Raw genomic sequence first — 57,671 nt, forward strand, 5'->3', positions numbered from 1 at the left:
AACAACAAATCAAAATTTTTTTCTAATGCTTGAATTTGGTCAAAATAGTGCTTGAATTTTTTGTTTTTTACTTGTCCTTTGTTCATACTATCTTCTATTAATTTTGAATCTGTATAGACAAGCGCTGTAGTAATATAATGTGCTTTTGCACATTTTAATGCATATACGAAAGATGCCCATTCCGCACTATGGTTATCTGTTATACCTAAATCAAAATCAAAATGAATTCTTTCGTGTTCAGTAACCAATACTACTGCGCATGCACTTTGTCCAGGATTTCCTGCAGTAGCTGCGTCAAAATATATTTTTGCCATAAATTCACCTTCAAATATAAAAGTTAATTTTATATTAACAAACGAATACGATTTAGACTAATAAAGGGCGGGTATTTTTCTTGAAAAAATAGATTAAAATAACGTAAGCTATGAGAGTTAACAAATATATACATAGCTAAATAACTTAAAAAGGTGATTAAAGTGAAAAATATGTTTATTGTACATGGTTATCAAGCTAATACAGAAAGCCATTGGTTTCAATGGTTAGCGGATCAAATGAAGCCCTATGGTTACAATGTGGAAATCGTATATCTTCCAGATTCAGATTGTCCTTCTTTTGAGGCGTGGTACCAGGCTATTCAAAACAGTATGCAAAATAATTTAAATTCAGAAACGATTATAGTGGCTCATAGTTTAGGTGTTATTTCAACGTTAAATTATTTAACTTCTATGCATAACGTCCCAACAATCAAAGGGCTTTTTCTCGTTTCTGGTTTTAATGAAAAATTATCGAATTTAATAGAATTAAATCAATATATAGATTGCATCAATATTAATTTAAATAACTTGCATGCACAACATATTGTTACTATCGGCGCAATAAATGACCCTGTGGTTAATATCGATGCAACAGATAGATTATCTGAACAATTAAATGTCAAAACGACTTATGTCAATCATAATGGCCATTTTTTAGCTACAGAAGGTTATAACTCTTTTAATTTCTTAAAAGATAAAATTATCGAAATTTTATAACTCTATTAAATATGAAAACTGAGCCGTCAAACCATAAGTCTTTGTTTCAAGATCTGAAGATGGCAAATGTGTATCTACGTATAAATTTTTTAATATCCTTTTTATCCATCAGGCACCTAGTTATTCAATTTATTTGATTGTGATTTTATTACAAGGAAGTGTCTTATTTTTTATCTATATTTATATAATCATACTGCTTCCGTAATAAACTTATACCCAATGAAAAGTATGAATGAGAAATTTTCGCTCGAATGGTAACCATAAACAAGCATATAAATACAAAATCTGAAGATTTTAAGTATAAAACGCATTTCCATTAAAATGGAAATGCGTTTTATACTGCATATTGACGTATGAATATTTGTGGCTGTGGTTTGTTTTATTGATTATCTTTAAGAAATGATATTGAGTGATTAATAACCCTCATCTAATTTTTGTATTTTTCCTTTTCTATACATAGATTTTGCCCAGTAGCCAAAAGGAACGTTGAATACGGTAGAAATGATTTTTAGTAAGTAAGTTGTTATAAAGATTTCAAATACTGCTTCATTTGGCATTGCGCCAAAAAAGGCTATAATAACAAATAATGCTGTATCTACAATATTACTTAAAATCGTACTACCATAGGCTCTTATAATAAACGTTTTGTCAGAACTAAAAACCTTTTTAATTAGTGAAAATAGTAAAACATCCAAATGCTGACCAATAATATACGCAATAACAGAGCCTAAAGCAATTCTTGGAACAATATTAAAAATGGATTCTAATGCATTTTGTGTATTATCTACTGGGGAAGGTACAAAATGAAGTGAAAATTGCATTACTATAATCATTACTAAGGTTGAACTAAAACCTAACCAAACTGCACGTTTAGCAATTTTACGACCATATATATCATTTAAAATATCAGTTGCTAAATAAATTGAAGCAAACATCACATTTCCTAGTGTGGCCGAAATAGTAAAAATATCGATTGTTTTAATAACTTGAATATTGGCAATAATTGTTCCAATTGCAATCCATGCAATTAAGCCATGTTTACCAAATAATCGATACATAGCCACCAATAACAAAAAAGTTACTAAAAAGGTAATAACTCCAAATATTTCATTAAACAATTTTATTCCTCCTAAATTTTGATGATGCGGGTGTTTAGAAACCGCAAAATAAGCAACTACATTATTTTACTAGAAAAAACAAAAAAATCAAGTTCTATTTATAATTGAATATTTAACGTTTTATTAATAGTTAGAATTACAAATTAATGATTAAACAATCGTTGTTACAAATGATATAATGTCAGTAAGTCTCAAATCTTAATTTTATGATTTATTTGGTACTTATATTTCATTTTTAGCAATACAGGAGAGTGAAGCGTATTCTAACCTATTCTGAAAAAGAGGCGATTGATGCAATTGATCAATTGATGAACACATATTGTAAAACGTGCTTGTTAAAACGTCATATCAAAAATACAAAAGGGAAGACACAAGCACATCATTTCTGTATAAATGAATGTTCTGTTGGAAAACAAATAAAACAAATTGGTAATGAATTACAATAAGGAGGAGAATCTATAATGGAAATTTTAAATGTAGCAACTACACCAAATCCAAACACAATGAAAATCGATTTAAAGTTAGAAAGCGGGGACAATAAACCAAATACGTATACTAAGGTGAAAGAAGATCAACCTGATTTTATCAATGCAGTACTAGAAGTAGAAGGTGTTAAGTCGATATTTCAAGCGATGAATTTTATTTCTGTAGATAAACAATCAGATGCTGAGTGGGATCAAATCCTACCTAATATCACAACAGCACTGGAAGAAATATAAGATAGGGAGGCTGCCTTAATGGAAATTGTACGTGTGGAACCTACGCCAAGCCCCAATACGATGAAAATTGTATTGACTAAAAAAAGGGAAGACAACCAATCTAATACTTATACATCAATTAATGAAGGGCAACCTGATTTTATCAATGATGTTTTAGCGATTGATGGTGTTAAATCTATATTTCATGTAATGGATTTTTTAGCAGTCGATAAAAAACCAAAATTCGATTGGGAAGAAGTATTACCTAAAGTAACAGCAACTTTAAATGACGAAGAAACCACCTCTGCTGAGCAGCTTCCAGATGAACATTTTGGTGAGATAAAGGCAGAAGTATTAAAATTCAAAGGTATTCCATATCAGATTAAACTAACAACAAGTTCAGAAGAAAAACGCAAACAATTGCCTGAAATTTATGTTGATAGCATGTTAGCTGCCCAAAAAGATAATGACAACGTGGTATTTCAACGTAAATGGGAAGATTTAGGCATACGGTACGGCGAAATGGATGAAGTTTTAGAAGATGTGTTAGAGGAAGTTACTGCTATGTATCCTAAAGAGCAATTAAAGCAACGTGTGGATGAAGCTTTAGCAACTGATATAATTATTCCAGAAACAAAATATAAACATGTCTCATTAGAAGACTATCAAGCAACTGAAAATTGGAAAGAACGCTTAAGAATGTTAAAATCATTCCCAACGCCCACTATCGAAGACTTACCATTGTTAGGCGACGTTGTCAGTGAAGCGCAGAAAACACCTTTAAGACGGGAAGCTGTCATATTGCTTGGAATGATTGAAGATGAAGTTGTGTTGCCTTACTTATATAAAGGGTTACACGATAAAAGCCCTGGCGTAAGAAGAACAGCTGGAGACTGCTTAAGTGATTTAGGTTTTAAACAAGCCTTACCTGAAATGGAAAAAGCGTTAAGCGATCCACATAAAATTGTCAGATGGAGAGCTGCCATGTTTATGTTCGATGAAGCTGGACCTGAACAGTTACCAGCTTTACGTGAACATGCAGATGATTCAGCTTATGAAGTCAAATTACAAATAGAAATGGCAATCACTAGAATTGAAAATGGGGATGAAGCATTAGGCTCTGTTTGGAAACAAATTGCCAATAGAAATAAAGCATAAATTAAAATGTACCCAAAGTATAGGAGTGTTATATATGAATGCATATGAAGCTTATATGAACGAACTTGCTACTCAAATGCGTAGCGAATTAACAGAGCATGATTTTAATAGTTTAGAATCTGCAGATGAAGTAAATGATTTTATGAAAAACGTACCTGAAGATGAAACTACTTTTGTTGTAATTAATTCGACTTGTGGATGTGCTGCTGGTTTAGCGAGGCCTGCAGCAGTAACAGTTGCAGAGCAAAACGATAAAAAGCCTACACATAAAATAACTGTTTTCGCAGGTCAAGATAAAGAAGCGACTGAAGCAATGCGTTCTTTTATACAACAAGCACCATCTAGCCCATCTTATGCGCTGTTTAAAGGAGAAGAATTAAAACACTTTATCCCGCGTGAACATATAGAAGGAAGAGATATTCAAGATATTTGCATGGATATTAAAGATGCATTTGATGATTATTGCGATTAATCATCAACCTATCAAATCATTTTATACGTAGTTACTTAAACGAGGCTGGGGCATAAATAATGTCTCAGCCTCAAATAGCATATAGAGAACGCAAAGCTAGCATAAAATATAAAGCGCTGCGCTAAAGCATTACTTTTTCTTTTATGTTATTTATAAAAATATGTAGTCCTTACGTGCGTGTTCTAACACTTATATTCCTTCTTCTTAAGTTAATGATACTTATGTATAGAGCCTTGAATTATGTTGTTCTCTATGAAAAAGAATCAGCACCTTAAATCTTGTATGCTTTTTATGAACCATCTTTGCTTAGTGAGATAACAAAAACCATTAAAACGGTAATTTCGTTCTCGACTCTGCTTAATCACTTACATACATTCATTTTATTTAAACTTGTATATTATTTTTTACACTATCAAAGGTTATCTCTTTAAATTATCCGCATTTTAAAATATGATTAAACCTAAATAACATTACTATTGAAAGGAGTGTGGGAGTCATGTTAAATACATTTGACCAAGCATACCACAATCTTTGTACGGAGATATTAGAAATTGGCAAACAAAAAGATGACCGCACAAATACAGGTACTATTTCCAAATTTGGACATCAATTGAGATTTGATTTATCAAAAGGATTTCCCTTATTAACGACTAAGAAAGTATCTTTTAAATTGATTGCTACTGAACTACTTTGGTTTATTAAAGGCGATACAAATATCAAATATTTACTTCAATATAATAATAATATATGGAATGAATGGGCGTTTGAAAATTATATAAAATCGGACGAATATACAGGACCTGATATGGCAAATTTCGGTCACAGAGCTCAAACAGATGATGCATTTAAAGAAGTATACCAAGAAGAAATGCGTAAATTTAAAGCATTAATCTTAAACAATCCTGATTTTGCAACAAAATATGGCGATTTAGGTAATGTTTATGGTAAACAATGGCGAGATTGGGAAGATAAAAATGGTAACCATTTTGACCAATTAAAAACAATAATTGAGCAAATTAAAAAAAATCCCAATTCAAGACGCCATATTATTTCTGCTTGGAATCCTACAGAAATAGATACAATGGCTTTACCACCTTGTCATACAATGTTCCAATTCTATGTCCAAGACGGTAAATTAAGTTGTCAACTATACCAAAGAAGTGCAGATATCTTTTTAGGTGTACCATTTAATATCGCAAGCTATAGTTTATTAACTCATCTAGTCGCTAAAGAATGTGGTTTAGAAGTTGGGGAATTTATCCACACATTTGGTGACGCGCATATTTACTCAAATCATATTGATGCGATTGAAACACAATTATCTAGAAATAGCTTCGAACCACCACAACTTAAAATTAATTCAAATGCTTCTATATTTGAAATTAATTATGAAGATTTAGAAATAGTTAATTATCAATCTCATCCTGCAATTAAAGCGCCAATCGCTGTATAAATTTGGCCACTGTTTAATTTTAGCTTTAGCTAATCTATAATATTTAAGTAAGTATAATATCAGATAAACGAGATCATACTCACTATTAGGAGGATCATTATGACACTTTCAATACTTGTTGCTCATGATCAGCAACGCGTTATCGGCGTGAACAATCAATTGCCATGGCATCTACCAAATGACTTAAAACATGTTAAAGAACTTTCAACTGGCAATACGCTTGTTATGGGGCGTGCAACATTTGACTCTATAGGAAAACCTCTCCCTAATAGAAAAAATGTAGTTCTAACAAGAAATAAATCATTTAAACACGATGGTGTGGATGTTATTCATTCTATTGACGAAATCTATGAATTGCCTGGACATGTCTTCATTTTTGGGGGTCAAACATTATTCGAAGAAATGATTGATAAAGTAGATGATATGTATATTACGGTAATAGAAGATAAATATAACGGGGACACTTTCTTTCCACCTTATACTTTTGAAGATTGGGAAGTTGAATCTTCTATTACAGGAAAGCTAGATGAAAAAAATACGATTCCGCATACATTTTTACATTTAGTTCGTAAAGAAACGGCATAGGAGGATAAGATAATGAAAACAAAAATTGTGACTGATTCAACATCAGATTTATCACATATTTATTTAAAAGATAATGAAATACACGTCATCCCGCTTAATTTAACCATTGACGGTGACACTTTTGTAGATCAAGTAGATATTTCCTCTGAAGCATTTATTCAAAAAATAGAAAATGATGCCGACGTTAAAACAAGTCAACCTGCAATCGGTAAATTCATTGAACTATATGATGAATTAGGTAAAGATGGTTCTGCAATCATTAGTATTCACATGACTTCAGGATTAAGTGGCACGTATCAAACAGCATTACAAGCAAGCCAAATGACCGATAGTAAAGTAACAGTGATTGATTCAAAATCTATTTCATTTGGACTCGGTTACCAAGTTCAACATGTTGTAGATTGGAATAATCAAGGGTTTTCATCAGAAGAAATTGAATCGAAAATTAGTGATTTACAAAAAAATATAAAGTTATACGTTGTGATCGGACAATTAAACCAATTAATTAAAGGCGGTAGAATTAGTAAAACTAAAGGATTAATTGGAAATATGATGAAAATTAAACCAATTGGCACATTAATTGATGGTAATATTGAATTAATTCATAACTCACGTACTCAAAATGGCAGCATTCAATTTTTGAAAAAGGAAATTAGTGCTTTTATCGGGGACAAGAAAATTAAATCCATTGGTATTGCACATGCTAATATTATAGAATTTGTCGATAAAATTAAAAAGCATTTTTCTGAAGAATTTAATTTTTCTCAATTTGATACGAACGTCACGACTCCTATTATATCCACACATACTGGCCAAGGTGCGATAGGCTTAGTTGTATTAAAATCATAAATTCATATATAATAGTATCAAAATAAATTATTTATTTTGATGCTTTTTAAACCTTTAAAACAATTTAATGGCGTATCCCTTAAAATAATGATAACTTTATGACAAGATAGTAAAAAGGAGGTATATCATGGCATATGCAACATTAGCTGGAGGGTGTTTCTGGTGTTTGGTAAAACCATTCACTTCTTATCCGGGTATAGAAAATGTTGTTTCAGGTTATAGTGGTGGACATGTCGAAAATCCTACTTATGAAAGTGTGAGCACCGGACAAACCGGACACGTTGAGGCAGTACAAATCACGTATAATCCTGAAATTACTTCCTTCGAAAACATTTTAGATGTTTACTTTAAAACATTTGACCCAACGGATAATGGCGGCCAATTCTTTGATAGAGGGGAACATTATCAACCAGCCATTTTTTATCATAACGAAGACCAAAAAAAAGCTGCAGAAGCAAAAATTCAAGATTTAAACGAACAAGCTATATTTAATAATCCTGTTATTACGCCCGTAAAACCATATAAAAATTTCTATCCAGCTGAATCATATCATCAAGACTATTATAAAAAGAATCCATTACATTATGAACAATATCAACGAGGTTCTGGCAGAAAAGGCTTTATAGAAAAACACTGGGGGAAACAAAATGATTAAAAAAAATAAAAGCGATTTAACAGAAATGGAATATTTAGTTACTCAAGAAGCGGGGACCGAACCACCTTTTCAAAATGAATATTGGAACCACTTTGAAAAAGGTGTATATGTTGATAAAATTTCTGGGAAACCTCTATTTACCTCAGAAGAAAAATTCGAATCAGATTGTGGTTGGCCTAGTTTCTCTAAAGCTTTAGCTGATGACGAAATTATAGAGCTTGTAGATAAAACATTTGGTATGGTGCGTACAGAAGTAAGATCTGAAGATGCTAACAGTCATTTGGGACACGTTTTCAATGATGGACCAAAAGAAAGTGGCGGTCTAAGATATTGCATTAACACAGCAGCAGTACAATTTATACCATACGAAAAGTTAGAAGAATTGGGTTATGGAGATTTAATATCACATTTTGAAAAATAAGGAGCGAACAAGACATGTTTAAAAAATTATTTGGTAAAGGTAAAGAAGTTAATAAAGAGATTGCTATTTATACACCCATTACTGGTGAATATGTGAAAATAGAAGACATTCCAGACCCTGTTTTCGCACAAAAGATGATGGGAGAAGGCTTTGGTGTCAATCCTACAGAAGGTGAAGTAGTATCTCCAATTAATGGTAAAGTAGATAATATCTTCCCAACTAAACATGCTATTGGGTTACAAGCTGATAACGGGCTTGAATTGCTCGTACACGTAGGTTTAGATACTGTACAGCTTGACGGTGAAGGTTTTGAGGTACTAGTTGAAAGTGGTGACACTGTTAATATCGGAGATCCGTTATTACGTTTTGATTTAAATTATATTAAAGAAAATGCTAAATCAGTTATTTCTCCTATCATTATTACAAATTCAGACAACACATCTGCAATTGCCGTTGCAGAAGATTTAAATTCAGTATCAAAAGGCGAAACTAAAATAGTTGATGTGACAATGAATTAATGAAAGATCATTCATTTTATCAATTTGCATTAACCGCACGTGGTAGAAAAGATGAAAAAGGCGAATTAGCAGAAGAAATATTTGATGATTTGTCTTTTCCAAGACAAGAAAAAGATTTTCACATATTATCAGATTATATTGAAATGCAAGGAAACTATACTGTTTCAATGTCTGTATTTGATAGTTTGTATGAAGAGTATACTGAATGGTTAAAATTTTAATTTTAGTTTATATTTGAGAGTATATATCAAAGTGTATTAAAATAATAAAGTATCATAGAGAGTGCTGGGGTTAATCTTTAATGATTCAATCCCAGCTACTTTTATTTCCAACTAAATGAAATTTTGATATGAATTATACATACGCATTAGGAAGTGATTAAATGTCGGAACGTTCAGACATCCAAAATGAAAATAATAAAGCGCCCGGTAACGAAGAGACAAACACACAATACTTACCAAAAAGAATGAATTTCAAACGTAAACACTTTATCTTAATATTAATAAGTACGATACTTATCACAGCAGTCATAACTGTGTTTGCAACTATAGGTATTAGTCATTGGGCTAGCGGTCTTGATGGAAATCAAAGAACAGAAATGAAAAAAGTTGAAGAAGTTTATAAAATTTTAAATAATGAATATTATAAGAATACCGATTCAGAAAAGCTATCTGAAGCAGCAATTAAAGGTATGGTTAAAGACTTAGACGATCCATACTCAGAGTTTATGACCAAAAAAGAGACTAAATCATTTAATGAGGACGTTTCAGGTGATTTTGTAGGGATTGGTGCAGAAATGCAAAAAAAAGGCGATACCATACAAATTACAAGTCCAATAAAAGATTCTCCTGCTGATAAAGCAGGCATTCAACCAAAGGATACCGTGACTAAAGTAGATGGCAAATCTATTAAAGGCCAGCCTTTAGAAGCTATCGTCAAAAAAGTGCGTGGTAAACAAGGTACGGAAGTAACCCTTACAATCGAAAGAGAGGGTCAAGCACATGAAATTTCAATTAAAAGAGATAAAATACATGTTAAAAGCGTAGAATACGAAAAACAAGGCAATGTAGGTGTATTTACAATAAATAAATTCCAAAATAGTACATCTGGTGAATTAAAATCTTTAATTATCAAAGCACATAAAGATGGCATACGTAAAATTGTTTTAGATTTACGTAATAATCCAGGTGGTTTACTTGATGAAGCTGTGAAAATGGTCAACATTTTTGTAGATAAAGGTAAAACTGCAGTACAACTTGAAAAAGGCGACCATAAAGAACAAATTAAAACTTCAAATGATGCTTCAAAAGAAGCTAAAGACATGGATGTTTCTATTTTAGTAAATAAAGGCTCCGCTAGTGCTTCAGAAGTGTTTACAGGTGCTATGAGAGATTATGACAAAGCAAAAGTATACGGTTCAAAAACGTTTGGCAAAGGGATTGTACAAACTACACATGAATTTAATGATGGTTCCCTGTTGAAATTTACTAATATGAAGTGGCTGACACCTAAATCTCATTACATTCATGGTAAAGGAATCAAACCTGATGTAAAAATTGATGAACCTGAATATCAATCATTAAATGTTATTCCGAATACTAAGACATATCAATTGGATGATCAAGACAAGCATATTAAAACGATAAAAGTAGGGCTTTCAGCTTTAGGTTACCAAACAAATAATAAATCTCAAACTTTTGATGAAAATTTAGCAGATGCTATTAAAACATTCCAAAAAGATAATCGACTAACAGTGAATGGAAAATTTGATAAACAGACAAATAATAAATTCACTCAAGCTTTAGTTGACAAAGCGAATAAAGAAGATACCGTGTTACAAACTTTACTAAAAAAATTAAAATAACATCAAAGAGGTGTAAATTTTATGATTAGACTTGGTACAAAAGCAGACTTACCAGCAATTTTAAACATTGTTAACGAAGCAAAAGCAATCATGAGACAAGATGGCAATCATCAGTGGGATGAACAATATCCCTTAGAAACACATTTCGAAGAAGATATTAAAAAAAAATCACTCTTTGTGCTTGAAGCAAATTCGACTATTTTTGCATTTATAGTTGTCGACCAACAGCAACCTGAATGGTATGATGAACTAGCGTGGCCAATTGATAGAAATAGCGCGTATGTTATTCACAGATTAGCGGCTTCTTCAAAGTTAAAAGGTGCTGCAACAAAGTTATTTAATTATGCAGTTAATCTTGCACTAAATAACGATATTCATGTAATATTAACAGATACTTTTGCATTAAATAAACGCGCACAAGGTTTATTCAAAAAATTTGACTTTACCAAAGTAGGTGAAGTCAATATTGATTACCCTCCTTTTGATAAAGGAGAACCATTCTATGCCTATTATAAAAATTTAGAAGAATAGAGGTAATATTATGACAAAAATCGCATTCACCGGCGGCGGCACTGTTGGACATGTTTCAGTAAATCTAAGCTTGATACCAACAGCTTTAGAAGAAGGTCATGAAGCTTTTTATATCGGGTCCAAAAAAGGTATGGAGCGTGAAATGATTGAGTCTCAATTACCACAAATAAAATATCATACAATCTCGAGTGGTAAATTAAGACGGTATATCTCTTTTGAAAATATAAAAGATATTTTTAAAGTATTAAAAGGTATTTTCGATGCGCGCCGTATTTTAAAAAAAGAAAAACCTGATTTATTATTTTCAAAAGGTGGTTTCGTATCTGTACCAGTAGTTATTGCCGCTAAATCCTTAAAAATACCAACAATTATCCATGAGTCTGATTTAACACCTGGACTAGCCAATAAAATCGCGCTCAAATTTGCTCAAAAGATTTATACAACATTTGAAGATACATTACAATACCTTCCAAAAGACAAAGCAGATTTTGTTGGTGCAACAGTCCGAGAAGATTTAAAATCTGGCGATAAAAATAGAGGGTACCAACTTACAGAATTTAAAGATGATAAAAAAGTGTTGTTAATCATGGGAGGCAGTCTCGGTAGTAAAAAGCTAAATGAGATTATTAGAGATAATTTGGATGCACTACAAAAAGATTACCAGGTTATCCATTTAACTGGTAAAGGGTTATTAGACCAAAATTTGGTAAATAAACCAGGTTACGTTCAATTTGAATTTGTTAAAGATGATTTAACAGACTTACTAGCCATTACAGATACTGTTATTAGTCGTGCTGGTTCTAACGCTATTTATGAATTTTTAGCACTTAGAATCCCTATGCTATTAATTCCTTTAGGCCTTGATCAATCTCGTGGAGATCAGATTGATAACGCGAAAAATTTCGCGTCTAAAGGCTTTGGTAGAACCATTCCAGAAGACACATTAACTGAATATCAACTGATAAATCAGTTAAATGACATTGAAAATAACCGTGATTCAATTATAACTCAAATGCAAACATATAAAGAAAGTTTTACACGTCAAGATTTATTTCATAAAATTATTAAAGATGCAACAAAATGATGAAAGGGAGGTTTTGCAATGAGTCGTTGGAAAAGAATAAGCTTACTTATCATTTTCACCTTAATATTTGGTATCATTGCATCCTTTCATGAATCTAGATTAGGAAAATGGATAGATAATGAAGTCTATGAATTTATATATGCTTCAGAAAGTTTTATCACAACTACTTTTTTTCTAGGAGTAACTAAAATAGGTGAAGTATGGGCAATGGTTTGTTTATCACTTCTATTAATTGCTTATTTAATGCTCAAAAAACTAAACATTGAAGCATTGTTTTTTGCAATTGCTATGAGTTTATCAAGCACATTAAACCCTTTGTTAAAAAATATATTTGATAGAGAACGCCCTACACTCTTACGTCTGATAGATATTTCAGGTTTTAGTTTTCCAAGTGGGCATGCTATGGGTTCTGCAGCGTTCTTTGGTAGCACAATATACATCGCTAATCGTGTCCTGAAAGGAAAAACAAAGGGTGTCATGATAGGTCTTTCAGCGTTATTTATACTCTTGATATCATCATCAAGAGTATATCTAGGCGTTCATTACCCTACAGATATTATTGCTGGTATTATCGGAGGCACTTTTTGTGTGGTATTATCCACGTTGATCCTAAGACACAACTTAAAAATATAAGCATTTATATGCACCCAACTAGAAAACGACATGCGTTTATCATCAATTAAAACGCAATAAAAAATAAGCTAGACGTGAAACCGTCTAGCTTATTTCTATTGTGTCAAAAATTATTACAAAAACCGATTTTACACTGTAAAACCGGTCTTTATATATACGTTGTCTCGCAACGTTAGTCTTTTACGGGCATATAAAAGGGGATATTTGTGAAAATGATCAATCCTATTAAACAAATATGTGTGGGGGGAATGTCTATATAGTATTGATAATCATTTTCAATTACATTATACAACATTGAGAATAATTGTCAATTAGAATCATGAAAAAATTTAACATCAATTTTTTAGTTTTTTTGTATCAATGCCAATCATCATTTTATGCCTTTCACACCTAGATACTTTCTCTATACAGTCATTTCATATATTATATATTTTGAGGTGTAACTAATGACAAAAATTTTAATAGTTGAAGATGAACAAAATCTTGCACGTTTTATTGAATTAGAACTAGAACATGAAAATTATGACGTAGATATTGAATATGATGGAAAACCAGGTTTAGAAAAAGCATTAAATAATGAATACAATTTAATCTTGCTAGATTTAATGTTACCGAATATCAATGGTTTAGAAATTTGTAGACAAATTAGACAAAATAAAACAACCCCCATTATTATTATTACTGCTAAAAGCGACACATACGATAAAGTAGCAGGGTTAGATTATGGTGCTGATGACTATATTGTAAAACCATTTGATATTGAAGAGTTATTAGCTAGAATAAGAGCTATGCTACGCAGGCAACCACAAAAAAACGTGATTGATATGAAAGGCATAATCATAGATAGAGACGGATTTAAAGTCACAGTAGACGGAGAACCTTTAGACTTAACAAAAACAGAATACGATTTATTAACATTACTAGCAGAAAACCGTAATCATGTATTGCAAAGAGAACAAATCATTGCTGATGTATGGGGATATGATTCAGAAGTTGAAACCAACGTTGTTGATGTTTACATTCGTTATTTAAGAAATAAACTTAAACCCTACGGTAAAGATAAGTACATAGAAACCGTTCGAGGAGTAGGTTACGTGGTAAGAAAATGAAACAACGTAAATTAAAAACAAAATGGATGATAATCACAACAACGATTACATTTTCAACAATCTTTATATTCAGTTTAATCATTATTTTCTTTTTAAGTAATGCGCTACGCCATAATGAATTAAACGAAGCAGAAAGGAGTTATACAGATACTTTACAATTATTCGAATCAAAACAACTAAAAGAGATCACCCCATTAGATTTGAATGCATCTTTAGGAAACTTTCAAAAAGTTATACTCTTCAATAAAAAAGGAAAAAAACAAATTGAAACAACAAATGATAATTCAATAACATATTCTCCTAAGTTTAACCCTAAGGATATTAATACTGCTACGATTAAAAAACGTCATAACAGTGATTATCTAATTATTACAAACCAAATTGACACAAGCCATTTCCAAGGATATAGCATTATTGTACATTCTTTAGATCGCTATAATGCACTTGTTAATTCTCTATATTTTATTGCATTGATATTTGGAGTGATTGCCACTTTTATTACTGCAATGGTTAGTTACTTTTTCTCTGCACAAATTACGAAACCTTTGATATTAATGTCTAACAAGATGCAACAAATACGTCGTGATGGTTTCCAAGAAAAAGTGGATTTAGTAACAAATTACGAAGAAACAGATAATTTAATTGTAACTTTCAATGAAATGATGTTCCAATTAGAAGAGTCATTTAATCAACAAAGACAATTTGTTGAAGATGCTTCACACGAGTTACGAACGCCCTTACAAATCATTCAAGGCCATTTAAATTTAATTCAACGTTGGGGAAAAAAGGACGCAGCCATTCTTGAAGAATCACTTGATATCTCATTAGAAGAAATGGAAAGAATTACTAAATTAGTAGAAGAGTTATTATTATTGACTAAAGACAACAATAATAACAGGGAAAATGAAATTGAAAGCGTAGAAATCAATCAAGAAATTACTTCTAGAATTAAATCTTTAAAGCAACTACATCAAGATTATAAATTTGAATTTAGCCCTTATAATAAACCACTTAATATTAAAATGGACCGCTATCAATTCGAACAAGTATTAATTATCTTTATTGATAACGCTATGAAGTATGATCAAGTAAATAAAAACATCCTTATTCAAACTAAACTAAGAAACAAACAAATATCTATAGAAATTACAGATCATGGCGTAGGTATACCCAAAGAAGATATTGAGTTTATATTTGATAGATTCTACAGAGTAGATAAATCACGTTCCAGAAAACTGGGCGGTAATGGATTAGGGCTCTCAATAGCTAAAAAAATTATTGAATTAAATAACGGCACCATCCATGTCGAAAGTGAAGTAGGCAAATATACAACATTCAAAATTACATTTTGACCTATGTTACCGGTTACTAATGCATCTAAACTATGTTACGCTATTAAATGAAAATTCAATTAGCAGAGCCAAATTATATGAGGTTCTGCTTTTTTTATATAACCAGTTATTGGTACTTTAATTTGGTTATATTTAATGCTATTATTGATTTGTAAGCGTTTTAACTATTTTGTGGAGGGTGTAATATGAGCAACGAAAGTCAGGTTTCCCAGGCACCTGTAAATTTCGGGGCTAATCTTGGGTATATTTTAGATTTATATGATATGTATCTCAATGATCCAGCTTCAGTTCCTGAAGATTTACAAGTCCTATTTAGCACAATCAAAAACGGTGAAGCAAACATCGCAACAAATACAGCTGAAGGGCAACATAACGTGACCAAAGCTGATAGCACAATCAAACGTGTTATGCGTTTAATTGATAACATACGTCAATACGGGCATTTATTGGCAGATATTTATCCAGTTAACAAACCTGTAAGAGAAAATGTTCCAAAATTAAATATCGAAGACTTTAATTTAGATCAAGAAACACTTGAATCTATTTCTGCAGGTATTGTATCTGAACACTTTAAAGACATTTACGATAATGCTTATGAAGCAATTGTTCGTATGGAAAAACGTTACAAAGGACCTATTGCATTTGAATATACACATATCAATAATAATAGGGAACGCGTATGGTTAAAACGTAGAATAGAAACACCATACAAGGCGACTTTAAATGACAATCAAAAAATAGAATTATTTAAAAATTTAGCGCATGTAGAAGGTTTTGAGAAATATCTACATAAAAATTTTGTAGGAGCAAAACGTTTCTCAATAGAAGGTGTAGATACACTAGTGCCAATGTTACAACAAACGTTAAGATTAGCTAGTGATGAAGGCATTCAAAATATCCAAATAGGCATGGCTCACCGCGGTAGATTGAATGTGCTTACGCATGTATTAGAAAAACCGTATGAAATGATGATTTCAGAATTTATGCATACTGATCCAATGAAATTTTTACCAGAAGATGGCAGCTTAGAATTAACTGCAGGTTGGTCAGGTGATGTAAAATATCATCTAGGCGGTGTGAAAACAACCAATTCATATGGCAGCGAGCAACGCATCTCTCTTGCAAATAACCCGAGCCATTTAGAAATCGTTGCACCAGTTGTTCTAGGTAAAACACGTGCAACACAAGATGATACAAACAAACCAGGAGCTGTTCAAACAGACTTCTATAAATCAATGCCTATTTTAATACATGGTGATGCAGCGTATCCTGGTCAAGGCATCAATTTTGAAGCGATGAATTTAGAAAACTTAGATGGCTATTCAACGGGTGGAACGCTTCACATCATTACTAATAATAGAATTGGCTTTACGACAGATCCTGAAGATGGGCGTTCTACAACGTATTCATCAGACGTGGCTAAAGGTTATGATGTTCCTATTATGCATGTAAATGCAGATAATGTTGAAGCTACTATTGAAGCGATTGAAATAGCGATGGCATTTAGAAAAGAATTCCATAAAGATGTTGTGATTGATTTGGTTGGTTATCGTAGATATGGCCACAATGAAATGGATGAACCTTCAATCACGAATCCATTACCTTACCATAATATTCGTAAACACGACCCAGTAGATATTTTATACGGCAATCAATTAGTTGAAGATGACATCATCTCAGAAGATCAAATGAACAATATATTTGATGAGGTTCAAAAAGAACTACGTGCTGCTCACGATAAAATTGATAAAAATGATAAAATGGATAACCCAGATATGCAAAAACCAGATAGTCTTGCAGAACCTCTTGAAAGCGTCGGTATCGATATAAGTTATGAACAACTTAAAGAAATTAACGATGCCATGTTATCATACCCATCAAACTTCAATGTACTTAAGAAGCTAAATAAAGTACTAGAGAAACGTAGAGAACCTTTTGAAAACGAAGATGGATTAGTTGACTGGGCTCAAGCAGAACAATTAGCGTTCGCAACAATAACACAACAAGGTACACCAATCCGTTTAACAGGTCAAGACAGTGAACGTGGCACATTTAGCCATCGTCACGCGGTATTACATGACCCAGAATCTGGTGAAGAATTTATCCCATTACACCATGTACCTGGCCAAAAAGCGACTTTTGAAGTACGTAACTCACCATTATCAGAGGCAGCAGTTGTTGGTTTTGAATACGGTTATAATGTTCAAAATAAAGATTGTATGACAATTTGGGAAGCACAATATGGAGATTTTTCAAATATGGCTCAAATGATATTTGATAACTTCTTATTTAGCGCTAGAGCTAAATGGGGTGAACGTTCAGGTTTAACTCTATTCTTACCTCATTCGTTTGAAGGACAAGGTCCTGAGCATTCATCAGCTCGATTGGAAAGATTCTTACAATTAGCAGGAGAAAACAACTCAACTGTTGTAAACTTATCAAGTTCAAGCAACTATTTCCATTTGTTAAGAGCACAAGCAGCAAGTTTAGGTACGCAATCTATGAGACCTTTAGTAGTTATGTCTCCTAAGAGTCTATTGCGCAATAAAACAGTAGCTGATCCAATCAATAAATTTATATCTGGACAATTTGAACCAATCTTACCAGAAGATCACAATAAAGAAGCTGTTAAAAAGGTTATTCTTGCTTCAGGTAAAATGTTCATTGATTTAAAAGAATATTTAGAGAAAAATCCAAACGAATCCATTTTATTGGTTGCTGTCGAAAGATTATACCCATTCCCAGCAGAAGAAATCGAAGCACTGCTCAGTACATTACCTAACTTAGAAAATGTCGCTTGGGTACAAGAAGAACCGAAAAACCAAGGCGCATGGTCATTTGTTTATCCATATCTCAAAGAATTGACTACTGATAAATACGATTTAAGTTATCACGGTCGTATCCAACGTTCAGCACCAGCTGAAGGCGATGGTGAAATACACAAACTCGTTCAAAATATGATTATCGAACAAAGCACAAAATTTAACTAGGGGGAAGTTAAGCATGCCAGAGGTAAAAGTTCCAGAATTAGCAGAATCCATTACAGAAGGTACCATTGCAGAATGGTTAAAACAAGTTGGTGATAGTGTAGATAAAGGTGAAGCTATACTAGAATTAGAAACTGACAAAGTCAACGTAGAGGTTGTTTCAGAAGAAGCCGGCGTACTTCAAGAATTACTAGCCAACGAAGGCGATACTGTAGAAGTGGGACAGTCAATTGCAGTGGTTGGTGAAGGAAGCGGTAATAATGCTCCAGAGACGTCAAAACAAGATGATTCTGAAAAGCAATCATCTGCATCTAGTAATGAAAATGAAGCAAACCAAACAAAATCAGAACCACAAAATGATAGCGCATCTGATAATGCACAAGATAAAGGGGCGCGTGTGAATGCTACACCATCCGCACGAAAATATGCGCGTGAAAAAGGTATAGATTTATCAGAAGTAGCAACACAATCAAATGATATTGTGAGAAAAGAACACGTTAACCAAACTCAAAATAATCAATCTAATTCACAACAAACTGCTCAATCATCAACAAAAGAAGAACCTAAAAAAACAGCTGAACAACAAAATCCAACTAAACCAGTTATCAGAGAAAAAATGTCTCGTCGTAAAAAAACAGCTGCTAAAAAATTATTAGAAGTATCTAATAATACTGCTATGTTAACGACATTTAATGAAATTGATATGACAAATGTTATGAACTTACGTAAACGTAAAAAAGAACAATTCATCAAAGACCATGATGGTACTAAACTTGGTTTTATGTCATTCTTTACAAAAGCAGCGGTAGCAGCATTGAAGAAATACCCTGAAGTAAATGCTGAAATTGATGGCGAAGATATGATTACTAAACAATTTTATGATATCGGCGTTGCTGTATCTACAGAAGATGGTTTATTAGTTCCTTTTGTAAGAGATTGTGATAAGAAAAACTTTGCTGAAATTGAAGATGAAATAGCTAACTTAGCTACAAAAGCACGCGATAAAAAATTAGGTTTAGATGATATGGTAAATGGTTCATTTACTATCACAAACGGTGGTATCTTTGGCTCAATGATGTCCACACCGATCATTAACGGAAGCCAAGCTGCAATACTTGGTATGCATTCTATTATCACGCGTCCAATTGCTATCGATGCAGACACGATTGAAAACCGTCCAATGATGTACATTGCATTAAGCTATGACCACAGAATTATTGACGGTAAAGAAGCTGTAGGTTTCTTAAAAACAATTAAAGAATTGATTGAGAACCCAGAAGATTTACTATTAGAATCTTAATTTACAACACAAAATAGTTTATTAAACCTAACACAACGGCGTTTTGCGTCGTTGTGTTTTTTATGTAAAAAATAATATTCAAAAACTACACAAAAAATGTTATATCACACCTTTTATTCCTGAAATCTCCCGGTAGAATATAGCAACCTTAAGTTATTTATAAGCTAAAAATACTATCAATAGTGTATAACTATATGTAATCGAATAGTTATATCATCTTCATTAGCATAATAGTGAAACATATTCGCATTAAATTGAATTGCCTCATCTTTATGTATCAAAAAGGTTTTTCCATCCAATACGAGCGTTAATGTGCCTTCATATACCGTTATATATTCTATTGCCCCAGAACCATGTGGTGAGCCGTTCATTCTTCCTTCAGGCTCAATGGTAGCCATATAACTTTCAAATTTCTTTTCAATATCAAATTTAAAGAAAGGGTAAACCTTACATTTCTGATCTTCAGACATCAAAGGTTGCATATCATCTAGAGTTACTTTTCTAATAATAGTGCTATTTTCTTGAGTTAATTCTGTAAAAGAAACTTTTAGACCATTTGCTATTTTCCACAACGTAGTAATAGAAGGAATAGATGTTTTACGTTCTATTTGGCCCAACATCGTTTTACTTACACCAGTGATTTCTGACAAATGTTCAAGTGAATATCCACTTTGTTTTCTGTATAACTTTAAATTTTCAGATATAATATCATTGATTTCTCTCATTATTTATACACCTCTTTTTACAATATAACGTATAAAAAAGAAACTTTAAAGTCTGAACTTTATAACGTAATTTTAGACGTTATAAAGATTCTATTGATAGGGTAGGGGGTAGGAGACTCTAATAATACTACTTATAAACGCTGTCTTGACAATCTTTATACCTATTTTAAATAAAATCGTAGCATTATTTTTTTAAATATTGGGGTTGATTTTGAATCTTTATTTTAATATGAGTATCCAGTATATGTAACACTGTCTTACATCATATTGCTAAAATTACATTTATAATGAAAATGCCACCTTTATTTATTCACTACTTTTTAACAGCGAACTCAATGTTTATCTCGTCTTTTTATATTCATTCGTTAGTGCAATTGAACTTCTTTATATTGTTGACTATTGCTGGATTTTAGATAGTTTAAGTTAGGCCGTATTAGACACTTTATTTAAAAACTTCATAATAAAAACAAACACTTATTTGACTTGTTAATGCTATTTGATTATTTTATGTTGTAATAAATATCCTAGTTAATTAAAAAAACGAGCATTGTATGACTTTACTTGCTCGTTTTATATATGTTTAATTGATTTTTCATTTTTTCACTATAACTATACTGCTGCAGATAGTCCCTTGGGCTGCAACCATAAGAATGTTTAAATCTTCTGTAAAAGTTAGAATAGTCTGTAAATCCACAGCATATTGCTACCTGTTGTGGATTCCCCCCATCTTTTAACATTCGTTGTGCGTTCTGTAAACGCAAATTCAATAAATACCGATAAGGTGGATAACCAACTAATTTAGTAAACTGTTGTGTGATTTTATGACGACTTACAAAAAATTTATTTTCAAGATGTTCCAGTGAAATTTCTTTATTATAATGCAATTCCATATAATCTAACACTTGTCTCACTAAATGAGTAGAAGGGTCATCAACATTATCAGATGTATGCTCATTTTCTATAGCAACTCTATTGAGGATAATTAAAAACTGTGTTAGCAACGATTTACCTGCTAAATTTTTGCCAAAAGCATCATTATCTTGCTCGTTGATTAAGCCCTGTAATAAATAATATAATTCTCTTTTCTGCGATTCAGATAATTGTAATAAATTTTTGAATTTCGAAGATCGTTTATTAAAACAAATACTTAAATCACAGTTCTCAACAGAAAGTTCATTTAATATATTTGCATCAAACCTTAATCCAATACGTTCAGCGTGGCCATCCATTTGTTCATCTAAACGATGAAATTCAAACGGTGGAATAATCAGCATCGACCCAACATCTAAATTAAATGATTCTCCTTCTATGGTATAGCGCATATTTCCAGATAATGAAAAAAATATTTCATAATGATCGTGATAATGTAATTCATTCCCAAAATGACCGTCACTAATTTTATGCCATGCAGCATATTCGCCATCAAATGGTAAAGATACCGTATCAAATTGATGCTCAAAATCCCCTCTATTTTTCATTTGAAATTCCTCCTACTCAAAAAACATACTTTTTTCCCTTATTTACAATGTTGTTAATTTTCACTCAAATTATAATTATATTATAGCATTTAAACATTAATATTTTTAAGAAGGAAGGATAAAAATGACAACAAATCAAATTGGCGTTCAAATGATGATGCTCAAACAAAAAGTACAAGAAGAAGGATTATACAATGTGTTAAAGAAAGTTAGCAATTTAGGCTATAATGCTGTAGAAATATCTCAAATTGAAATGAATACTCAGAATATTGAAGAAATGAAACAAGCTATAAATGATTTTGGCATGAATATAGCCGCAATGTCATGTGGCGTAGAGGATATCTCAGAAGATCAAAAATATCCTGGAGATACGTTGAAAAATGACTTTGATAAAATTGTAGCAGATTGTAAAGCTGTAGATTGTTCTATATTAAGAATTGGTATGCTTCCAATCAATTATATGGGGACAAAAGAAAGTACACTTGAATTCGCAGAAATATGTGATTCTTATGCGAAAAGATTAAAAGAAGAGGGCATTGATCTATATTATCATGCACATAATTTGGAATTTGTTCAATATGACGGCCAATTTATGCTTGATTTAATGCGAGACCATACACACTATTTAGGGTTTGAATTAGACGTGCATTGGATTTGGCGTGCAGGGTTAAACCCTATTGAAGTTATACCTAATTATGCAAACCGGATTCGTGCAATACATCTTAAAGATTACCGTATTGGTGAAATAGATATGTCTCAATATCCAGGAGAAGGAAATGAAAAGGTATATTATATGCTACATATGATTACTCAATTCGCTGAATTAGGACAAGGTACATTACCGCTTAAAGAGATTATTGAAGTCGGCCGTGAAAGTGGAAGCGAATATTTCTTTGTAGAGCAAGATGAACTATATGGCGCAGATCCATACGATTGTTTAACTATAAGTCGTGACCACTTAAATGACTTAGGTTATCAATCTTGGTTTTAAAACTTTCAACACAATTTAAAGTTAATTCGTACTTAACACTAACATTAATGTAAGCGCTAACAAACAAAAACAAGGAGTTGATTCCATGCTTGAAAATATAGCAATTTCAGGGTTTTCAGATGAGATATCATCAGATTTGAATACACAATTAAAAACGGTAAACAAGTTAGGGATGCATTATATATCATTAAGAGGTATAGATGATAAAAATATCAGTAAATATTCAGTAGATATGATAAAAAACGACGTATTACCACGCTTAAGTAAATGGGATATAGGTGTATCATCAATCGGTTCTCCTATTGGTAAAATTTATGTGGATGATGAGACAGCGTTTCAAGAGCAATTAGCACAACTGAAAACATTGTGTGAAATAAGCCAATTGCTCAATTGTCGATATATTAGAATCTTTAGCTTTTATATACCGAGAAATGAAGATTTCGATAAATACAAAGATAGTGTTATCGAAAAGTTAAAACAATTTGCGGAAATTGCAGAACAATACAACGTTATCCTGTTACATGAAAATGAAAAAGATATTTTCGGTGATATAGCGCGTCGATGCAAGCTTATTTTTGACGAAGTTGGCTCGACTCATTTCAAAGCCATATTTGATTTTGCAAATTTTGTACAATGTGGAGAAAATACACAAGCATGCTACGAATTACTGTCAGATTATATTGAATACATCCATATAAAAGATGCAGTATACAAAGATAATGTGAATGTATTATGTGGCACAGGAGATGGGCAAATAGAAAGTATTTTAACTCAAATATTTAAAGCTGGTTACAAAGGATTCTTAACGCTTGAACCTCATCTCGTTGTTTTTGATTCAATTAAAGATTTAGAATTAGAACATTCAACTGAAACAATTCAAAATTCTGTCGCAAAAGATGGGGCGGAAGGATATAAAATGCAATACGAAGCTTTATTACAAATATTAGCAAATATTAATAAAAAGGGGAATGTATAATGGAAAAAGTTCGTTTAGGTATCATTGGTTTTGGAGCACAAGGAAGTACTTACGCAGGATTTATAAACGAAGGTAAAATTCCACAATTAGAAATAGGGGCGATTTGTGATATTGATTCTGAAAAGCAAAATATAGTAGAAGAAAACTACCCAAATGTGCCTTTTTATGAAAATTATATTGATATGTTAGAAAGTGGAAGCATTGACGCTGTTGTTACTACTGTCCCTCACTATTTACACACAGAGATAGGTACAGAAGCTTTAGAAAGAGATATCCATGCACTTTTAGAAAAACCAGCTGATATATATGCTGAAAAAGTAAAAGAGGTTAGCGAATTAGCATCCTCAAAACCGCATTTAACATTTGGTATATTTTTTAATCAACGAACAAATCCGCTTTATCAAAAAGTGAAAACACTGATTGATACTGGTGAAATAGGTAATATCCGACGTACTAATTGGATCATAACGACTTGGTGGCGCCCGCAAGCTTATTATGACCAAAGTTCATGGAGAGCTACATGGTCAGAAGAAGGTGGCGGTGTATTAGTAAACCAAGCTCCCCACCAAATAGACTTACTCCAATGGTTATGTGGTATGCCAAAATCTGTATTTTCAAATATTAAATATGGTTACCAACGCGATTTGAGTGTAGATGATGATGTTACTACCATTTTAGACTATGGTAATGGGGCAACCGGCGTATTTATTACATGCACCCATGATGTTATTGGTACAGACCGTTTAGAAATTACTGGCGATAAAGGAAAAATTTTAGTAGAAGATAGTAAAAAGATTACTTTAACGCGTTTAAAAGAATCCGAAACAGAAATGAATCAAAATATGACATGGCAAGAAGCATCTAAAATATTCCAAGGCAGTGGATTCGAAAATATTTACGACCAAGAAATATTTGAATTTGATAGTGTATGGGGTGAACAACATATAAATGTATTAGAAAATTTCGCTGCAAACATTAAGGATAATACACCATTGATTGCGCCAGGTAGCGATGGTATCAACGGCGTCAATTTAGTAAATGCCATTTATTTATCTAGTTGGACAGGTCAAGAAGTAGCCGTCCCCGTAGATCCTGAAGCGTTTAAAAATGCGTTACACGCTCAAATTCAAAACGAACAATCAGAACAAAGATAAACATATGGAGCTGGTATTATGTTAAAAATTGGAATAATAGGCTTAGGTGATATTTCAACTGTACACTTAAATGTGATTGAAGCTAATCCTCATGTCGAACTAACTGCTGCATGTGATATAGATACAACTTTACAAGTTAAAGTTCCAAATGCGCATTTCTACACAGATTTATATCAAATGTTAGAGCAAGAAAATTTAGATTGTGTACATATTTGTTTACCTCATTATTTGCATTTGCCTGTGACAACAGCTTGTGTAGAAAAAGGGATACATGTATTGCAAGAAAAGCCATTATCCCTCAACGCAAAAGAAGGTTTAGAATTAATACAATTAGAACAAAAAAATCCTGATACGAAAATATGTGTATGTTTTCAAAATCGATATAACGAGACTTTCCAAACTTTACAGAGAATTGTTCAAAGCAAAACGTATGGTGAGATAATCGGCATTAAAGGGTTAGTTACATGGTTTCGTCCTGAGTCTTATTATACTGACAAACCATGGCGAGGTAGTATGAAAACTGCTGGCGGGGGCGTATTGATTAATCAGGCGATACACACGTTGGATTTAATGCAATTACTCTGTGGCAAAGTTAAATCAATTAAAGGCAGCACATCACAATTATTGGATTATAATATAGAAGTGGAAGATACTGCTTCTGCTCATATTAAGTTTGAAAACAACGCAAACGGCATGTTTTTTGCTACCAATGCTAATGTCGGTAACTCAAGCATTGAACTCCAAGTTATTTTTGAAAATGAAAAATGCACTATTAAAGATAATATACTAACACGTGTAAATGAAGCAGGTTATAAAACTCAAATCATTGAAGATAAAAAAGCATCGGGTACAAAATCCTATTACGGACCAAGTCATGACACTTTAATTAATCAATTCTATGATTGTATTTTCGAGAATACGCAAAATTATATAAACGTTAAAGATGCATTACCGTCTATTGCAATCATCGATGCGATACAAAAATCTTCTCAAACAAATGAAACAATACAATTCGAAAGTGTATAAACGTTATATAAATAAAGATAAGCAAAAAGTGAGATAGAATTCATTAGAACTTCTATCTCACTTTTTATACAAAATTTAAACGACTAATGCGATTCAGTTAATACATCATAAAAACAAAAATAGAAATAAGCACTATAAATTTGTTCATTACTTCTATTTTTGTTAAATATACCGTATATAATAATTTAAAATGATGCACCGCTACTTCTATTAAATCTAACTATGCAATAAATACAAATAATTCAATGATTGCTAGAACTAAAAATACTAGGAAAACGACACCGTAAATATTATTTTTCTTAATACTTTCTTTACTTGCTTTTTGCTGTTTTGCTTTATTATTTATATTTGAAAAGAAAGTAATTCCAGAATACACTGCAATGAGCACTGTGATACCAAATAAAATCCATGTACCAACCATATTAAAACCTCCTTATTTGTAAAATAATATTATATTATTTGCGAATAAAAATAATAATTCCTAATATATATCCATATTAATACATTTCTTCTATTCCTCCAATGTCTAAAAATTACAATTTTGTAAATAGTTATGCAATCAAATACTTCATCATACAAATAAATCGCAAAATAAGTTATAATATATTGAAAAGATATGAATAAAGGGGTTAATATAATGAATGGTCTTAGAAGTGTTACTACAGGGACAAATGATTTAGTAAAAACCAAAGCATTATTTTCAGGTATACTTGGACTAAACGTGGCAAATAAAGGACAAGCTTTGCGTTTTGGTGATGCCGAATTAAATTCCGGTACACGTATACATTTTGTAGAAGCGCCGAACTATATTAACAGTAATAATCATATTGAAAACATTGGTTTAAGAGTACCCAGCGATGAAGGAATTGAAGAATATCAATCTATTTTAGAAAAAAACCAAATTACTCATGGGGAAACTACAGACTTAAATGGTCACAAGTGTTTCAATTTCCAAGACCAAAATAGTCAAACATTTAATATTTATTCCAATGAACATAACACAGGAACGCCATTAGGTATGCCTGCTTTTGAAAGTAATGTAAATCCGTTGCATCAAATACAAGGTCTAGGGCCAGTTATGATAAAAGTTAATGATTTCGCATTGACACAATCCATTCTGACAAAAGTCTTTGGTTTAGAACATTTTGCTGAATACGTATCTAGTGATAATGCTGAGTTCAATATGCAAGTATTTCGTATAGGAGATGGCGGTCTAGGTGGCGAGTTACATATCCATGCTTCACCAGATGAAATAAAAATGCCTGAACATGGTATATTAGAACAAATTGAATTTGGTACTGAATCTAAGTCTCAATTTCAACACACTATAGAACAACTTGAATCTATAGAGATTCCTTACCAAACGTTAGACCAAGATGGAGAAAGATCGGTACGTATTACTGAAAAAAGTGGTATCACCTTCATCTTAACGTTAGAAATTTCATAATAGTAAAGAGAGGATTTTATATATGTTACACGAAACTTGGAAAGATAATACACCAATCAAAAAAATAGAAGTTATTCATACAGACGCACAAAAATTCACTGTAGCTGATATGCTAACAGTAGGAAAACAATATGATGTAATAAACGAAACTGAAGAATACTATCAAATTGTCGATAATTCTGGTCTTGTTGGCGGCTATTTTAAAACTTATTTTAAAGAAGTTTAATTTAATGTGTTTCACATGTACTAAATATAGAATGAAACTTTAAATATGGATGATTTGAATAGGACTAGGGCGAAAATATAAACCGTTATTTAAGCCCCAGTCTATTTTTAATGATATAAATTTTGATGAATTATTTATTTTTAAAAGGAGTATTAAACCATGACAAATTCACAATATATAAACAGAGATGAAACTGTTTTTAATGATGCAAAATCATTAATGAGATTGAATAAAAACATTCTTTTGAAGGGACCAACAGGTTCAGGTAAGACAAAACTTGCCGAAACTTTAGGAGAAACGCTTAATCGTCCTATGCACCAAGTCAATTGTTCAGTAGATTTAGATGCAGAAAGTTTATTAGGATTTAAAACAATCCAAACAAATGAAAACGGCACACAGGAAATCGTATTTATTGATGGCCCAGTCATTAAAGCTATGAAAGAAGGACATATTCTATATATAGATGAAATAAATATGGCGAAACCAGAGACATTACCCATTTTAAACGGTGTGCTAGACTACCGTAGAAAATTAACAAACCCATTCACTGGAGAAGTCGTAAATGCAGCACCAGGATTTAATGTAATTGCTGCTATCAATGAAGGATATATCGGGACGTTACCAATGAATGAAGCACTCAAAAACCGTTTCGTAGTCATTCAAGTTGATTATATTGACGGTGATATTTTAAGTGATGTAATCAAAAATCAAAGTCAATTATCAGACGATGCTACTATACAAAATATTATTAAATTTAATGCAGATTTACGCACGATGACAAAGCAAGGACAGATTTCTGAGGAAGCGGCTAGTATTCGTGCTTTAATTGATTTAAGTGATTTAGCAACTGTGATGCCTATTGAACGTGCTATTAAACGAACAATTATTGATAAATTAGAAGATGAACGTGAACAACAAGCTATTTTAAACGCAGTTGAATTAAATTTTTAGTGAGGGATATTTATGAGCGATCGTTTTATATTATTTAATGATGAACAGCTAGATGCTAAACAAGTCATGATGCTTCAAGATTTAGCTCGATTATTGTTAAAAAATGAACAGACACAAGTTAAAATTCAAAAATTCCCATATTACGATCCAATCAATAATATGTTAATTACAAGTTCTTTTTGGTCCCATAGAAGTAAAGACATTGAAACTAACGGCCTTAAAACAGATGTAATGCTTGCTGCTTATGGTTACCAAATGATGGATGAATCTATTGTCAACGAAGTAATTCATAATCACACATTTAACCATCCTAAATTTTACCAACAGCTATTTAAATTATTAGAAGATAAACGTGTGTTAAATGAAATAGTTAAACTTCGTCCATCTACTCAATCTGCTATACAATTACGTAACCAAATCAGACTAAACTACACGCACACTCAAATTAATGTCTATAAGACAAAAGCAACATTTACAGATTTACTATTCTTATATTTGGAAGCATCATTTTTAACAGAAAATTTTTACGACATACCTCAAATCAGCCCAGAAATAGATGACATTTTAACAAACATGTACCAATATCTACCCAATTTTTTCTATAACAATTCATCAGAAGATAATATGTATTTAGCTGAACGTATAATGTTCCAAATCGATGATATATTAAAAGAAGACATGTTAAACGAATATTATCATTTACCTAAAAAGGTATACGAATCTATCCATAATCTTAATTTTGAAGATTTAAAACGAACTGACGCGAGTAATACGGATAAAGCTTCTAATGAAAACCCCGAGGATGACGTCGTAAGTGAAGAAATTGAATCAAATTATCAAGATAGTTCGTCGCAAGGTGGTGCTTATTTAGAAATGGAACTACATGAAGGGGAAAATAGTGACGTCCTAGGAGATAATGATACAGCTCGAGAAGGTGATACGAGTGATGATATGACGGATATGCAAACTAAAAAAGGTAAAGGTTCGTCTAATCATATCGAAAGTGATGAAGGTGGTTCCGTAGGGAATAATTCTGCCTTTGCTTTAAAAGGCATTAATGAAAATGTAGAAATTAAATGGAATGTCCCAGATATTTTACCAGAGTATAAAGATTTGTATAATAATGTTGAAAAAGAAGTCCAATTTGAGACAAAAGATTTAACACAAATCATAAAAAAAACAATAGATAGAGAATACCAAGATGAACGTCGCAATTTAACTAAAGGGCGGCTCCAAAAAAACTTATTAAATTGGTTTATCGACGATCAATATAAACTTTTCTATAAAAAACAAGATTTAAGTCAAACCTTTGACGCCACGTTCACACTATTAATTGACGCTTCAGCAAGTATGCAAGATAAAATGTCAGAAACAATTAAAGGCGTTGTATTATTTCACGAAACTTTGAAATCGTTAAATGTGAAACATGAAATTCTAGCTTTTAATGAAGATGCTTTTGACGCCGACGATTCAAAACAGCCTAATATTATTGATGAAATTATTTCATATGACCATTCTATAATGACACAAGATGGTCCAAGGATTATGGCGTTAGAACCTCAAGATGACAATAGAGATGGTGTGGCTATTAGAATTGGGAGCGAAAGATTAATGCGTAGATCTCATAACCAACGCTTCTTAATTGTATTCTCAGATGGTGAACCATCTGCTTATAACTATAGTCAAGACGGGATACTCGACACTTATGAAGCTGTGGAAACCGCTCGTAAAATGGGTATTGAAGTGTTTAATGTATTTTTAAGCCAAGATTCTATTACTGAAGATATTGAAGAAACAATTCATAATATTTATGGAAACTATGCAATTTTCGTAGAAGGTGTAGAAAACCTACCGAGTCATCTTGCACCATTGCTTAAAAAATTATTATTAAAATCATTTTAAAACGTACTTTTTTTATTATATCGAACATAAATTTAAATATTCTGAATTTTATATAGACTACTTCTCATAAATCGTGATAGAATAGTAAATATTATTTTATAGGCAAGAAGGAGAACAATTTATGAATAAAAATACATGGATTATAGGGTTTACTTTGTTTGCTATGTTCTTTGGTGCTGGTAACCTTATATTCCCACCGAATTTAGGTTTAGATAGCGGTCAATATTTTTGGCCTGCAATTTTAGCATTTGCTTTAACGGGAATTGGTTTACCTCTATTAGGAGTAGTAGTTGGTGCTTTAGACAAACAAGGATATATCGGTTCTTTAAATAAAATTTCACCCAAATTTTCAGTAATATTTTTAATCATTATTTATTTGACGATAGGGCCACTTTTTGCGATACCTCGTACCGCATCAACGTCGTTTGAAATGACTATTACGCCGATTACTCATACAAATAGTGCATTAGCTCTATTGATATTTACAGTTATTTACTTTTTAATCGTATTATATTTATGTATTAATCCAAATAAAATGATTAACCGTATCGGTTCATTACTTACACCATTATTACTGATTACCATATTAGCAATGATTATTAAAGGATTTGTCGATTACGGTAGTAATGCACATAGTCAATCTGCTGAAGCTTTCACTTCTAATTTTTCTGGGTTTTCTCAAGGATTTACAAATGGTTACTTAACTATGGATGCCATTGCAGCAATTGCCTTTTCTATGATTGTAGTTAATGCAGTCAAATCAACTGGTATCTCGCATGCTAACCAAATTTTCAAACAAACACTTTTAGCAGGTATTATCGCTGCAATTGCACTTATGTTTATTTATATTTCCTTAGGCTTTATAGGTAACCACATGGCAGTGCCGCAAGAGAAAATAGCTAGTTTAACTGCGAATGATCAAAATATTGGTACTTATTTATTAACGACAATGGCTAGTACGGGATTTGGAACTTTTGGTAAATACTTATTAGGTATTATCGTCGCACTTGCATGTTTAACAACTGCCTGTGGGTTGATTGTATCTGTTTCAGAGTATTTCAATAGAATATTCCCAAAAATTTCATATAAACTTTATGTAATCATCTTTACGTTAATTAGTTTTATTTTAGCTAACCAAGGATTGAATTCAGTTATTACAATGTCTGTTCCTGTGTTAAGCATTGTATATCCAATTGCAATTACATCCGTGTTATTAATATTGATTGCACGTTTTGTACCAACAAAACCAATTGCGCAACAAATCCCTGTGGCAGTGGTGGCAATCGTTTCAATCTTAAGCGTTATTCACACACAAGGTTGGATTAACATAAGTATTATTGATAGTTTACCATTAAAAGATTATTCATTAGAATGGTTCCCAATAGCTGTTATCACAACAATCATTGGCTATCTCGTATCTTTAATGCTTAAAAACCAACAAACAATAGTTTATGAAAAAGAATAGTTAAATCAATAGGAGGCCGAGACAAAATAATGTCTTGGCCTCCTTTATAATACAAGCAGTAGAGGGGTTATTTAAAAATATTCTTATGCCAAGTTTTTGATAGAAATACTTTTTCTGAGGTATGTCTTAGAAAAAAGATAATCTCAATCTCGTTTTATTTGTAAGTTGTCTACAATATTTATATCACGTTCATTTTTTACGTAATATTTATTTGTTGTTTTTCATATCAAGTAATTGGTTTTTCATTTCTGTTTCTAACTCATTTAACTCAGTTTCAGCTTGTTTGCGTTTGTTACGACCTTGTTCTTGAATTTGTAATGTTTGCTCAATCGTGTCAATAATATCTTGTTGTGTCGTTTTTAATGTTTCAATATCTACGACACCGCGCTCATTTTCTGTAGCTGTAGCAACAGCGTTTTGTTTTAATAACTCTGAATTTTTGAGTAATAAATCATTTGTTGTATCAGTAACTGCTTTTTGTGCTGAAACTGCATTACGTTGTCTCATAAGTGTTAAAGCAATCGACATCTGATTTTTCCATAATGGGATGCTTGTTAAAATTGAACTTTGAATCTTTTCAGCTAGTGCGTGGTTCACGTTTTGTATCATTCGAATTTGTGGTGCAGTTTGAATAGCAATTTGTCTTGATAATTGTAAATCATAAATACGTTTATCTAATCTATCAACGAACTGTTCCATATCTGATACTGCTTGAACATCCATTTGATTATTAGTTGATTCAGCTTGTGACCTTAGTTTAGGTACTTCTTCTTGTTGTAATAAATGTTGTTTTCTTTTAGCTGCTTCAATATATAGGGTTAATTCATCAAAGTAATCTTTATTTAAATTATATAATTCATCGAGCATCTCTATGTCTTTATTTAAATTATTTTTATGCTTATCTAATTCGATAGAGATACGATCAATTTGTGAACCTACTGATTGCATTTTAGAGAATATTTCATTAACAGAAGCTTTAGTGCGTCTAAAAATACGTTTTAACTTAGACTGATTTTCTGGATTTAATTCATCAGGATTAACAGATTTAAGCTTACTCATCAATCCATTTAATGATTCACCTACAGGCCCTACATCCGTTGTCTTCACTTCGTTTAAAATACGATGTGAAAATTGAGACATATTGGATTGTGCAGCTGTACCATAGTTTAATAAAGTATCATTATCCATTGGTTTTATTTGTTCACTCAATTTGTCAATTTTCTGCTGATCTTCTTGAGAGTATTGTTTTGTGCTGTTGATAATCTCTGATTCATTTGTTGTCTGTTCATCAATATATTTATCCAATGGATGCGAATTTAAAAAGTCTTGTTCTCTAACCATTTAATTCCTCTCCATTTCATCGTGTATATTATTTATGTCTTTTTTGTTCAATTTTGTTCAATTCCATTTCTATATCTAATTGACTATAATCTTCTTCGTTGATTCTTTTTAAGTCTGCTACTAAAGTACGTTTAACTTCATCTAGAGTAATACGCGTTTGTGCTAACTTTTGTTTTTCTTCTTCAGACTTTTTTGGTGACTTTGATAATCTCGTATAGGCTTCAATTAAATTCAATGCATTATCGATATGAGAGTAAAAGAAACTCTCTACTTTGAAAAACGTTCGTGGCTGTTGTTTAACTGCATAATATATAGCTCGTGTGATCCGATATATTTCATTGACTTGCTTAAAATCTTTAATTGATCTTACATTAACAAAAGATTTTAAAATTCTTCTTATTTTATCTTGAGCGTTATTTAACTGACTATTGATAAAATGATAATCTCTACGTGATAAGCCAATTTCTTTTAAATATTTTCTAGAAGTTAAACGTTGAGTAGGGAAGTAGAACGCTACAAACGCTACCGCAGAAATAAGAAAATCAAAAATAAAATATACGTCTAATGCAAATACACTAGCAATCCATGCGATAACAGCTATTGGAAAAGCAATAATGGCCCCGTAAATACGCGAAATATTGTATCTCAAACTTCATCTTCCTTTATAATGTTTATAATGTTCTAAAATTTTTCCATGATGGGTTAGTTTCAATTTCTTCAATCTCATAATCTTCTATATGAGAAGCAGGTGAAGCACCCTCAATTACAGCATTGGTAAACGATGTTAACGAATTTTTATCGCCTTGGGCGTAAATGTCTACATAATCAGATACGTTTTGTACAGTACCTACAATATTATATTTTCTAGCTATCTTTTCAGTATAATAGCGAAAACCGACACCTTGCACTATACCAAATACTTTAATATGTTTGCATTGCATATAATCACCTCTTATTATCATTATACGAAATTTTAACTTACAAAACTAATATTTTTGTTTGGATAGTAATTGTCTATCGGCCAAAAGTATGAAACAGATAACTTGATTTTGTTCATGATACATTTAAAATATTATACATAGCTATTAATCAAATATAATAAGCATAACGACAATAAGACTTATTTTTTATATACAATACATATATGTAATGCGTGTGAACAAGTGAGTTCTAATAAAATAAATTTAATCATTCTAAAATAATGATGATACTATAAGTACCGTATACAATACTGGTATTTTTTAAGTTAAAGATGAAAGGGTGTAATTTACATGTGGACAGTTGCAAAGATTCGAGCTGATTATGAAGGCTGGTGGTTATTTAGTGACTGGACTGATCATATCGTCGAACAATATCATTTTGATAATTATGAAGAAATGTTAAGTTACTACCAATCAATAATAGGAAATAGTAAGCAGTTTTACGATAATTATTTAGTTGGCAAATACAATATTCATGCATTTTATAATAATTGTGAATTAGGTTTTTGTGAAGATTGTGATGAAGATTTACAGATTTTTTATAGTTATATTGTTTTAAATAATAATGAAGTTTATTATAAATTACCTATTATTTAAGAAATAGTTTTTTCACAATTGCATTGCATTTTTAGTTAAAATAGCTTATAATATGAGTCAAGCAATTGTTTTATTCCATATTGCAAAGAATATTGTAAAACAGATTTAGACTGTGAAATTGTATTTTTTGTAATATGCGAATAATGCATATTGAATGAATATTAGTCTTGGAGGTTTCACATTTATGAAACAAGGTACAGTAAAATGGTTTAACGCTGAAAAAGGATTCGGTTTTATCGAAGTTGAAGGAGAAAACGACGTATTCGTACACTTCTCAGCTATTAACCAAGAGGGTTACAAATCATTAGAAGAAGGTCAATCAGTTGAATTTGAAGTAGTTGAAGGCGACCGCGGTCCTCAAGCTGCAAACGTTGTAAAACTATAATATAGATTGCAATATTGACTTATCAAAGAACCTTGTTAAAGGTTCTTTTTTTTATAGCCTTCTCGCGATGAGCTAGGGGGCTTAATGTATGTCCTCTTCTATGAATAGCCGTTATATTTAATTACGGTGGCTTATTGTATACATAATACATATTATTTCATATCAGTATAAACTAAATGAAAAGTGGTTCCATCAACCTAAAGTAGGGGATAGAACCACTTTTTTAATTTATTTAGTATCATTTATAATTAATTGTCTTAAAGATTGACGTTTAATGACTTCTCTTGCTTTACTATCTTTCAAGAAGAATACTGAGGGCTTTTGCATTTGGTTATAATTTGAAGCCATTGAGTAGTGGTATGCACCTGTAGATAAGATAGCTAAATAATCCCCACGTTTTACTGTGCTAGGTAATTGGGCATCTTTAATAATAATATCTCCAGATTCACAAAGTTTACCTGCAATGGTTACAGTCTCATCTTTCGGGTCATTTCTATTAACTAACAAAGCTTCATACTGAGCATCGTATAACGCTGTACGAATATGGTCGCTCATACCACCATCTACAGACACATATTTATTAACATCGGGGATGTTTTTAATTGTACCTACTTCATATAGCGTTATACCTGCTTCACCAACAATAGATCTTCCTGGTTCGATTCCAATTTCTGGGAGTGGGTAGTCAAACTGCGTAGAAAATTGTTTAATAGCATCAGTAATCTCAGTTATACCGGTTTCAATAGGGAAACTTACATCTCCTTCAACATACTTAATGCTAAACCCTCCACCTAAGTTAATCAGTTCAACTTTTATATCATTTTCTTTCAACCATTGAATTACAATTTTAGCAGTTTCAATCATAGCTTCTGTACCTTCAATTTGTGAACCTACATGGAAATGGACACCTTTTAACTTCAAGTGTTTTGAGTTTATTACTTTTTCAACGCCTTGAATCGCTAAACCATGTTTGATTGATAAACCAAATTTACTATCTTCTTGCCCAGTTTGAATAAATTCATGTGTATGTGCTTCAACACCTGGGTTTAACCGTAATACTACATTTACTGTTTCACTTGCATATTTATCAATCAGTTCAATTTCTTCTAAAGCGTCAATCACAATATATCCTACTTTACTTTCTAACGCGTATTGAATTTCATGCTTTGTCTTATTATTACCATGAAAATGAATATGCTGGGGATCGAAACCAGCCTCTAAAGCTGTATATAACTCTCCCTCAGAAACTACATCAAGTTCAAGGCCTTCTTCTTGGACTAATTTCACCATTTGTAAACAAGTAAACGCTTTAGAAGCATATGAAATACTGTATTTTAAATTACTTTTTTGAAAGGCTTGATGAAATCGTTGCATTTGTGCCCTAATTTGATTTTCATCATAAACGATAGTGGGGGTGCCAAAACTCTGTGCTATTGTTTTAAGACTAGTGCCTCCCATTGTAAGCTCGCCATAACTATTATATTCTACTGCCATAATTTATCTATACTCCTTTATTAGTGAGTCATGATTCATTGCGCTTAACTGTTCAGAATTCGCGCCAACACCTTTAAACGTAAATTCATCAATGCGAATATCATTATTATATAATAATACTTCATCCTGTGCATGAACATGATGATCTACTTCAACAAACATATGACTCATCATCAGTGCACGAATGGGATAACGTTTGCCATTGATAAGCGCCTCATGTTTGGCCCTCGATTTAAGGATACCATCTCCATAGCCAATATCAACTACTGCTAATTGTGTATGATTGTGCGTAGCTTCAAATGCAAAGCTGTAACCACAATAATCACCTTCATTTACTTCACGTACTTGAATGACATTGCCTTTTACAGTCAAAGCTTGTTCAATGGATTTTTCATCAATTGTAGCATAAGGTCTTGAACCGTATAATGCTATACCCACACGAGCGTGTGTATGATTTTCAAAAACACCATGTTCTCTATAATAACTTGCACTATTTTGCGCATGTATCATATCAAATTGATAACCTTCATCTAACAAGTTTTTAACAACCTTTAACCACGCTTTACGTTCTATATCATATTCAGGCACGTCAAATTCATCTGCATAACCAAAATGCGTCCATAAACCTGTAATGTGCACTTTCTCATTACTTTTATCATTACGATGGTGAATGAGTACTTCTCTTATTTCATCAATGGTTTTCAAACCAGAGCGATGTAATAAATTTTCATATTCTAAATGAACTTCAATACCTTTTAAATCTTCTAAATGCTGATAATAAAATGCTAAAGATGGCAATGTCATTTGAATTTGGTTATCACGTACTTTATCAAATTCATATACAGCATTCATTAAAAATATAGTTGCGTTTGGCGCTAATTGTCGTATACGTATAGCTTCTCTTAAAGAAGTTGTACTAAACGTATTGATGCCTGCTTCTAAAAATTGATTAACTGCAAATTCCAATCCATAATGATAAGCATTGTTTTTTACAACTGCCATAAGTTGATTATTTTGAATTACTTTTAGCGCATTATTATAAAATCTTTCAGTGTCTACAGACCAAATTGCTGTCATTATGCTTCCACCTCGCCATAAGATTTTAAAATAGCTTCATAATAATCTGCAATCTTAATCAACATATATTCATTAAAGTTTAAATGAGCGGTATGCAACCCAGTTACATATCCTTTCGACACGTCTCGCACACCAACAAATACAAAATAACTTGGAGCAAGTTGACTATAAAAACTAAAATCTTCACCAAATAAATACGGTGTCGGTTTATCAATAATTGTAAAACCAGCATTTTCTAAGCCATGTTCAACATGCTTGCGTAGTTTTGGCGCATTATATGTAGGTGGATAGCCTTCTTCAAACTTCACTTCACATTCTACATTAAACAATAATTTGACACTTTCAGCAATCGTCTTCATTTGTTGTTTAACTGATTCTAAATCATTGATATCATAAGTTCTTATCGTACCTTCTAAATATCCGTTACTTGGCACTGTATTGATCGCTTCTCCAGCTACAAAGCGTCCCATATGCACAATATTTCTTTTTAATCCATTTAAATGGAATTGCTGTATTTGACCGACTTGACTTAATACATGTTGTAAGGCTTCTCCAGCTGAATAACCTTGCTCTTTATCCGCTACGTGGCTAGACAGGCCAGTTAAGTAAAAGCGATATTCGGTCGCACTTGCCGTAATTTCTTCATCTCGAATTACAACATGGCCTTCGTCTTCAAACGGCATAACATGGATACCAAACACTGCTTCTATAGGGTAATTTTCAAACGCACCTGCACGAATTAAACGGTTTGCGCCGCCGCCGGTTTCTTCAGCTGGTTGGAAAATAAAAACGATATTTTGAGGCAATGTCCCTTGATCTGCCATAGCTTTACATCGTTTAACAAATAACATTAACACAGTTGTATGTCCATCATGGCCGCACGCGTGCATCACATTATCAGTTAAACTTCGATAGGGAACATCATTTTCTTCAAAAATAGGTAACGCATCTATATCTGCGCGATAAGCAATTGTATGTTTTCCATTACCTGGAAGGTATGCAATTAATCCCGTATCAAGAGGGCGCTTATACTCAACGCTAAGATTATCTAAAAATGCTGCGATATAGTCTGTCGTTTCAAATTCTTGTAGGCTTAATTCTGGATGTTGATGCAAATGACGTCTATGTGTTGTTACAAATTCTAACTCATTCATTAAAATCAAATCCTTCTAGTTTATTAATTTGTTTAAACATAAAACTAAATCAACGTCTAAACTTTTATGTATAAAAAAGAGGAGGTTAGACGAACATCATAAATTGATATATACATATAAATTAATGCGTCTATCAATCATTAGATGTTATTTCGTCATAAACCTCCTATATAAATATTTTAATTTCAGCTTCTATTTATCATTTAAATCAATTATTAATCATTTAATTTTCTTAAAGCTGAAACAATTTCACGTTTTGAATCTTCTACTTCACTTGTTTGTTTAATGACTTTAGCTGGTGTGCCTGCAACTACCGAACCAGCTGGTACTTCTTGGGTCACAATTGCACCGGCTGCAACGATTGATCCTTTACCAACACGAACACCTTCCAAAATAACTGCATTCGCACCGATAAGCACATCATCTTCAATTATAACTGGTGAGGCACTTGGTGGTTCAATTACACCAGCTAATACTGCACCAGCACCAACATGAACATTTTTACCAGTAGTAGCACGACCACCAAGTGTAGCATTCATATCTACCATAGTACCTTCGCCAACAACTGCGCCAATATTGATAGTCGCACCCATCATAATAACTGCACCATCTTCAATAATAGCTTGTTCACGGATAAATGCACCGGGTTCTATACGTGCATTCGTATTTGTTAAGTCTTTCAATGGGATAGCTGAGTTACGACGATCCATTTCAATTTCTAATTCATCAATACTCGATTGATTATTTTCATAAAACTGTTTCCAATCATCCGCTTCACAAAAGATAACCTTTGAATCAGAACCGCCAAAAACTTTAAAACTTTCAGGGAAGGTTACATTGTCAAACTGCCCATTCACATAAACTTTAAGGGGTGTCGATTTCTTTGCATCACTTATATATTGAATAATCTCTTCTGCCGTTAAATGTTGTACCATAATTTAATTCTCTCCTTAGTGATTATAAATTATCAAATGTGTAAAAATCATTTGATTTATGAATTAATTTTTCTGCTGCGCCTATTGATCCATTAGCAAATATATCTTTTGATTGAGCACGATGCGTGATTTCAATTGTTTCATCCGTTCCCGCAAATAAAACATCATGTTGCCCCACAATAGTTCCACCTCGGACCGAATGTATACCAATTTCATCTTGTGTACGTTTTGCATTTGTTTCATGTCTATCATACACAGGCGTCGTTTTATCGCGTAATGACTCGATCACATCGTATAATTTCACTAATGTGCCACTAGGTGCATCTACTTTCTTATTGTGGTGTGCTTCTGTAAGTTCAATGTCGAAATCTTGAAGTAGTGGGACAGCCGCTTCTAAAATTTTAGTTAGCGCATGGACACCGTAACTCATATTCGCACTGAAAAATACTGGCATTTTACTGCTAAGTTCTTTTAATTTTTCAACGATTTCCTCTTTTTCCCCGGTTGTTGCAATTACCAATGGTAGTTTAAATTCATCATCTAATAATGGTAACAATAACTCTGGATTTGAGAAATCAATTGCAACATCTGCATCCTTAGCGTCTGAAATACGTTCAAAAGTCGGGTAAGGATACGTTTTTGATGAATCACGTACAATTACACCTTCAACTTCATGTCCCTTTTCTTCGGCTAATCTGGCCACGCGTTGATTCATGGCACCATAACCTATTAAAATGATTTTCATGCTTGGTCACCTGCTTTAAATTGTTCATATGCTTGTTCTAATGTTTCACGCTCAGCATCTTGTAATTTCACTAGCGGAAGGCGTACTTCATAATTACCAAAACCTTCAACTGCAGTGAGGGCCTTAATTGGAATAGGGTTAACATCAATTGCTAAAGCGTCTAATAATGTTTGAATAGGGTGAAATTGTACTTCAATATCTTCTCCCTTTTGCTTAGCATTATATAATGATTGGAATGCGTTTGGTATTACATTTGAAGCTACTGAAATAACACCGTGACCACCTTTATCAAAATAGTCAACGACATTATCGTCATTTCCACTATATAAAGCAAAATGATTTAGATCTAAACGTTTTTTTAGTTCGTCCATATATTCAAAATCATTAGTAGCGTCTTTTAAGGCTACAATATATTCATTATCACTCAAAGTTTCAACCGTTTCAGGATTAATCGTCATATTTGTACGTGATGGTACATTATATAAAATGACTGGTAATTTCACTGCATTAGCAATAGTAGTAAAGTGTTCAATTAAACCGCGTTGATTCGTTTTATTATAGTATGGCGTGATAAGCATAATACCATCTGCACCAATTTCTCTAGCACGTACTGAAGCTTGTATAGACTTTTCAGTATTGTTTGTACCTGTACCAGCAATAACTGGTACTTGGCCATTTACATAATTCACAACTACTTCTAAGACTTGGTCTTTTTCTTCGTCTGTTAACGTTGGATTCTCAGCTGTAGTGCCATTAACCACAATACATTTTGCATCGTTTTCTAATAAATATTTTAAATGTCTTCTCAGTGCATTTAAGTCTATTTCATTATGTGTAAATGGTGTTGTTAAAGCGACACCTACACCTTCAAATATATGTCCCATATTATTTTACTCCTTTCAAGCTCATAACTTGGTCAAGCACTTGTACTGCATTTAAAGCCGCGCCTTTCAATAAGTTGTCAGAAGTACACCAAACATGGAAAGTATTGTCTAATGAATCGTCGCGACGAATTCTACCAACAAATATCTCATCTTTACCTGTAGAGTGAATCGCTAATGGGTATTCATTCTGTTCTGGATTATCAATAAGTACTACACGTTGATCATTTTCAAAGAGTTGTTGAATTGCTTGTACTGAAGCTTCTTTTTCTAGCGTAACGCTCATATGCACACTGTGACTATCTTGAACAGGCACACGGACGCAAGTCGCTGTTACTTTTAAATCATCATCTTTTAAAATTTTTCTTGTTTCATCAATCATTTTTTGTTCTTCTTTTGTATACCCGTCTTCAAGAAAAGTGTCAATATGTGGTAACACATTATTATAAATAGGATGCGGATATGCTTCTGGTTCTTTACCATTTGCACCTTCAGATAAATCTTGTCTTCCTTTAACTCCTGAACCTGAAACTGCTTGATAAGTTGTATATGCTACGCGTTGTAATCCAAATGCTTCTTGTAATAATTTCAAAGGTACAACAGATTGAATCGTTGAACAGTTTGGATTTGCTATAATTTTTCTATTTAAGATTGGCTCATTAACTTCAGGTACAATTAAATCAATATCTTCTACCATTCTCCAATGACTAGAGTTATCAATAACAATTGCACCAGCTTTTTCAAAAATAGGGGAGAAATGCGCACTTGTACTACCACCAGCGCTCATTAACACATAATCATAATGTTCTGTTGCAGCTTCTTCTGTTAATTCTCTAACTGTATATGTGCTGCCTTGAAATTCAATTTTCTCACCAGCAGAACGCGCAGATGAAAATAGTACTAATTCATCAAATGAAATGCCTTTGCGATTGATTGTTTCTAACATTTTTCTTCCTACTAAACCAGTTGCGCCCGCGATTGCTAATTTTGTCATATCTCATACACTCCATTTTCATTATTTTATTAAAATTGATTATATTAAGAAAATTCAGATATCAAATGTTTCGTATAGTGCTTGAACGGCACGTTCACCATTTTCAGAATCTATAACACATGAAATACTAATTTCTGATGTTGTCGTTTGATAAAAGGTAATACCGTTTTCGATCAGTGTGATAAACGCTTTTGAAGCAACACCAGACATATCACGCATACCAGAACCAATTAATGAAAGTTTAACGTATGCTTCATTAATCTTGAAGTCTAACGCATTAAATTTTTCTTTTAATGATTCTAAAATACGTGTGATTTGAATTGCATCTGTGTCTTTAATCGTAAACGACATTTGCAATCCTTCCAAATTTATTATTTGAGAAATCATATCAACATTAACAGATTCATTCTCTAAATGATTAAATAAATCTGTTAATAGTCTGTTATCTGGCAGGGGATGGCTAATAGTAACGTGCATCATATGTGTATCTAAGGCAACACCCGTAACTGCTTTTTTTTCTAATAATTCTGCTTGTGACATAATCCATGTTCCTTTCACATTTGATAAAGTTCTTCCTAAATATAGGGGGATATTATAATTGTTTGCTAGTTCAACACTTCTTGTTTCAAGTACACCAGCACCTAAAGCACTCATTTCCATCATTTCTTCATACGAAACGTATTCAAGTCGCCTTGCGTCTCTGTAGACTCTAGGATCAGTAGCGTATACGCCGTCTACGTCTGTATATATTTCACAGGTTGTTTGATTACTAGCAGCTAAAGCGACAGCCGTGGTATCTGATCCCCCGCGACCTAATGTCGTTACTTCAAACTCATCATTGATACCTTGGAACCCTGCGATTACTAATACATCATTACTTTCAAAAGCATGTTCAAATGTGATGGGATCAATTTCTGCAATACGACTTTTTAAATGATGGCCAACTGTTTTAATACCAGCTTGGTAACCTGTCATCGCTTTAGCATTGACGCCAATATCATTTAATACCATTGATAAATATGATACGGTTTGCTGTTCACCAGTAGTTAGTAACAATGCGAGTTCTTGATCTTTTGGTGTAGTTGTAAGCGTTGAAACATTAGCCATGAGTTCATCAGTGGTTTTACCCATTGCGCTAACTACAACAATGAGTTGTTCACCATTTTCAACTCTCGTTTGTAACATTCCGGCTATATTTTTTATTTTTGTAAAATCACTTACCGAAGAACCTCCAAATTTCAAAACACTTCTTCCCAATTCTATATCCTCCTCATTTAATAGGGGAGAATCACAATGATATAAAAAAGAACAAGTCCGGAATGCGAACCTGTTCTATAATTTATATACAAGTGATGCACTCCATTATTTTAAAATAATGACAGACTCTTAGCTCTTAACCATAAAGTCCAACTTGTTATAAGCTGCTATTATAACTGTTTCGGCATCTCACCCTTTCAAAATTAGCTGCTAGCAGACAGGTTCTTCTAAAATTTACTAATGATTGATGCGCCTCATCAAAACTTATTTAATTTTTGTTTATGACTCATATTATACATACGGTTATATGTACTGTAAACCGCTTTTACAAAGTTTTTATAATTTACTGAAAAATTAAACTATTTTACACACGTTTTACTTTATAAGTGTAAATGTATCTATTTTTTAATATGAAGTTTTTATACGTTAATAATATAAAGATTAAGCAAAAACTTAAAATTCCTCATATACAGCAGGATCTTGGTCTTTACGTCTACCATCTTCTCGCGTAAGCGTATCTATTTTCTCTAAATCATCGCTATCTAAATAAAAATCAAAAATATCAATATTTTGAAATTGTCTGGCTACCGAGGTAGATTTTGGAATAGGGACCACGCCGTTTTGTATATGCCATTTTAATATAACCTGAGGTATGGTTTTATTATGTTTATCAGCAATTTCGGTAATCTTTTCATCATTGATAACATTCGACGCACGGCCCAACGGACTCCACGCTTGAGTGACAATGCCTTTTGATGCATTATACTTAACCATTTCTCGTTGATTGAAATAAGGATGTAACTCAATTTGATTTATGACTGGTAAAACGCCAGTTTCCTTTTCTAGTGTTTCAATATGTTCAGGTAAAAAGTTACAGACACCAATTGATTTGACTAAACCAGCTTTTTGGGCATCAATCATAGCTTGCCAAGCTTCAATATATTTACCTTGTTTCGGATTTGGCCAATGGATTAAATATAAATCCAAATACTCGACGCCCAAACGGTATATTGACTCCTGTATTGCAGTAAGCGAAGCATCATAATCTTGATAACGACCTGGTAATTTGGAAGTTATAATGATTTGATCTCGCGGTACATTACTCATTTCAATAGCCTTACCAACAGTGCCTTCATTTTCATAATTATATGCTGTATCTAATAAACGGTAACCTTGGTCTAACGCACTTACAATCGCATGCGCGCCTTGCATACCGTTCAGTTTATATGTACCGAAACCTATTTGAGGAATAATTTGCCCATCAAGCATATTTAACTGTTCCATTTATAAATACCTCCATCATTGTATAGTTATTTTGAATTATATAATTCAAAATAACTTATTCATAGTAATCAGCCTGAGCATAGAAGCTTATCTTGCATCATAAAACATAAAAGGGGAGGGTGTTTGCGTTTTTCCAAGCAGCGTTTATTGGCGCTCTCGTTAAGATGGATAGTAAAAATACAAAAAACAAGGATATTGCATAAGCACTATTAGGTTTAAGTCAATTACTTGAAGTAAGGACTATGTATAAGTGTTAGTAAATTCAAAAGAAGGCTTATAATGTCTAATCATCTTCATAAATTGAATGAAGTCGTAGCTCTCTGAAGCGTTGACGCTTTACAAGTTCAATTCAAATAGCTATTGCCAATATGATATTAAATAGGCTGAAATATCAATAGATATCTCAGCCTCTAATCTTTATAAACGCTATTTATTATTTACTTAAAACGCCTGTTTCTTGTAGATAAGCTTCATATGAGATTTCTTTAGACAATCCACCAGCAGGGTTTAAGTCAATCACACGGTTAGCAATTGTATTGATAAACTCAAAGTCATAAGATGTGAATATCATAGAACCTTTGAAATTTTTCAAACCATCATTTACCGCTGTAATACTTTCTAAGTCTAAGTGGTTAGTAGGCTCATCGAGCAATAACACGTTAGCACTTGATAACATCATTTTACTTAACATGCAGCGCACTTTTTCGCCACCTGATAAAACACTCGCTTTTTTCTTAACTTCTTCACCGCTAAATAACATGCGTCCTAAAAAGCCACGTAGGAATGTTTCAGTTTGTTCGTCTTCAGGCGCATATTGACGTAACCAGTCAACAAGATTCATGTCTACACCTTCGAAGTATTCAGAATTATCTTTAGGGAAATAACTACGTGAAGTCGTCACTCCCCATTTAACTGTACCTTCATCTGGTTCCATTTCACCAGCTAAGATTTTAAGCAACGTTGTTTTAGCAAATTCACTATCTCCAATTAATACGGCTTTATCATTAGGGTACATTGTAAATGAAATGTTATCTAACACTTTTACACCGTCAATTGTTTTCGATACATTCTCAACAAACAATAAATCATTACCAATTTCACGTTCCGGCGTAAATTTTACGTATGGATAACGACGTGAGGAAGGTTGAATATCATCTAGTTCAATTTTTTCTAATTGTTTTTTACGACTTGTTGCTTGTTTAGATTTAGATGCGTTCGCAGAGAAACGAGCAACGAAATCTTGCAATTCTTTAATTTTTTCTTCTTTTTTCTTGTTTTGTTCTTGAGCCATTCTCATAGCTAATTGACTTGATTGATACCAAAAATCATAGTTACCAACGTAAACTTTTATTTTTCCATAATCTAAGTCAGCAATATGCGTACACACATTATTTAAGAAGTGTCTATCGTGTGATACTACGATAACTGTATTTTCAAAGTTGATTAAGAAATCTTCTAACCAACTAATAGCTGGAATATCTAAACCGTTTGTAGGCTCATCAAGTAGAAGGACGTCTGGCTTACCAAATAAACTTTGGGCCAAAAGGACTTTTACTTTTTGATTGTTTTCTAATTCAGACATCTTTTTATCTTGTAAATCTGCAGAGACGCCTAAACCAGAAAGCAGGGAGCCCGCGTCTGCTTCAGCGTTCCAACCATCCATTTCAGCAAATTCGCCTTCTAATTCCGCTGCTCTAATTCCGTCTTCATCACTGAAATCTGGTTTCATATAAATTTCATCTTTTTCTTTCATAACTTCGTATAAACGTTCATGACCTTTAATTACCACATCAATAACACGTTCATTTTCGTATGCAAAGTGATCCTGTTTTAAAATTGCTAAACGTTCATTTTTCCCCATAGAAACATGACCAGATTGCGCATCCAATTCACCAGATAAAATTTTTAGAAACGTTGATTTCCCAGAACCGTTCGCTCCAATCAAACCATAACAATTGCCTTCTGTAAATTTAATATTTACATCTTCGAATAGTTTACGATCGCCAAATCGTAAACTCACATCAGTAACTTGTAACATGCATTTGCTCCTTTTTCGATAATCTAACGGACAAATTATAACACAATTATCCAGGAGTTTCGACCATTCTCAATGTGATGATGCTTGTTTCTTTATACCATGTTATAATAAATAAGAATAAATTTAAGTACGAAGGAGAACAGTATGGCCCAAGACGAGAAAAATATTGTAGGTTCCATAGAGTTTCTTGAAGTTATTGGATTAGAAGGATCTACTTACAAGTTACAAGGACCGAATAAAGAAGAAGTTAAACTCAATCAATCCGAAGTGAATGAAGAAGATGAATTAATCGTAGGCGAAGAATATAGTTTCTTTATTTATCCAAATAGATCAGGGGCATTATTTGCTACACAAAATATGCCTGATATTACCACTAGTAAATATGACTTTGTAAAAGTATTAAAAACAGATCGCGATGGTGCACATGTTGATGTCGGTTTGCCTAGAGAAGTATTAATACCTTGGATTGACCTGCCAAAAGTAAAAGATGTATGGCCCATTCAAGGTGACGAGGTGTTAGTAACGTTGCGTATTGACAGTGAAAATAATATGTTCGCACGTTTAGCAACAGAAACGATTGTAGAATCAATGTACACACCCGTATACAACGATGAAATGCAAAATAAAGTGATTGAAGCTCGACCATATAGAGTATTAAGAATTGGGAGTTTTTTACTTTCAAAAGATGGCTACAAAATATTCGTACACGAATCTGAACGTAAATCAGAACCACGTTTGGGTGAAAACGTAGAAGTCCGAATCATTGGTCATAATGAAAAAGGTGAACTTAATGGATCATTTTTACCACTCGCACACGAGAGACTTGACGAAGATGGCCAACACATCTTTAACCTATTAGTTGAATATGAAGGAGAGCTGCCGTTTTGGGATAAATCAAGCCCTGAAGCAATAAAGGAAGTATTTAACATGAGTAAAGCTGCATTTAAACGCGCCATTGGCCATTTATATAAAAATCAAATTATTACAATTGAAACTGGTAAAATAGCATTAACTAAAAAAGGATGGAGCAGAGTCGAAGACGAGTTTTCTCTATAGTTAAAAAATAATATTTGAGCACTTTTTATATCTTCCCATATAACACAAATAATTGTGTTATATGGGATTTTTTCATATTACGAATTCTAATTAATTTATCACATGCAAGAATGCAGTTGTATTAATGTTTATAGGAAAAGCACTATTGATCATAAGAGGGTATGTGAATTTTGTAAATGAAGTCAATGAATTCTTAACATAACTTTTACACTAAATCCACTTGTATTTAACAAATAACCTGTAGTATTAGCAGTGTAATAAATACATATAACTTTTGGGTTATTTATTAGGAGGATGTTTCAATGAAAAAATGGCAATTATTTGGTACCACAGTAGTTGGTGCTTCACTTTTATTAGGTGCTTGTGGCGGTGGAAATAGCGGTTCAGGCGAAGAAGGCGGAGAAGTCAAAGGCGACGGTTCATCAACAGTAGGTCCAATCATTGAAAAATTAAATGAAAAGTTCGCAAAAGATAATTCAGATGTTACAGTTTCAAACGGTACTTCAGGAACTGGCGGCGGATTTGAAAAATTCATCGCAGGTAACACTGATTTCTCAAATGCGTCTAGACCTATAAAAGATGAAGAAAAGAAAAAATTAGACGACAAAGGTATTAAATATGATGAATTCAAAATTGCGCAAGATGGCGTAACAATCGCAGTCAATAAAGAAAATGACTTTGTAGACGAACTGACTAAAGAACAATTAAAAGACATTTACTCTGGTGAAGCTAAAACTTGGGAAGATGTAAACTCAGAGTGGCCAGACAAAGAAATTAAAGCATTTTCTCCTGACCAGTCTCACGGAACATATGATTTCTTTAGCGAAGAAATTATGGATAAAGGAGATATTAAAGCTGAGAAAAATGCTGATACAAACGTGATCGTTCAATCTGTGGAGAAAAACAACGAAGGTATCGGTTACTTTGGTTATAATTTCTATACACAAAATAAAGACAAACTAAAAGAAGTTAAAATCAAAGATGAAGACGATAATCTTACTGAGCCAACTAAGAAAACAATCCAAGATGGCTCATATGCATTAAGTAGACCACTTTACATCTACACAAACGAGAAAAAATTAAAAGATAATAAAGGATTCCAAGACTTCATGAAATTTATAATTGAAGATAAAGGTAAATCAGCTGAGAGTGCAGGATTTGTTGCATTACCTGATAAAGATTACAAAGATCAAGAAAGCAAGTTAAACGACATTATTGGTAAAGATAGCGACAAAAAAGAAGAATAAACTTATTAACAATTTTTAAGGTTGGGATTCAGAAAGTGGGGGACAAAGTGATAGCAACTGCATCATTTTGTCACTCACCTTCAAGTTCAATTCATCATATTTAATCATCTAGTGAAATGCCCCTGATGTTTAAGATGAAGAACAATCCTAACCTTTGTTTTAATATTGGGAGTCTATAAGAAAGAAGGGTATTAAAATGACTAATCAGAAAATCTCTGTTAGTGAAATGATTGCTCAAAATAACGCTAAGAAAAAAGGGATTAGCGATAAAATTGTGCCAATCATTTTAGGCATCATCGCTATTTTTTCAATATTAGCGACAGTTGGTATTATTGTCACATTATTAACTGAAACAATAACATTTTTTACACGCGTACCTATAACTGAATTTTTATTTACTAAAGATTGGAACCCATTCTCTTCAACGCCACAATATGGGATATGGGCATTAATCTTAGGCACACTTAAAATTACGGCTATTGCCACATTTGTTGCGGTACCAATCGGTTTAGGCGCAGCATTATATCTAAGTGAATATGCATCTACTAGGGTTAGAAAAATAATCAAACCTATTTTAGAAATCTTATCAGGAATTCCAACAATTGTATTTGGTTTCTTTGCACTTACATTTGTTACACCTGTACTAAGAAGTATCTTCCCTGAATTAGGCAGTTTCAACTCTGTCAGCCCTGGGATTGTAGTCGGTGTTATGATTATCCCTTTAATTTCTAGTATGAGTGAGGATGCGATGTCATCTGTTCCAAACAAAATGAGAGAAGGCGCACTTGGTTTAGGCGCAACAAAGTTTGAAGTTGCAATAAAAGTAGTCTTACCAGCAGCAACTTCAGGTATTATGGCATCTATTGTCTTAGCCATTTCTCGTGCAATAGGTGAAACAATGATTGTATCACTAGCCGCAGGTAGTACACCGACTTCTTCATTAGATTTAACCGGTTCAATTCAAACAATGACTGGATATATCGTACAAGTTGCTACAGGCGATGCTACATTCGGCTCAGATATTTATTACAGTATCTACGCTGTTGGTTTTACTTTATTCCTATTCACCCTCGTGATGAACTTAATCTCACAATGGATCACGAAACGCTTTAGAGAGGAGTATTAAAATGGCTGAGACAAAAACGAAAACACTTGTTAATCAACAGACAATTGAAAAGAAACTTTCTAGTCGATTAACTACAAATAAATTAAATAAATGGGCATTTTTCGCATGTACGATGATTGGTTTACTATTTTTAGCTGCGTTAATTATAGATACTTTAATTAAAGGTGCTGGTCATTTAACACCTTCATTTTTCACTAGCTTTTCATCTTCTACGCCATCAATGGCTGGCATAAAAGGTGCATTAATAGGGACGATATGGTTAATGGTTACAATTATTCCTATTTCAATTATTTTAGGCGTTGGCACAGCAATTTATTTAGAAGAATATGCTAAAGATAACGCTTTAACTAGTTTCATTAAAGTATGTATTTCAAATTTAGCTGGTGTGCCTTCTGTCGTATTTGGTTTATTAGGACTAACAATATTCGTTAGGGGCATGGGGATTGAGGCACTTGCTTTAAGTAATTCTGTATTAGCAGCAGCCTTAACCATGTCACTGCTTATATTGCCTGTTATTATCGTTGCGAGCCAAGAAGCAATTAGGTCTGTACCGAGTCCAGTTAGGGAAGCCTCATATGGTTTAGGTGGAAATAAATGGCAAACGATTCGTAGAGTCGTTTTACCAGCAGCAATTCCTGGTATTTTAACAGGTTTTATTTTGGCATTATCACGCGCATTAGGTGAAACAGCACCACTAATATTAATTGGTATACCAACTGTATTGTTAAGCTTACCATCCAGTGTTTTCGACCAATTCCAAGCGCTACCAATGGCAATCTATAATTGGGCTAAATTACCTCAAGATGAATTCCAAAATGTGGCATCTGCCGGTATTATTGTCCTACTTGTTATTCTATTATTAATGAATGCAATTGCAATTTTCTTAAGAAATAAATACAGCAAAAAATATTAAAGTTATTTCAAAATTCAATTTAAAGGTAATGACTATTTTTGGGGAAAGATTAATCATATTTAATTTATAAATAGTCAATAAAAGGAGTTTTTAATTATGGCTAAAGAAACAATTAAAAAAGAAAAATCAGAATTAGAAACACATGCAGCTCAAAATGCAACACCTATTACAACACTAGATACAGAGCTAAAAGCTAATAAAACACCTGATAGGGAGAAAAAAATTATTTATTCTACTAAAAATTTAGATTTATGGTATGGCGATAATCATGCTTTAAAAAATATTAACCTGGATATCTTAGAAAATAATGTAACTGCTATTATTGGCCCGTCAGGTTGTGGTAAATCAACTTATATTAAAACATTAAATAGGATGGTCGAACTCGTACCCTCTGTTAAAACAGCAGGTAAAATTATCTACCGTGATCAAAACATCTTTGACGATAAATATTCAGTTGAAAAATTGAGAACGAACGTCGGCATGGTATTCCAACAACCAAATCCTTTTCCAAAATCAATCTATGATAATATCACTTACGGACCAAAAATACACGGTATTAAAAACAAAAAAGTACTTGATGAAATCGTAGAAAAATCTTTACGTGGCGCGGCAATATGGGATGAATTAAAAGATCGGTTAGATACGAACGCTTATAGTTTATCAGGTGGGCAACAACAACGTGTTTGTATAGCACGTACTTTAGCCATCGAACCTGATGTAATATTAATGGATGAGCCAACTTCTGCGTTAGATCCAATTTCAACTTTAAAAGTAGAAGAACTCGTACAAGAGCTCAAAGAAAAATATTCAATTATTATTGTTACACACAATATGCAACAAGCAGCACGTGTTTCTGACAAAACAGCATTCTTCCTTAACGGTTATGTAAATGAATATGACGACACTGATAAAATCTTCTCTAATCCTTCTGATAAACAAACTGAAGATTATATCTCTGGACGCTTCGGGTAATCAATATATGGCGATTAGGCAAAAATACGAAGGTCAATTAAAGGCATTGATTAAGGATTTACGTCGACTTGGCCTCCGTGTATATTATAATATCGAATATGGATTAAAGTCGTTAAGCGAAGAAGATAGAAACTATGCACGACAAACTATAGCTAATGACAAAAATATTAACGCATTAGAAACCGACATAAATGAAAAAGTCATCATGTTGATTACGAAACAACAACCTATTGCGACTGATTTAAGATTGATGATGGCAGCTTTAAAAATCGCTTCTGATTTTGAACGTATTGGTGATAATGCAGCTAACATTGCAGAAATTAGGCTACGTGCTAAGATTATCGATCAGTTTGTACTGACAAGATTAAATACAATGGGCAAACTTGCATTACTTATGCTCAAAGACCTCGATGAGGCAATCAAAAAAGATGACGTTACGTTGATTAAAGAAATCATTGAAAGAGATAAAGACATTGATGATTTGTACAAACACATCGTTAATACAACGTATTTAATAGACAACGATCCTTTTGTCGCAGGACAAGCTCATTTAGCTGCCAGACATTTAGAGCGTATCGGTGACCACATCAGTAATATAGCAGAGAGTATTTTTTATTTTATAACAGGCAAACGCTATGAATCATACGATTAAACAAAAAAGCACAATGGCACGGATTAAGTAAGTTCCAATACTTTGTTTGGAAACCCACACTTAAAATCGTCATTGTGCTTTTTGTATATACTGTATCTTTTACATATATTAACAGTTGCTATTCAAATTCTATCTCATCCGTCAGTTGTTCCAAGTCGTCAACTAGCTTACCTATATAGCCAATTGTAGCTTTTAATGGCTGATCAGTGGTTATGTCAATGCCAGCTATTTGAGCTAATTCTACAGGTGATGTACTTCCACCAGCCTTCAATGTATTTAGCCAATCATCAACGGCAGGTTGACCTTCCTTTTGGATACGTTGTGACATGACTGTACCAATCGTTAAGCCTGCTGAATAAGTATATGAATATAATCCCATATAGTAATGCGGCTGTCTCATCCATGTTAATTCTGCACCTTTAGTAAATTTAACACTATCTCCAAAGAATTGTGAATAAACGTCTAACATAATTTGGTTTAGCAATGGAGCAGTTAATGATTCGCCGTCATCCACTTTTTTATACACTTCACGTTGATACGCAGCTTCTAATAAATGTGTTACCATATTATGATAATATGTTCTAGAGACAATAGAACCAATAACCCATCGTTTAAATTTAGCGTCATTACTATTTTTGAATAGATAGTTAGCCATCAACATTTCGTTCATAGTTGAAGGTGCTTCTACAAAATACATTGATGGTTCTGACTCTAAATAATTTTGATGGCTTTGCGCTAATGTAAAATGCCCAGCGTGTCCTAATTCATGCGCTAAAACAAATGTTTCGGTCATTTTACCAGTCCATGAAATAAATACATATGAATGTGTAGTATATGGGCTTGCACAATAAGCGCCAGTATCTTTACCTTTATTTTGCGCAAAATCTATCCATCTATCTTGATAAGCTGTTTCAACCATTTTTAAATAATCTTTACCTAACACATTTAATGCACCATAAATATATTCTTTAGAATCTTCAATTGAAATATCTGGCTCATAATCAGGGTCTATAGATACTTTTAAATCTTCAAAATGCATGACCTCTAATCCGTGAACACGTTTAATTAATTTCGCATATTTTTGCATGATAGGTGCTAAATCACTCATAATCACATCAATTTGACGATCAAACATATCTCTAGTTACTTCTTGATCTTGCAATAAATAATCTATGACAGAATCATAACCACGTAAATCTGCTTCTATTTTTTCTTGTTGAACTTGCATATTATAAGTAGCAGCAGTGGTATGTTGATACTTATTCAACGCATCGCTAAATTTTTTAAAGCTAATTCTTCGGAATGCTTCATTGGGATGATCTTCATATTCATTCTCAAACGTGGCGTAATCTAATGGATATGTATGACCATTATGTTCAAACGACTCGAAGTCAATATCTAGCATTTTAGTGATACCATATAATTCAAAAGGACGTTCAAATACAGGTGATAAACTGGCTAATGTCTTTTCGACTTCTGGGCTAAGTTGATAAGCTTTTTTCTCTTTTAATTTTTGTAAAAAATGTGGATATTTTGATGTTGCAATATAATCATTTAAAACATCATTAGAAAGTATTAATATTTCTGACTCTACAAAAGATAATTCACTAGCAATTTTGCCGTAAGAATTTGAAAATTTAGAACTTAACGATTGTGCTTGTTCGTTCGTTGTATCTACACTTAATCTCAATTCAGCGTAATTAGCCATTCTATCTAATTGGATAAGTATGTTTGAATAGGCGTCTAACGCTTCCTCAATTGTGTCAGGTTGATTTAAACGATATACATAGGTTTCATTAAAGTTTTTCGCTAATGTAATCGTTTCGTTTAAAGTTTGATAAAAAGCTTCATCTGAATTAAATAAAGCTGTAATGTCCCAGGTCTTTTCAGAAGGGACTTCATTTCTAAATGGTAGTATTTCAGCCATTTAATCACTCCTCTTCATATACACTTAATTTAATATTAATTATACATGAAAGCACCTTAGAAAATACAATTGTTAGTTTATAAACAAACCGGAAGTATGTTAATGAATGTAACTGTATTTAAAACATTGACAATTGACGTGACTATGCCAATATTTTAATATAAAGTTATACTACTCAGGACTGAATATAAATAGGTTTTCTTTTAGTATAATTAGATTGTTATGATGACAATATATGTCGAATGATATGAGGAGCGCTATAAATGACGATTTTTGATTTGCCTAATTTTTTGTGGATTTCTTTAGTAGCTGTTGTAGTGGTTACATTATTCTGTACGCTTGTTTTGAACAAATGGTTTTCGGCAGCAATTTTAACATTTATTGTCTTGGCTATTGCTGCATTTTTAATACCTAATTTTGAAAATATTACATATGAACCGTTGTTAGGTTTTGCTGCGTTTATGGCAGTGTTAAGTTTAATTATGAGCTTTTTAATATGGTACTTTACACGTGACTTTAGGCGCAAACGTCGTGAAAAGAAAGCGATAAAAGAAATGCGTAAACGTGGTATTACGCCAGAAAACGATACAGAAGAATATAAAAGTAGATAATTTGTAAAAAGCTGGGGTACCAATTGTTATCTCAGCTTTAAGTATATATTAACGATAAGTGATCGAATTAATGTTTGGAATTATATCCTTTTTTCGGTTCAAATGTTAACCGCTTATGAATCTCGCGAGATAGAAGCCTTTTAAAACTAAGATTTCTATCTCGCGTTTTACTATTTATTATTGAGAATGCTAATGAATAAAAAGAAAGCATTTCGTATTGACCTTAACGTTACGTAAGACATTATAGTTAAGCTATGAGGAGGTTAAGTAAATGGAAATGACAGTTAAAGGGCTGGCCGATTTAGTTGGTATTAGTGTGCGTACATTACATTACTACGACAGTATTAACTTATTAAATCCTACAAGCATATCTGAATCAGGTTATAGATTATATTCTGAGGGCGATTTAGATAAGCTACAACAAATCTTGTTTTTCAGAGAACTTGATTTTCCTTTAAAAAAGATTAAAACAATGCTCGATAATCCATCATTTGATCAGCAAGCAGCGTTAAAAATGCATAAAAAAATGCTAATAGAAAAAAGAAATGGTATTGACCAAATGATACAAACGATTGATCAAACATTACTACATCTGAAAGGAGAATTATCAATGACAAATGAAGAGAAATTTAAAGGCTTTGACTTTAATAAAACGAAATATGATAAAGAAGCACGTGAAAAATGGGGCGAGAAAATTGTAGATAAAGCTAATAATCGTATTAATTCTTGGTCAGTCAAAGAAAAAAATGCTAAATCGGAAGCAATGAACCAAATTTTTAAAAAGTTTTCAGAACTTAGAACACAATCGCCAGGATCAAAAGAAGTACAAGCAAATGTACAAAAATGGTACAACTATTTAAATTCAAATATCGACTATAATTATACATTGGAAGTATTTAAAAGTTTAGGGGATATGTACGTGGCTGATGCGAGATTCACTAAAAATATCGACCAATTCGGCAAAGGCACTGCCCAATTGATTAAAGAAGCTATAGATATTTATGTAGAAAACTGTCAGTAATAAACAATTTCAAACCAAGTGTACAACCAAGACTTTAGACTGATAAAATAGCGTGCAGCGTTTGCGACAAAAACCAAGTTTTATCTTTAAATGTCATATTGGCTATAGACAACTTGAATCAAAACATAAAGTCCCGCTTCTCAATTGATTGAGTGAGTGGGACTTATATGTGCATTTGATTCAAGTGAGATGCTCCAATCCATTTATCTTTTTCTTGAAAATGTAAAACCAAATAACTAACAACATAGAATATATAAAGCAAACCCTTAAAAAGAGGCTGGTTAAAATATAATTATGTTATAAAGAAAGGCAAATGGTGAATATATAAATAACGATATGGCATTTATATATTAAAAAGGGGGATTTTATGAGTGGAACGCTATTTACGCTTTTTTCTTGCGCTGGGTTTATGGCATTAGTTGCTTGATATGCTTATTACAAAACAAAAAATAAAGTTAATGATTCTACTGGTTATTTTTTGGCAGGTAGAACGTTAACAGGCAGTTTTATAGCTGGTTCATTAGTACTTACAAATTTATCTGCTGAGCAATTAATTGGGCTGAATGGACAAGCATATAACGCTAATTTAACTAATATGGCGTGGGAAGTGACAGCAGGTTTTTCAGTTATTATTTTATCACTTATACTTTTACCACGCTATTTGAAAGGAGCGTTTACTACACTTCCAGAATTTTTAAACGATCGTTTTGACCAAGGCACAAGACTGCTTGTTGTGATGCTATTTATGCTTGGTTATGGTCTAGTGACGATACCTTCTATTTTATATTCGGGTGCTATCGCTGTATTACAATTTTTTGATATACC

General features: G+C 32.6%; 58 protein-coding genes, 1 pseudogene and 1 riboswitch (2 of these 60 only partly in view). Of the genes and pseudogenes, 40 read left to right on the forward strand and 19 right to left on the reverse strand.

The genetic code is table 11. The features are described 5' to 3' along the window. A protein-coding gene (locus tag KA894_RS02550; RefSeq protein ID WP_115342151.1) for a ribonuclease HI family protein crosses the window boundary here: on the reverse strand, window positions 1-314 show its 5' portion. The gene continues 106 nt to the left of window position 1, outside the view; only the first 314 of its 420 coding nucleotides appear in the window; its start codon is at window positions 312-314; its stop codon lies off the left edge, out of view. Window positions 315-485: 171 nt separating this feature from the next. Here KA894_RS02550 and KA894_RS02555 point away from each other — a divergent pair, with 171 nt between their 5' ends. Beyond that, window positions 486-1,031 (forward strand): RBBP9/YdeN family alpha/beta hydrolase, encoded by a 546-nt coding sequence (locus KA894_RS02555; RefSeq protein ID WP_245337188.1) that lies wholly within the window; start codon window positions 486-488, stop codon window positions 1,029-1,031. A gap of 413 nt (window positions 1,032-1,444) precedes the next feature. Here KA894_RS02555 and KA894_RS02560 read toward each other — a convergent pair whose 3' ends face one another. Next, window positions 1,445-2,149, reverse strand: a complete 705-nt coding sequence (locus tag KA894_RS02560; RefSeq protein WP_103372743.1) for a queuosine precursor transporter — start codon at window positions 2,147-2,149, stop codon at window positions 1,445-1,447. Between the two features lie 251 nt (window positions 2,150-2,400). Between KA894_RS02560 and KA894_RS02565 the strand changes: the two genes are divergently transcribed. The 19 genes from KA894_RS02565 (at window position 2,401) to sucB (ending at window position 19,818) form a co-directional block, all read left to right on the forward strand. Beyond that, entirely contained in the window at window positions 2,401-2,595 is a 195-nt protein-coding gene (locus KA894_RS02565; protein ID WP_096809704.1) for a zinc-finger domain-containing protein, read from the forward strand. Window positions 2,596-2,610: 15 nt separating this feature from the next. After that, window positions 2,611-2,868, forward strand: a complete 258-nt coding sequence (locus KA894_RS02570; protein WP_103372742.1) for a NifU N-terminal domain-containing protein — start codon at window positions 2,611-2,613, stop codon at window positions 2,866-2,868. Window positions 2,869-2,886: 18 nt separating this feature from the next. Then, window positions 2,887-4,005 carry a conserved virulence factor C family protein gene (locus KA894_RS02575; RefSeq protein ID WP_115342152.1) on the forward strand — a complete coding sequence of 373 codons (1,119 nt, stop codon included), beginning with the start codon at window positions 2,887-2,889 and terminating at the stop codon, window positions 4,003-4,005. 34 nt (window positions 4,006-4,039) lie between these two features. After that, window positions 4,040-4,477, forward strand: coding sequence for a bacilliredoxin BrxA (brxA, locus tag KA894_RS02580; protein ID WP_119487726.1), 438 nt, complete (start codon window positions 4,040-4,042; stop codon window positions 4,475-4,477). 496 nt (window positions 4,478-4,973) lie between these two features. Continuing rightward, window positions 4,974-5,930 carry a thymidylate synthase gene (locus tag KA894_RS02585; RefSeq protein WP_096809712.1) on the forward strand — a complete coding sequence of 319 codons (957 nt, stop codon included), beginning with the start codon at window positions 4,974-4,976 and terminating at the stop codon, window positions 5,928-5,930. 99 nt (window positions 5,931-6,029) lie between these two features. Next, window positions 6,030-6,515, forward strand: coding sequence for a dihydrofolate reductase (locus tag KA894_RS02590; RefSeq protein ID WP_096809714.1), 486 nt, complete (start codon window positions 6,030-6,032; stop codon window positions 6,513-6,515). A gap of 9 nt (window positions 6,516-6,524) precedes the next feature. Beyond that, window positions 6,525-7,364, forward strand: a complete 840-nt coding sequence (locus KA894_RS02595; RefSeq protein ID WP_103372738.1) for a DegV family protein — start codon at window positions 6,525-6,527, stop codon at window positions 7,362-7,364. 127 nt (window positions 7,365-7,491) lie between these two features. Beyond that, a complete protein-coding gene (gene msrA / locus KA894_RS02600) occupies window positions 7,492-8,019 on the forward strand; it encodes a peptide-methionine (S)-S-oxide reductase MsrA (RefSeq protein ID WP_103372737.1) in 528 nt (175 codons plus the stop codon). Continuing rightward, on the forward strand, window positions 8,012-8,440 hold the full coding sequence (msrB, locus tag KA894_RS02605; protein WP_210133686.1) for a peptide-methionine (R)-S-oxide reductase MsrB: 429 nt from the start codon (window positions 8,012-8,014) through the stop codon (window positions 8,438-8,440). The genes msrA and msrB overlap by 8 nt, the downstream gene beginning before the upstream one ends. Before the next feature lie 14 nt (window positions 8,441-8,454). Further along, window positions 8,455-8,958, forward strand: a complete 504-nt coding sequence (locus tag KA894_RS02610) for a PTS sugar transporter subunit IIA (RefSeq protein ID WP_103372736.1) — start codon at window positions 8,455-8,457, stop codon at window positions 8,956-8,958. Continuing rightward, window positions 8,958-9,179: a YozE family protein gene (locus KA894_RS02615; RefSeq protein ID WP_096809725.1), complete on the forward strand. Its 222-nt coding sequence runs from the start codon at window positions 8,958-8,960 to the stop codon at window positions 9,177-9,179. Before KA894_RS02610 ends, KA894_RS02615 begins: the two co-directional genes overlap by 1 nt. A 161-nt stretch (window positions 9,180-9,340) precedes the next feature. Further along, the gene (locus tag KA894_RS02620; RefSeq protein WP_119487727.1) at window positions 9,341-10,822 is read left to right on the forward strand and encodes a S41 family peptidase; all 1,482 of its coding nucleotides are present in this window, start codon (window positions 9,341-9,343) and stop codon (window positions 10,820-10,822) included. A gap of 21 nt (window positions 10,823-10,843) precedes the next feature. Continuing rightward, window positions 10,844-11,353 (forward strand): GNAT family N-acetyltransferase, encoded by a 510-nt coding sequence (locus KA894_RS02625; RefSeq protein ID WP_103372734.1) that lies wholly within the window; start codon window positions 10,844-10,846, stop codon window positions 11,351-11,353. A 10-nt stretch (window positions 11,354-11,363) separates the two neighbouring features. Continuing rightward, entirely contained in the window at window positions 11,364-12,437 is a 1,074-nt protein-coding gene (locus tag KA894_RS02630) for an undecaprenyldiphospho-muramoylpentapeptide beta-N-acetylglucosaminyltransferase (RefSeq protein ID WP_103372733.1), read from the forward strand. 18 nt (window positions 12,438-12,455) lie between these two features. Continuing rightward, window positions 12,456-13,070, forward strand: a complete 615-nt coding sequence (locus KA894_RS02635; protein ID WP_103372732.1) for a phosphatase PAP2 family protein — start codon at window positions 12,456-12,458, stop codon at window positions 13,068-13,070. Window positions 13,071-13,516: 446 nt separating this feature from the next. Further along, on the forward strand, window positions 13,517-14,179 hold the full coding sequence (locus tag KA894_RS02640; protein WP_096809734.1) for a response regulator transcription factor: 663 nt from the start codon (window positions 13,517-13,519) through the stop codon (window positions 14,177-14,179). Beyond that, the gene (locus KA894_RS02645; RefSeq protein ID WP_103373648.1) at window positions 14,176-15,531 is read left to right on the forward strand and encodes a HAMP domain-containing sensor histidine kinase; all 1,356 of its coding nucleotides are present in this window, start codon (window positions 14,176-14,178) and stop codon (window positions 15,529-15,531) included. The genes KA894_RS02640 and KA894_RS02645 overlap by 4 nt, the downstream gene beginning before the upstream one ends. 185 nt (window positions 15,532-15,716) lie before the next feature. After that, the gene (locus tag KA894_RS02650) at window positions 15,717-18,521 is read left to right on the forward strand and encodes a 2-oxoglutarate dehydrogenase E1 component (RefSeq protein WP_119487728.1); all 2,805 of its coding nucleotides are present in this window, start codon (window positions 15,717-15,719) and stop codon (window positions 18,519-18,521) included. A gap of 13 nt (window positions 18,522-18,534) precedes the next feature. Beyond that, window positions 18,535-19,818 carry a dihydrolipoyllysine-residue succinyltransferase gene (sucB, locus tag KA894_RS02655; protein WP_119487729.1) on the forward strand — a complete coding sequence of 428 codons (1,284 nt, stop codon included), beginning with the start codon at window positions 18,535-18,537 and terminating at the stop codon, window positions 19,816-19,818. A 176-nt stretch (window positions 19,819-19,994) separates the two neighbouring features. Here sucB and KA894_RS02660 read toward each other — a convergent pair whose 3' ends face one another. After that, window positions 19,995-20,543, reverse strand: a complete 549-nt coding sequence (locus KA894_RS02660; protein WP_119487730.1) for a helix-turn-helix domain-containing protein — start codon at window positions 20,541-20,543, stop codon at window positions 19,995-19,997. Window positions 20,544-21,100: 557 nt separating this feature from the next. Beyond that, window positions 21,101-22,021, reverse strand: a complete 921-nt coding sequence (locus KA894_RS02665; RefSeq protein WP_103373383.1) for an AraC family transcriptional regulator — start codon at window positions 22,019-22,021, stop codon at window positions 21,101-21,103. A 124-nt stretch (window positions 22,022-22,145) separates the two neighbouring features. Between KA894_RS02665 and KA894_RS02670 the strand changes: the two genes are divergently transcribed. From KA894_RS02670 to KA894_RS02685, 4 genes are all read left to right on the forward strand, one after another. Further along, entirely contained in the window at window positions 22,146-23,012 is an 867-nt protein-coding gene (locus KA894_RS02670; protein ID WP_096809742.1) for a sugar phosphate isomerase/epimerase family protein, read from the forward strand. Between the two features lie 85 nt (window positions 23,013-23,097). Next, window positions 23,098-23,988, forward strand: coding sequence for a sugar phosphate isomerase/epimerase family protein (locus KA894_RS02675; RefSeq protein WP_103373382.1), 891 nt, complete (start codon window positions 23,098-23,100; stop codon window positions 23,986-23,988). Further along, the gene (locus KA894_RS02680; RefSeq protein WP_103373381.1) at window positions 23,988-25,142 is read left to right on the forward strand and encodes a Gfo/Idh/MocA family protein; all 1,155 of its coding nucleotides are present in this window, start codon (window positions 23,988-23,990) and stop codon (window positions 25,140-25,142) included. The genes KA894_RS02675 and KA894_RS02680 overlap by 1 nt, the downstream gene beginning before the upstream one ends. Before the next feature lie 18 nt (window positions 25,143-25,160). Beyond that, window positions 25,161-26,168: a Gfo/Idh/MocA family protein gene (locus tag KA894_RS02685; RefSeq protein WP_096809749.1), complete on the forward strand. Its 1,008-nt coding sequence runs from the start codon at window positions 25,161-25,163 to the stop codon at window positions 26,166-26,168. A 220-nt stretch (window positions 26,169-26,388) separates the two neighbouring features. Here KA894_RS02685 and KA894_RS02690 read toward each other — a convergent pair whose 3' ends face one another. Next, complete coding sequence (locus KA894_RS02690) at window positions 26,389-26,589, reverse strand: Mid2-like cell wall stress sensor domain protein (protein WP_096809751.1); 201 nt, start codon at window positions 26,587-26,589, stop codon at window positions 26,389-26,391. Window positions 26,590-26,805: 216 nt separating this feature from the next. On the opposite strand from KA894_RS02690, the gene KA894_RS02695 reads away from it, so the two are divergent. The 5 genes from KA894_RS02695 to brnQ3 all read left to right on the forward strand — a co-directional run bounded on the left by KA894_RS02695 (window position 26,806) and on the right by brnQ3 (window position 32,159). Then, entirely contained in the window at window positions 26,806-27,615 is an 810-nt protein-coding gene (locus KA894_RS02695) for a VOC family protein (protein WP_210133687.1), read from the forward strand. Between the two features lie 22 nt (window positions 27,616-27,637). Next, window positions 27,638-27,841, forward strand: a complete 204-nt coding sequence (locus tag KA894_RS02700) for a DUF6501 family protein (RefSeq protein WP_096809755.1) — start codon at window positions 27,638-27,640, stop codon at window positions 27,839-27,841. 159 nt (window positions 27,842-28,000) lie between these two features. Further along, window positions 28,001-28,792, forward strand: a complete 792-nt coding sequence (locus KA894_RS02705; RefSeq protein ID WP_096809759.1) for an ATP-binding protein — start codon at window positions 28,001-28,003, stop codon at window positions 28,790-28,792. 12 nt (window positions 28,793-28,804) lie between these two features. Continuing rightward, window positions 28,805-30,694, forward strand: a complete 1,890-nt coding sequence (locus tag KA894_RS02710; protein ID WP_207606226.1) for a vWA domain-containing protein — start codon at window positions 28,805-28,807, stop codon at window positions 30,692-30,694. Window positions 30,695-30,815: 121 nt separating this feature from the next. Beyond that, a complete protein-coding gene (gene brnQ3, locus KA894_RS02715; RefSeq protein WP_096809763.1) occupies window positions 30,816-32,159 on the forward strand; it encodes a branched-chain amino acid-like transporter carrier protein BrnQ3 in 1,344 nt (447 codons plus the stop codon). Window positions 32,160-32,366: 207 nt separating this feature from the next. On the opposite strand, the gene KA894_RS02720 is transcribed toward brnQ3, so the two are convergent. The 3 genes from KA894_RS02720 to KA894_RS02730 are packed head-to-tail and all read right to left on the reverse strand — an operon-like array spanning window position 32,367 to window position 34,441. Continuing rightward, entirely contained in the window at window positions 32,367-33,500 is a 1,134-nt protein-coding gene (locus KA894_RS02720; RefSeq protein WP_108909326.1) for a toxic anion resistance protein, read from the reverse strand. A 28-nt stretch (window positions 33,501-33,528) separates the two neighbouring features. After that, entirely contained in the window at window positions 33,529-34,149 is a 621-nt protein-coding gene (locus KA894_RS02725) for a 5-bromo-4-chloroindolyl phosphate hydrolysis family protein (protein ID WP_103373467.1), read from the reverse strand. Between the two features lie 22 nt (window positions 34,150-34,171). Then, window positions 34,172-34,441, reverse strand: a complete 270-nt coding sequence (locus tag KA894_RS02730) for an acylphosphatase (RefSeq protein WP_096809768.1) — start codon at window positions 34,439-34,441, stop codon at window positions 34,172-34,174. A 330-nt stretch (window positions 34,442-34,771) separates the two neighbouring features. On the opposite strand from KA894_RS02730, the gene msaA reads away from it, so the two are divergent. Both msaA and cspA read left to right on the forward strand, forming a co-directional pair. Next, window positions 34,772-35,077 carry a regulatory protein MsaA gene (gene msaA, locus KA894_RS02735; RefSeq protein WP_096809771.1) on the forward strand — a complete coding sequence of 102 codons (306 nt, stop codon included), beginning with the start codon at window positions 34,772-34,774 and terminating at the stop codon, window positions 35,075-35,077. A gap of 184 nt (window positions 35,078-35,261) precedes the next feature. Then, window positions 35,262-35,462, forward strand: coding sequence for a cold shock protein CspA (cspA, locus tag KA894_RS02740; protein WP_001831260.1), 201 nt, complete (start codon window positions 35,262-35,264; stop codon window positions 35,460-35,462). 228 nt (window positions 35,463-35,690) lie between these two features. Here cspA and lysA read toward each other — a convergent pair whose 3' ends face one another. From lysA to KA894_RS02790, 10 genes are all read right to left on the reverse strand, one after another. Then, entirely contained in the window at window positions 35,691-36,956 is a 1,266-nt protein-coding gene (gene lysA, locus KA894_RS02745) for a diaminopimelate decarboxylase (RefSeq protein WP_107643901.1), read from the reverse strand. A 3-nt stretch (window positions 36,957-36,959) separates the two neighbouring features. After that, a complete protein-coding gene (locus tag KA894_RS02750; protein ID WP_103373468.1) occupies window positions 36,960-38,033 on the reverse strand; it encodes an alanine racemase in 1,074 nt (357 codons plus the stop codon). After that, window positions 38,033-39,187 (reverse strand): amidohydrolase, encoded by a 1,155-nt coding sequence (locus tag KA894_RS02755; RefSeq protein ID WP_119488160.1) that lies wholly within the window; start codon window positions 39,185-39,187, stop codon window positions 38,033-38,035. The genes KA894_RS02750 and KA894_RS02755 overlap by 1 nt, the downstream gene beginning before the upstream one ends. A 215-nt stretch (window positions 39,188-39,402) precedes the next feature. After that, window positions 39,403-40,122 carry a 2,3,4,5-tetrahydropyridine-2,6-dicarboxylate N-acetyltransferase gene (gene dapD / locus KA894_RS02760; RefSeq protein ID WP_103373469.1) on the reverse strand — a complete coding sequence of 240 codons (720 nt, stop codon included), beginning with the start codon at window positions 40,120-40,122 and terminating at the stop codon, window positions 39,403-39,405. A gap of 22 nt (window positions 40,123-40,144) precedes the next feature. Continuing rightward, entirely contained in the window at window positions 40,145-40,867 is a 723-nt protein-coding gene (gene dapB / locus KA894_RS02765; protein WP_115342167.1) for a 4-hydroxy-tetrahydrodipicolinate reductase, read from the reverse strand. Continuing rightward, the gene (gene dapA, locus KA894_RS02770) at window positions 40,864-41,751 is read right to left on the reverse strand and encodes a 4-hydroxy-tetrahydrodipicolinate synthase (RefSeq protein ID WP_096809784.1); all 888 of its coding nucleotides are present in this window, start codon (window positions 41,749-41,751) and stop codon (window positions 40,864-40,866) included. Before dapA ends, dapB begins: the two co-directional genes overlap by 4 nt. A 1-nt stretch (window position 41,752) precedes the next feature. Then, window positions 41,753-42,742: an aspartate-semialdehyde dehydrogenase gene (locus KA894_RS02775; RefSeq protein WP_096809786.1), complete on the reverse strand. Its 990-nt coding sequence runs from the start codon at window positions 42,740-42,742 to the stop codon at window positions 41,753-41,755. 54 nt (window positions 42,743-42,796) lie between these two features. Beyond that, a complete protein-coding gene (locus KA894_RS02780) occupies window positions 42,797-43,999 on the reverse strand; it encodes an aspartate kinase (protein ID WP_096809788.1) in 1,203 nt (400 codons plus the stop codon). A gap of 87 nt (window positions 44,000-44,086) precedes the next feature. After that, a riboswitch (Lysine riboswitch) is annotated at window positions 44,087-44,265 on the reverse strand. Between the two features lie 187 nt (window positions 44,266-44,452). Continuing rightward, window positions 44,453-45,283, reverse strand: a complete 831-nt coding sequence (locus KA894_RS02785; protein WP_096809790.1) for an aldo/keto reductase — start codon at window positions 45,281-45,283, stop codon at window positions 44,453-44,455. A gap of 433 nt (window positions 45,284-45,716) precedes the next feature. Further along, window positions 45,717-47,321, reverse strand: coding sequence for an ABC-F family ATP-binding cassette domain-containing protein (locus KA894_RS02790; protein ID WP_107643904.1), 1,605 nt, complete (start codon window positions 47,319-47,321; stop codon window positions 45,717-45,719). Between the two features lie 144 nt (window positions 47,322-47,465). Between KA894_RS02790 and KA894_RS02795 the strand changes: the two genes are divergently transcribed. From KA894_RS02795 to phoU, 6 genes are all read left to right on the forward strand, one after another. Further along, the gene (locus tag KA894_RS02795; RefSeq protein ID WP_103373434.1) at window positions 47,466-48,377 is read left to right on the forward strand and encodes a CvfB family protein; all 912 of its coding nucleotides are present in this window, start codon (window positions 47,466-47,468) and stop codon (window positions 48,375-48,377) included. A 302-nt stretch (window positions 48,378-48,679) separates the two neighbouring features. Then, a complete protein-coding gene (locus KA894_RS02800) occupies window positions 48,680-49,624 on the forward strand; it encodes a PstS family phosphate ABC transporter substrate-binding protein (protein WP_096809793.1) in 945 nt (314 codons plus the stop codon). A gap of 196 nt (window positions 49,625-49,820) precedes the next feature. Next, window positions 49,821-50,750: a phosphate ABC transporter permease subunit PstC gene (pstC, locus tag KA894_RS02805; RefSeq protein WP_096823805.1), complete on the forward strand. Its 930-nt coding sequence runs from the start codon at window positions 49,821-49,823 to the stop codon at window positions 50,748-50,750. 1 nt (window position 50,751) lies between these two features. Continuing rightward, on the forward strand, window positions 50,752-51,663 hold the full coding sequence (pstA, locus tag KA894_RS02810) for a phosphate ABC transporter permease PstA (protein ID WP_103373433.1): 912 nt from the start codon (window positions 50,752-50,754) through the stop codon (window positions 51,661-51,663). Between the two features lie 96 nt (window positions 51,664-51,759). Continuing rightward, window positions 51,760-52,635 carry a phosphate ABC transporter ATP-binding protein PstB gene (gene pstB / locus KA894_RS02815; protein ID WP_096809796.1) on the forward strand — a complete coding sequence of 292 codons (876 nt, stop codon included), beginning with the start codon at window positions 51,760-51,762 and terminating at the stop codon, window positions 52,633-52,635. A 7-nt stretch (window positions 52,636-52,642) separates the two neighbouring features. Further along, window positions 52,643-53,287: a phosphate signaling complex protein PhoU gene (gene phoU / locus KA894_RS02820; RefSeq protein WP_115342170.1), complete on the forward strand. Its 645-nt coding sequence runs from the start codon at window positions 52,643-52,645 to the stop codon at window positions 53,285-53,287. A gap of 118 nt (window positions 53,288-53,405) precedes the next feature. Here the strand turns inward: phoU and pepF are convergent, their stop codons facing one another. Next, a complete protein-coding gene (pepF, locus tag KA894_RS02825; RefSeq protein ID WP_119488091.1) occupies window positions 53,406-55,214 on the reverse strand; it encodes an oligoendopeptidase F in 1,809 nt (602 codons plus the stop codon). A 263-nt stretch (window positions 55,215-55,477) separates the two neighbouring features. On the opposite strand from pepF, the gene KA894_RS02830 reads away from it, so the two are divergent. The 3 genes and pseudogenes from KA894_RS02830 to KA894_RS02840 all read left to right on the forward strand — a co-directional run. Continuing rightward, the gene (locus KA894_RS02830; RefSeq protein ID WP_103373431.1) at window positions 55,478-55,825 is read left to right on the forward strand and encodes a hypothetical protein; all 348 of its coding nucleotides are present in this window, start codon (window positions 55,478-55,480) and stop codon (window positions 55,823-55,825) included. Window positions 55,826-56,096: 271 nt separating this feature from the next. Further along, the gene (locus tag KA894_RS02835; protein WP_107643908.1) at window positions 56,097-56,846 is read left to right on the forward strand and encodes a MerR family transcriptional regulator; all 750 of its coding nucleotides are present in this window, start codon (window positions 56,097-56,099) and stop codon (window positions 56,844-56,846) included. Window positions 56,847-57,213: 367 nt separating this feature from the next. Further along, a pseudogene (locus tag KA894_RS02840) lies at window positions 57,214-57,671 on the forward strand (solute:sodium symporter family transporter) (it continues 1,270 nt past the right edge of the window).

The organism is Staphylococcus sp. GDY8P131P (genome assembly GCF_017891975.1).
Classification (GTDB): Bacteria; Bacillota; Bacilli; order Staphylococcales; family Staphylococcaceae; genus Staphylococcus; species Staphylococcus nepalensis.

Excerpts from the sequence above, each read along its gene's own strand:
- KA894_RS02555 (WP_245337188.1), top strand. The coding sequence starts at position 486 with ATGTTTATTGTACATGGTTATCAAGCTAATACAGAAAGCCATTGGTTT.
- KA894_RS02570 (WP_103372742.1), top strand. The coding sequence starts at position 2,611 with ATGGAAATTTTAAATGTAGCAACTACACCAAATCCAAACACAATGAAA.
- KA894_RS02575 (WP_115342152.1), top strand. The coding sequence starts at position 2,887 with ATGGAAATTGTACGTGTGGAACCTACGCCAAGCCCCAATACGATGAAA.
- brxA (WP_119487726.1), top strand. The coding sequence starts at position 4,040 with ATGAATGCATATGAAGCTTATATGAACGAACTTGCTACTCAAATGCGT.
- KA894_RS02585 (WP_096809712.1), top strand. The coding sequence starts at position 4,974 with ATGTTAAATACATTTGACCAAGCATACCACAATCTTTGTACGGAGATA.
- KA894_RS02590 (WP_096809714.1), top strand. The coding sequence starts at position 6,030 with ATGACACTTTCAATACTTGTTGCTCATGATCAGCAACGCGTTATCGGC.
- msrA (WP_103372737.1), top strand. The coding sequence starts at position 7,492 with ATGGCATATGCAACATTAGCTGGAGGGTGTTTCTGGTGTTTGGTAAAA.
- msrB (WP_210133686.1), top strand. The coding sequence starts at position 8,012 with ATGATTAAAAAAAATAAAAGCGATTTAACAGAAATGGAATATTTAGTT.
- KA894_RS02610 (WP_103372736.1), top strand. The coding sequence starts at position 8,455 with ATGTTTAAAAAATTATTTGGTAAAGGTAAAGAAGTTAATAAAGAGATT.
- KA894_RS02615 (WP_096809725.1), top strand. The coding sequence starts at position 8,958 with ATGAAAGATCATTCATTTTATCAATTTGCATTAACCGCACGTGGTAGA.
- KA894_RS02620 (WP_119487727.1), top strand. The coding sequence starts at position 9,341 with ATGTCGGAACGTTCAGACATCCAAAATGAAAATAATAAAGCGCCCGGT.
- KA894_RS02625 (WP_103372734.1), top strand. The coding sequence starts at position 10,844 with ATGATTAGACTTGGTACAAAAGCAGACTTACCAGCAATTTTAAACATT.
- KA894_RS02630 (WP_103372733.1), top strand. The coding sequence starts at position 11,364 with ATGACAAAAATCGCATTCACCGGCGGCGGCACTGTTGGACATGTTTCA.
- KA894_RS02635 (WP_103372732.1), top strand. The coding sequence starts at position 12,456 with ATGAGTCGTTGGAAAAGAATAAGCTTACTTATCATTTTCACCTTAATA.
- KA894_RS02640 (WP_096809734.1), top strand. The coding sequence starts at position 13,517 with ATGACAAAAATTTTAATAGTTGAAGATGAACAAAATCTTGCACGTTTT.
- KA894_RS02645 (WP_103373648.1), top strand. The coding sequence starts at position 14,176 with ATGAAACAACGTAAATTAAAAACAAAATGGATGATAATCACAACAACG.
- KA894_RS02650 (WP_119487728.1), top strand. The coding sequence starts at position 15,717 with ATGAGCAACGAAAGTCAGGTTTCCCAGGCACCTGTAAATTTCGGGGCT.
- sucB (WP_119487729.1), top strand. The coding sequence starts at position 18,535 with ATGCCAGAGGTAAAAGTTCCAGAATTAGCAGAATCCATTACAGAAGGT.
- KA894_RS02660 (WP_119487730.1), bottom strand. The coding sequence starts at position 20,543 with ATGAGAGAAATCAATGATATTATATCTGAAAATTTAAAGTTATACAGA.
- KA894_RS02665 (WP_103373383.1), bottom strand. The coding sequence starts at position 22,021 with ATGAAAAATAGAGGGGATTTTGAGCATCAATTTGATACGGTATCTTTA.
- KA894_RS02670 (WP_096809742.1), top strand. The coding sequence starts at position 22,146 with ATGACAACAAATCAAATTGGCGTTCAAATGATGATGCTCAAACAAAAA.
- KA894_RS02675 (WP_103373382.1), top strand. The coding sequence starts at position 23,098 with ATGCTTGAAAATATAGCAATTTCAGGGTTTTCAGATGAGATATCATCA.
- KA894_RS02680 (WP_103373381.1), top strand. The coding sequence starts at position 23,988 with ATGGAAAAAGTTCGTTTAGGTATCATTGGTTTTGGAGCACAAGGAAGT.
- KA894_RS02685 (WP_096809749.1), top strand. The coding sequence starts at position 25,161 with ATGTTAAAAATTGGAATAATAGGCTTAGGTGATATTTCAACTGTACAC.
- KA894_RS02690 (WP_096809751.1), bottom strand. The coding sequence starts at position 26,589 with ATGGTTGGTACATGGATTTTATTTGGTATCACAGTGCTCATTGCAGTG.
- KA894_RS02695 (WP_210133687.1), top strand. The coding sequence starts at position 26,806 with ATGAATGGTCTTAGAAGTGTTACTACAGGGACAAATGATTTAGTAAAA.
- KA894_RS02700 (WP_096809755.1), top strand. The coding sequence starts at position 27,638 with ATGTTACACGAAACTTGGAAAGATAATACACCAATCAAAAAAATAGAA.
- KA894_RS02705 (WP_096809759.1), top strand. The coding sequence starts at position 28,001 with ATGACAAATTCACAATATATAAACAGAGATGAAACTGTTTTTAATGAT.
- KA894_RS02710 (WP_207606226.1), top strand. The coding sequence starts at position 28,805 with ATGAGCGATCGTTTTATATTATTTAATGATGAACAGCTAGATGCTAAA.
- brnQ3 (WP_096809763.1), top strand. The coding sequence starts at position 30,816 with ATGAATAAAAATACATGGATTATAGGGTTTACTTTGTTTGCTATGTTC.
- KA894_RS02720 (WP_108909326.1), bottom strand. The coding sequence starts at position 33,500 with ATGGTTAGAGAACAAGACTTTTTAAATTCGCATCCATTGGATAAATAT.
- KA894_RS02730 (WP_096809768.1), bottom strand. The coding sequence starts at position 34,441 with ATGCAATGCAAACATATTAAAGTATTTGGTATAGTGCAAGGTGTCGGT.
- msaA (WP_096809771.1), top strand. The coding sequence starts at position 34,772 with ATGTGGACAGTTGCAAAGATTCGAGCTGATTATGAAGGCTGGTGGTTA.
- cspA (WP_001831260.1), top strand. The coding sequence starts at position 35,262 with ATGAAACAAGGTACAGTAAAATGGTTTAACGCTGAAAAAGGATTCGGT.
- lysA (WP_107643901.1), bottom strand. The coding sequence starts at position 36,956 with ATGGCAGTAGAATATAATAGTTATGGCGAGCTTACAATGGGAGGCACT.
- KA894_RS02750 (WP_103373468.1), bottom strand. The coding sequence starts at position 38,033 with ATGACAGCAATTTGGTCTGTAGACACTGAAAGATTTTATAATAATGCG.
- KA894_RS02755 (WP_119488160.1), bottom strand. The coding sequence starts at position 39,187 with ATGAATGAGTTAGAATTTGTAACAACACATAGACGTCATTTGCATCAA.
- dapD (WP_103373469.1), bottom strand. The coding sequence starts at position 40,122 with ATGGTACAACATTTAACGGCAGAAGAGATTATTCAATATATAAGTGAT.
- dapB (WP_115342167.1), bottom strand. The coding sequence starts at position 40,867 with ATGAAAATCATTTTAATAGGTTATGGTGCCATGAATCAACGCGTGGCC.
- dapA (WP_096809784.1), bottom strand. The coding sequence starts at position 41,751 with ATGGGACATATATTTGAAGGTGTAGGTGTCGCTTTAACAACACCATTT.
- KA894_RS02775 (WP_096809786.1), bottom strand. The coding sequence starts at position 42,742 with ATGACAAAATTAGCAATCGCGGGCGCAACTGGTTTAGTAGGAAGAAAA.
- KA894_RS02785 (WP_096809790.1), bottom strand. The coding sequence starts at position 45,283 with ATGGAACAGTTAAATATGCTTGATGGGCAAATTATTCCTCAAATAGGT.
- KA894_RS02790 (WP_107643904.1), bottom strand. The coding sequence starts at position 47,321 with ATGTTACAAGTTACTGATGTGAGTTTACGATTTGGCGATCGTAAACTA.
- KA894_RS02795 (WP_103373434.1), top strand. The coding sequence starts at position 47,466 with ATGGCCCAAGACGAGAAAAATATTGTAGGTTCCATAGAGTTTCTTGAA.
- KA894_RS02800 (WP_096809793.1), top strand. The coding sequence starts at position 48,680 with ATGAAAAAATGGCAATTATTTGGTACCACAGTAGTTGGTGCTTCACTT.
- pstC (WP_096823805.1), top strand. The coding sequence starts at position 49,821 with ATGACTAATCAGAAAATCTCTGTTAGTGAAATGATTGCTCAAAATAAC.
- pstA (WP_103373433.1), top strand. The coding sequence starts at position 50,752 with ATGGCTGAGACAAAAACGAAAACACTTGTTAATCAACAGACAATTGAA.
- pstB (WP_096809796.1), top strand. The coding sequence starts at position 51,760 with ATGGCTAAAGAAACAATTAAAAAAGAAAAATCAGAATTAGAAACACAT.
- phoU (WP_115342170.1), top strand. The coding sequence starts at position 52,643 with ATGGCGATTAGGCAAAAATACGAAGGTCAATTAAAGGCATTGATTAAG.
- pepF (WP_119488091.1), bottom strand. The coding sequence starts at position 55,214 with ATGGCTGAAATACTACCATTTAGAAATGAAGTCCCTTCTGAAAAGACC.
- KA894_RS02830 (WP_103373431.1), top strand. The coding sequence starts at position 55,478 with ATGACGATTTTTGATTTGCCTAATTTTTTGTGGATTTCTTTAGTAGCT.
- KA894_RS02835 (WP_107643908.1), top strand. The coding sequence starts at position 56,097 with ATGGAAATGACAGTTAAAGGGCTGGCCGATTTAGTTGGTATTAGTGTG.